This is a genomic window from Modestobacter sp. NPDC049651 (assembly GCF_040659695.1).
GTDB lineage: Bacteria > Actinomycetota > Actinomycetes > Mycobacteriales > Geodermatophilaceae > Modestobacter.
Window position 1 is genome coordinate 30,309 of the sequence record NZ_JBFAOG010000012.1, and the last position, 55,013, is coordinate 85,321.

The following is a 55,013-nucleotide window of genomic DNA, read 5'->3' on the forward strand; positions in this document are numbered from 1 at the left end:
GCAGGAGCTCCTCCTGCGCGGCCGGCTGGTGGCCGGGGGACGGCTCGTCGACGACGGGCTGGTGGTCACCCGCGGCGACCGGGTCGCGTTCGCCGGCCCGGCGGCCGGGTGGGACGGCGTGCTGCCGCCCGTCGCGCCGGACCGGTTGCTGCTGCCCGGTCTGGTCGACGTGCACTGCCACGGTGGCGGCGGGGCGTCGTTCCCGGACGACGACCTGGCCGGGGTGGCGACGGCGATCGCCGCGCACCGCCGCCAGGGGACGACGACGCTGGTGGCGAGCCTGGTGTCGGCGCCGGTCGAGGTGCTGCGGACGCGGTTGGAGCTGCTGGCCCCGCTGGTGGCGGCGGGGGAGTTGGCGGGGGTGCACCTGGAGGGTCCGTTCCTCTCGCCCGCGCAGCGTGGTGCGCACGACCCGGGCGCCCTGCTACCTCCCGATCCGGACGTGCTGCGTGAGCTGCTCGCAGGGGCGCCCGGCACCGTGGTGTCGATGACGCTGGCGCCGGAGCTGCCGCGGGCCGGTGAGCTGGTGAAGGTGTTGCGGGCGCACGGGGTGCTGCCGAGCTTCGGGCACACCGACGCCGACGCCATGACCGTGACGACGGCGATCCGGTCGGCGGCCGGGACGGGGCGGCTGTCGGCCACGCACCTGTTCAACGCGATGGCGCCGTTCGCCTCCCGGGCGCCGGGTCCGGTGGCCGCGTGCCTGGCGGCGGCGGCCCGGGGTGAGCTGGTGGTGGAGCTGATCGCCGACGGGGTGCACCTGGACCCGCAGACGGTGGCCACCGTCTTCGACCTGGCCGGCCCGGACCACATCGCGCTGGTCACCGACGCGATGGCCGCCGCGGGCATGGCCGACGGGGACTACCAGCTGGGTGCGCTGCCGGTGCGGGTCGCCGGGGGCACGGCGCGGCTGGCCGGCCCGGACGGCGGCACCGGCGCGATCGCCGGGGGCACGGCACGCCTGGTCGACGTCCTGCGTTGCACCGTGCGGGACGCCGGGGTGCCGCTGCTGCCGGCGGTGCTGGCGGCCACCCGGACCCCGGCCATGCTGCTGGGCCGGTTCCCGCAGGTGGGGGAGCTGATCCCCGGCGCCCGCGCCGACGTGCTGGTGACCGACCCCGACCTGGTGCCCGTCGCCGTGCTGCGCGGCGGTGCGTGGGTCGACCGAGAGGAGAGCTGACCGTGGAGGTCGTCCTGCTGCCCACCCCCGAGGACTGCGGGCGGGTGGTCGCCGACGTCGTCCAGACGACCCTCACCACCGCCCGGGAGCGCGGCGCGCGGGTGGTGCTGGGCCTGGCGACCGGCTCGTCACCGCAGCTGGCCTACCGCGAGCTGGTGCGCCGGCACCGCGAGGAGGGGCTGACGTTCGCCGGGGTGCGGACGTTCCTGCTCGACGAGTACGTCGGCCTGCCCGCCGGGCACCCGGAGAGCTACCGCCAGGTGATCCGCCGCGACCTGACCGACGCCGTGGGGCTGGACCCCGAGGTCGTGCACGGCCCCGACGGGTCCTCGCCCGACCCGCTGCGCGCGGCCCGGCAGTACGAGGAGCAGCTGGCCACCGCCGGCCCGGTCGCCGTCCAGCTGCTGGGCGTCGGGGCCAACGGGCACCTCGGCTTCAACGAGCCCGGCTCCTCGCTGGCCAGCCGCACCCGGGTGAAGACGCTCACCGAGCAGACCCGCCGCGACAACGCCCGCTTCTTCGGCGGCGACGTCGACGCGGTCCCGCGGCACGTCCTGACCCAGGGGCTGGGCACGATCCTCAAGGCCGAGCACCTGGTGCTGGTCGCGACCGGGGAGCACAAGGCGGCGCCGGTGGCCGCGGCCGTGGAGGGCCCGGTGTCGGCGAGCTGCCCGGCGTCGGTGCTGCAGCTGCACCCGCACGTGACCGTCGTCCTGGACGACGCCGCGGGCAGCCGGCTCGAACGCGCCGACCACTACCGCTACGTGCTGGCGCACAAGCTGCCGGAGCAGGGGTGGTGACCGACCGGCGGGGTGCGACGATCGCCCCCGTGGCCGCACCGCTGATCCGCGACGGCGTCGTCCCCAAGCACGAGCAGCTGCGCACCCGGCTCACCGAGCTGGCGGCCCGGCTGCCGGCCGGCTCGCCGCTGCCCGGCGAGCGGCAGCTGTGCGTGGAGCACGGGGTCAGCCGGATCACCGTGCGCGAGGCGATCGGCCAGCTGGTCAGCGAGGGCGTGCTGGTGCGGGTGCGCGGCAAGGGCACCTTCGTCGCCGAGCGGGCCGCCCGGTCGCGGCTGCACCTGGCGTCCTTCCACGAGGACATGCGGCGGATGGGCCTGCGGCCGGGCACCGCGGTGCTGGACGTCGTCCGGGCGGTGCCGCCGGCGGCGACCGGCCGGGCGCTGGAGCTGGCCGCCGGTGAGCAGGCGTTCCACGTGCGGCGGCTGCGGCTGGCCGACGACCAGCCGATGTCGCTCGACGACGCCTGGTACGCCGCGCGGTTGCTGCCCGACCTGGACCAGCAGGACCTCACCGGCTCGCTCTACACGCTGCTGGCCGAGCGGTACGGCTGCACGATCGACCGGGCCGAGCAGACGGTGCGCGCCGCGGAGGCGGACCGGGAGACCGCGCTGCTGCTGGGCCTGTCGGCGCGGCAGCCGCTGCTCGCCTTCGACCGGGTGTCCTGGAGCGACGGGCGGCCGGTCGAGCACGCCCGCTCCTGGTACCGGTTCGACCGCTACGAGGTGCAGATGACCGTGGAGCTCGGGGAGCACTGACCCGCCGGCCGGTGCTCCCCGGGCTCCGGCGGTCAGGCCTGCGCGGTCGCGGTGGGCAGTGCGGCGCTGAGCAGCCGGCCGTGCTCGGCGGCCTCGCGCTCGGCGGTCTGCCGGAGCTCGTCGGCGAGCTCGGTGAACTGGTCCAGCGCCGGGTTGACCCCGACCAGGGTGAAGTCGCGCTCGACGACGCGCAGGTCCATGCCCCACACGTCCTCGAGGATGCGGCGCACCCAGCTGGTGGCGTGGTCCCAGCCCTCGCGCGGCGTGCCGGCGCTGTAGTTGCCGCCGCGGACGGTGACCAGCACCGCGGGCTTGCCGACCGTCGGGGCCTCGGCGCGCGGGCCGAAGCGCGGGTCGGTGATGACGAGGTCGACGTAGGTCTTGAAGTGCTGGGAGACGCCGAAGTTGTACAGCGGGACGGCGAACAGCAGCGCCTCGGCGTCGGCGAGCTCGTCGGCCAGGGTGGCGGCGAGGGCCAGCGCCTCGGCCTGCTCGGGGCTGCGCTGGTCGGCCGGCAGGTAGGAACCGGCGACCGCGGCGCCCCAGGAGGTGGCGGGCAGCGGCTCGGTGCCGAGGTGCCGGCGGGTGACCGGGGCGTCGGGGTTCCCGGCCCGCCACTCCCGCTCGACGATGTCGGCGATCTCGCGGCTGGCCGACCCCTCGACGCGGATGCTCGCGTCCAGACGGAACAGGGACATGGGACCTCTCCTACTCGGTTCTCGGGAGTCGCTAGCAAAAAAGAAGCGACGTGCGAGACGGTAGCACCGTTCTACGATCAGGGTGTGAAGGACGCCGTCGAGCACGAGCCGCGGGCCTGCGACGCCGCGCTCAGCCGGGCGTTCGGGTTCCTCGGCAAGCGCTGGAACGGCATGCTCGTCGGCGTCCTGCTCGGCGGGCCGGCCGGGTTCGCCGAGCTGCGCCGGGCGCTGGGCGGCATCAGCGACTCGGTGCTGTCCGACCGGCTCACCGAGCTCGCCGCGGCCGGGCTGGTCCAGCGGAGCGTCGACGAGGGGCCGCCGCTCGCGGTCAGCTACGAGCTCACCGCCAGCGGGGCCGCCCTGGCGCCGGCGCTCCGCCAGCTCACCCGGTGGGCCGAGGAGAACCTGGTCGAGGAGCGGTGCACCGGCGCCGAGTGAGGCTCAGCAGCCGCAGCTGATCCCGGCCGGGGCGGTGAGCAGGTCGACGTCCGGACGGCGCACGCCGTCCGCCGTCTCGACCGGCAGGCCCTCGCGCGCCCAGTACTCGAAGCCGCCGATCATCTCCCGCACCCGGAAGCCCAGCCGGGCCAGCGCCAGCGCGGCGCGGGTCGCCCCGTTGCAGCCGGGGCCCCAGCAGTAGGTCACCACCGGGACGGACCGGTCCAGCTCGTCCGCCGCCCGTGCCGCGATCTCACCGCCGGGCAGGTGCACCGCGCCCGGCACGTGGCCCTGCGCCCAGGACTCATCACTGCGGCTGTCCAGCAGCACGAAGCCCGGCCGGCCGCTCTCCAGTGCCGCGTGCACGTCGCTGACGTCGGTCTCCACGGCCAGGCGGTGCGCGAAGTGGGCGGCGGCGTCGGCGGGGGAGGTGGTCCAGTCGAGGCTCATGACGGTGATCATCGGGGTGCCCGGCCGGCACGACGAGTGCCCGGACCGCCACCGACCGCAGCGATCCCGCCGTCCTCCTGCCCGCTTTCGGCACCGAAAGGGGGCCGGTTCGTCGTGAGAAAGCGGGTGGGGGCTTGACGGGGGCGGCGCTGACATCTGAGATGTCAGTTGTGATCGAGCCGGTGGGGCGGGTGTTGCTGCGCGACCAGGCGCTGACGGCAATCCGGGAGGCGATCGTCCGCGGCGACCTGCTGCCCGGCGCGGTGGTCAAGGACGCCGACCTGGCCGCGCGGCTGGGTCTGTCGGTCGCGCCGGTGCGCACCGCGCTGGCCCGGCTCGCCGACGAGGGGCTGGTCGAGGCCAAGCCGCAGAGCCACACCCGGGTCACCCCGCTGGTGCTCCAGCAGGTGCGGGACGCCGCCGTCGTCGTCCGCGCGATGCACGAGTTGGCCGCCCGCGAGGCCGTCGGCCGGGTCACCGATGCGGACGTCGCAGCGATGCGGACGGCGAACGCCCGGTTCGCCGCGGCCGCCGGCGCCGGCGACCTGGACGCCGCGCTGGACGCCGACGACGCGCTGCACCGGGTGCTGCTCGACCGGTGCGGCAACGCCGCCGTCACCGCCACCGTCGACCGGTTCACCCCGACGATCCGCCGGCTGGAGCGGCAGCGGTTCGCCGCCGCGCACGGCCAGGGGTCGGTCGCCCTGCACGACCGCCTGATCGCCGCCTGCGCGGCCGGGGACGTCGAGGACGCCGTCGCCACCACCACCGAGATCTGGACGGCGCTGCTGTCCGAACTGGAGGAGATCCCCGATGACGCTCGCTGACTTCCCCCGCTTCCCGCTGCTGTTCGGCCCCTCGCCGGTGCACCGGCTGGACCGGCTCACCGAGCACCTCGGCGGCGCGGCCGTCTGGGCGAAGCGGGAGGACGTGAACTCCGGCATCGCGTTCGGCGGCAACAAGACCCGCAAGCTCGAGTACCTGGTCGCCGACGCCCTCGCCCAGGGCTGCGACACGCTGGTGTCGATCGGCGGCGTGCAGAGCAACCACACCCGGCAGGTCGCCGCGGTCGCCGCCCGGGTCGGGCTGTCGTGCGTGCTGGTGCAGGAGAGCTGGGTCGACTGGCCGGACGCCGTCTACGACAAGGTCGGCAACATCCTCATCAGCCGGTTGGCCGGGGCCGACGTCCGGCTGGTGAAGGCCGGGTTCGGCATCGGGTTCAAGGAGAGCTGGGAGACCGCGCTCGCCGAGATCAAGGCGCGCGGCGGCAAGCCCTACGCCATCCCCGCCGGGGCGTCGGACCACCCGCTGGGCGGGCACGGCTTCGCGAACTGGGCGCACGAGGTGGCCGCGCAGGAGGCGGAGCTCGGCGTCTTCTTCGACACCGTCGTCGTCTGCTCGGTGACCGGGTCGACCCAGGCCGGGATGGTCGCCGGGTTCGCCCAGCTCGAGGAGCAGGGCGGCCGGCCGCGCCGGGTGCTGGGCGTCGACGCGAGCGCGAAGCCGGCGGAGACCCGCGACCAGGTGCTGCGCATCGCCCAGCGGACGGCGGCCGCGATCGGCGTCCGGCGGGAGCTCACCCTCGACGACGTGGAGCTCGACGAGCGCTACCACGCGGGCACCTACGGGATCCCGGACGCGACCACGATCCGGGCGATGGAGCTCGCCGCCCGCACCGAGGGCATGGTCACCGACCCGGTCTACGAGGGGAAGTCGATGGCGGCCACGATCGACCTGGTCGGCCGCGGCGAGATCGACCGGTCGGCCACGGTGCTCTACGCCCACCTCGGCGGCCAGCCCGCGCTCAACGGCTACAGCGCGCTGTTCTCCTGACGTCGGAGTGGATCCGTCGGCGTGTCGCCGACGGATCCACTCCGCGTGAGCACGATCCCGACCACGGCCAGGACGGCGACCAGCACCGCCAGCGCCAGCGCGGCCGTGGTGAGCGTCGTCCGGGTGGCCAGCTCGCCCACACCGATCACCGGCACGGTGATCCCCAGGTAGGCGACGACGAAGAACGCCGAGGTCACCGCGCCCCGGTCGGCGGCCGAGGCCAGCGCGCCCACCCGGGCGACGGCCGACTGGAAGGCCGCGCCGATGCCGGCGCCGCCCACCACGGCGGCGGCCAGGAAGAGCGTCACCGACCCGTCGGCCAGCGCGGCCACCACCAGCGCGGCACCGACCGGCAGCAGCACCAGCCCGACCAGCGCCGCCCGGTCGGCCCGCGCCCGCTGCGACACCAGCTGCCCGGCCACCGCCGCGGCGAAGGCGACCGCGATCGACACCCCCACCACCTGCGGGCTGGGGTGGTCGAGCTCCTCGGCGAGCAGCTGGGAGGTCAGCGAGGTGAACAGGCCGAGCAGCGCGAACGCGGCGAACCCGGCGACCGCGGCCGCGACGAACCGGGCGCGGCCGTCGCGGGGCACGGTCAGCCGCTGCGGCCGGACGGCGCGGCCCCACTCGGCGGCACTGCGGGCGGTCGCCGGCGCGGTCTCCGGCACCAGCACCAGGGCGGCGGCCGGCAGCAGCAGGAGCAGGAAGGCGACGAACGGCGTGACCGTGGGGTGTGCGAGGTGGGTGGCCAGCAGGCCGGCGAGCACCGGCCCGAGGCCCAGGCCGCCCATGTTCGCGGCGGTGGCCAGCGTGGTCGCCGTCCGCCGGTCGCGGTGCAGCTCGGCCAGCGCCGCGGTCGCCGTCCCGGTGGTGAGCCCGACCGACAGGCCCGACAGCACCCGGCCGGCCAGCAGCCCCGGCAGCGTGGGGAACAGCAGGAAGACCGCGGTGCTCACCGCGGCGACCAGCACCGCGAAGCCGAGCACCGGCCGCCGGCCGACCCGGTCGGACAGCCCGCCGCCCAGCAGCAGCGCGGTCAGCGTGCCGACCGCGTAGGCGGCGAAGACGACGGTGACCAGCAGCGGGGTGAGCCCCAGCGACCGCACGTAGAACGGGTACAGCGGGGCGGGCACCGTGCCACCCAGCATCACGACGGTGAAGACGTACCCGACGACGACGACCGAGCGGAGATCTGTCCGTGCCACTCGGCCCAGGCTACGAGGTGGTTGCCCCGTGCCACCCTCAGAGGGGGACGTCGAGCCCCTCGGCCCCCGCTCCGGCCAGCGCCGCCGAGATGGCCGGCGGCATCGGCTCCAGGCCGGTGCCGGCGAGCACCACGTCGCGGGCGAGGGTGTGCCACCGGTGCGACCTGCGCAGCATGCTGTGCCCGCCGGCCACGGTGAACCGGGCGACCCGCGCCCCGGCCCGGCGGGCCCGCACCACGTACTGCGCGGACAGCCGGGCGGGCACCCAGCGGTCGCCGCGGCCGTGCGCGATCACCACGGTCTGGCCGCGCAGCTGCATCACCGGCTCGTCGATCGGCGTCCACGGGGCCAGCGCGCAGACGGCCGTCACCGACGGCTCGCCGCCGGCCCGCAGCGCCGCCCGGCCGCCCATCGAGTGCCCGACCAGCACGACCGGGACGTCGCCGCCGTGCTCCTCGCGCAGCTGCCCGACCGCCCAGCGCACGTCCTGGTACGCGTCGGCGGCCTCGCCGTTCCAGCCGGCGAGCCGGTAGCGGACCAGCGCGGTCGCGATGCCGCGGTCGGCGGTGCTGCGGCGCACGAACTGCTCGAACGAGCGCATCCGGGCCAGGCTGAGCGCGCGCTCCCGCGGCGGCTCCAGCCCGGTGGCCGCCCCGCCGTGGCAGAACAGCGCGATGCCGCGCACCTCGCCGTCCGGGACCTGCTGGTCCAGCCGCGCGGTGGTCTCGGGGGTCGTCACGGGCTCAGGCCCGGCGTCCGCCCCGCCGGCGGGCCCGGTCGCCGAGGCCGCCGGCCCGGATGAGCGCGTTGCTGACCGCGCCGGGGCCGTTGCGGCGCTGCAGCGCCTGGCCGATCCGGCGCAGCAGGCCACCGGCCAACGGGACGAGCACGGTCAGGAGCAGCCAGGTGCGGAGCCGGCGGGTGAGGAAGAGCCACATGCCGTCCTCCCTGCCCGGACGGGGGCGTGGTCATGCCGGTCTCTCCCGCCACCTCAACGTATAGCCGACCCGGGGGCTTGCGGCAAGACCCCGGGTCGGTCCCACACTCGTGCGCTCACGCCCCTGACCTGCGGAGATGACACGTGAGCGCCCTGAGCACCAGCGCCTTCGCCCTGCCCGACGAGCTCGCCCGCAAGGCCGACCCGGCGCTGGTCGCCGACGACGAGCGGCACTTCGCCGCGATCACCGCGACCCTCGAGGAGACGGTCGCCGACCTCGAGGCCCGGCTGGACGCCGAACGCCGCGCCCCCGGCGGCAGCGGCCAGGCCGCGCTGGACCGCGACCTGGAGGTGCACCGGCTGGCCGCCCGGCTGCGCACACTGCGCCGCTTCGGCCTGGACCTGTGCCTGGGCCGCATCGTGCCCGCCGGTGGCGCGGACCCCGTGTACGTCGGCCGGCTCGGGCTCACCGACCGCACCGGCCGCCGGCTGCTGGTCGACTGGCGCTCCCCGGCGGCCGAGCCGTTCTTCGGCGCCACCCACGCCGACCCGCGCGGGCTGGCCAGCCGCCGCCGGTACCGCTGGACCCGCGGCCGGGTGACCGACTACTGGGACGAGGTGTTCACCGCCGACGGGCTGTCCGGGCACGCGGCGCTGGACGACCAGTCGGCCTTCCTGGCCAGCCTCGGCGCCACCCGCTCGCCCCGGATGCGCGACGTGCTGGGCACCATCCAGGCCGACCAGGACGCGATCGTCCGGGCGGGGTCGGCCGGCACGCTCGTGGTCGACGGCGGCCCGGGCACCGGCAAGACCGTCGTCGCGCTGCACCGCACCGCCTACCTGCTGTACTCCGACCCGCGGCTGGGCGGCGCGCACGGCGGCGTGCTGTTCGTCGGCCCGCACGAGCCCTACCTCGCCTACGTCGCCGACGTGCTGCCCAGCCTGGGTGAGGAGGGCGTGCGCACCTGCACGCTGCGGGACCTGGTGCCCGAGGGCGCCGCGGCCGGGCCGGAACCCGACCCCGAGGTGGCCCGGCTCAAGGCATCGGGCGTGCTGGTGGCCGCGGTCGACGCCGCCGTCCGCTTCTACGAAGAGCCGCCGCGCACGCCGCTGACGGTGCAGACGCCCTGGGGGGAGGCCGAGCTCACCGCCGACGACTGGGCCGAGGCGTTCGCCGCGGCCGAGCCCGGCACCCCGCACAACGAGGCCCGCGAGCAGGTGGCGGAGCAGCTGGTCACGATCCTGGCCGACGCGCACGAGACGGACGGCAGCAGGCCGGACGACGGGGTGCCGGACGACGAGCTGCGCCGGGTCCTCGCCGCCGACCCCGAGCTGGTCGCCGCCCTCTCCCGGGCCTGGCCGCTGCTGTCGGCCCCGGACGTCGTCGGCGACCTGTGGTCGGTGCCGGCCTACCTGCGCCGGTGCGCGCCGGAGCTCACCGCCGACCAGGTGCGGGCGCTGCAACGCCCCGACCCCCGGGCGTGGACGACGGCGGACCTGCCACTGCTGGACGCCGCCCGCCAGCGGCTCGGCGACCCCGGAGCGGCCCGGCTGCGCTCCCGGCGACGGGCCGCCGCGGCCGCCGAGCGGGAGCGGATGTCCGGCGTCCTCGACGAGCTCATCGCCACCGACGACTCCGAGCTTCTGCTCATGACCTCGCTCCGGCACGCCGACCTCCGCGAGGCGCTGGTCGACCAGGACGCGCTGCCCACCGCACCCCGCGACCCGCTGGCCGGCCCGTTCGCGCACGTCGTCGTCGACGAGGCGCAGGAGCTCACCGATGCCGAGTGGGCCGTGGTGCTGCGTCGCTGCCCGTCGCGGAGCCTCACCGTGGTCGGCGACCGCGCGCAGGCCCGGCACGGGTTCACCGGCTCGTGGGAGGAGCGGCTGCGGCGGGTCGGGCTGGACCAGGTCACGGTCTCCTCGCTGACGGTCAACTACCGGACGCCGGAGGAGGTGATGGCCGAGGCGGAGCCGGTGATCCGCGCGGTGCTGCCGGACGCCAACGTGCCGACGTCGGTCCGCCGCGCGGGGGTGCCCGTCGTGCACGGGTCGGTGGGCGACCGGGACGCGGTGCTCGACCGCTGGCTCGCCGAGCACCCCGAGGGCACCGCGTGCGTGGTCGGCGACCCGGCGTTCCCCGGCCGGCCGCGGGTGCGGTCGCTGGGCCCGGAGCTGGTCAAGGGGCTGGAGTTCGACCTGGTCGTGCTCGTCGACCCGGCGGCGTTCGGCGCAGGTGTCGAGGGGGCGGTGGACCGCTACGTTGCGATGACCCGGGCCACCCGGCAGCTCGTCGTCCTCGAGAGCCGATGAGTTCCGCGGCCGGGCGCGGTCTGCACCCCGACGACGTGCGAGCAGGAGGAGCAGGGATGACCGGGACGAGGGACGACCTGGACGCGGGGCAGCTGCAGGCCGGGGTGGGCCGCACCTACGCCGGGCTGGCCGAGCTGCTGGACGCCGAGCCGGCCGGGACCTGGGACGCCGGGACGCTGTGCGCGGGCTGGCAGGTGCGGCACGTGGTCGCGCACGTGACCATGCCGGTACACCTGACGCCCGAGCAGTTCGGTGCCGAGATGGCCGCCGCCGGCGGGGACTTCGGCGTCCTCTCCGACACCGTCGCCGCCCGCGACGCGGCGCTGCCGGTCGAGGAGCTGCTGGCCGCGCTGCGCTCGCCGGCGCTGCACGCCTGGCAGCCGCCGGGCGGGGGAGCGGCCGGGGCGCTCAGCCACGCCGTCATCCACTCGCTCGACGTGACCCTCGCGCTCGGCCGGCCCCCGGTCGCGCCGGCGGACGCCGTGGTCGCCGTCCTGGACCTGCTCACCGCCGCGGACGGCGCGTTCTTCGGACTCGACCTGACCGGCGTCCGGCTCGAGGCCACCGACACCGCGTGGAGCTGGGGCGCGGGCGAGGCCGTGCGCGCCGAGGGCGGTGCGCTGGTCGCGCTGCTCGGCGGCCGCCGGCTCCCCGACGGCCGCGAGCTGCGCCGGCGCTGAGCTGCGGCTCAGCTGGGGTCGGGCGCCAGCCGGACAACGGTCTTCCCGGTGTTGCCGCCGCGCAGCAGCATGTCCAGGAACGCGTCGACCGCGGCGTCCAGCCCGTCGTGCACGGTCTCGCGGGCCTGCAGCGAGCCGTCGCGCAGCCAGCCGGTGACCGCGGTGAGGAACTCCGGGCGGAGGTCGGCGTGGTCGCCGACGAGGAAGCCCTCCAGGCGCACCCGCTTGCCGACCAGCTGGCCGAGGTTCCGCGGGCCGGGCGGCGGGGTGGTGGCGTTGTAGCTGGAGATCGCGCCGCACAGCGCCGCCCGGCCGTGCTCCCGGAACGCGCCGATCGCCGCCTCCAGGTGCTCGCCGCCGACGTTGTCGAAGAAGACGTCGATGCCCTCCGGCGCTGCCTCGGCCAGCAGGTCGGCGACGGCGCCGGAGTGGTAGTCGAACGCCGCGGTGAAGCCGAGGTCCTCGCGCAGCCAGCGCACCTTCTCCGCGGTGCCGGCGCTGCCGACCACCCGCGCGGCGCCGCGCAGCCGGGCGAACTGGCCGACCAGGCTGCCCACCGCGCCCGCGGCGCCGGAGACGAACACTGTCTCGCCGGGGGCGAGGGCGGCCACCCGGAACAGCCCCGCGTACGCGGTCAGCCCCGGCATGCCCAGCACGCCGAGGTACAGCGACAGCGGCAGGCCGGGCAGCGGGTCGACCACCCGCACGTGGGCGGCGTCCAGCACGGCGACGTCCCGCCAGCCCAGCCCGTGCAGCACCAGCGCGCCCTCGGGGACGTCGTCCGACCGGGAGGCGACCACCCGGCCGACGGCCGCGCCCTGCATCGTCTCGCCGAGCTCCCAGCTGGGCGCGTAGGACTTCACCGCGCTCATCCGGCCGCGCATGTACGGGTCGACGCTCATCGCGACCGTGGCCACGGCGACCTGCCCCGGCCCGGGGTCGGGCCGCTCGAGGGTGGCCAGGCGGAAGTCGTCGGGCACCGGCTCGCCCTCGGGACGGCGGACCAGCTGCCACTCGCGCGTCGTGATGCTCATGCCCCGAGCGTGCCCCCTCCGCACCGGCGGGGCGCGCCCGGCCCGTGCCGGCGGCTCAGCCGACGGCGGCGTCGACCAGGGCGGCGGCGGTGGTGCGCACCAGGTCGGCCGCGGTGGGGTCGCGGTCCATCCGCGCGGTCTGCGCGGCGCCGTCGTAGAGCAGCTGCAGCTGCCGGCCGAGCAGGTCCGGGTCGCGGGCACCGGCCTCGGCGGCCAGGCCGGTGAACAGCTCCCGGAACCAGGCCCGGTACTCGGCGGTCACCTGGTGCTCGACGCTGCCCGGCGCCGCCTCCGCGGTCGCGTTGGCGAAGGCGCAGCCGTGGTACCCGGGCTGGGCGAACGTCTCCGCCTGGCTGTCGAAGACGGCGAGCAGCTTCGCCCGGGCGTCGGTCAGCGGGGCGATGCGTGCCTCGATCCGGGCGCGCGTACGGTCCTTCCGGGCCTGCAGGTAGGCGCGGATCAGCTCGTCCTTGCTGCCGAAGGTGTTGTACAGCGACGCCTTGGCCACGCCGGCGTGCGCGATGACCCGGTCGATGCCGACGGTCTGCACGCCGTCGGCGTAGAAGAGCTCCTCGGCCGCGGCCAGCAGCCGCTCACGGGCGGACCCGCGCGCGACGGCAGGTGTGCTCACGACCTCTCCCTCCTCCGGACGACACGCCCACTGTAGGTCCGGTCGCCTTGACGCACCAGACAGAGCTGTCTACCTTCGGCAGCCAGACAGACCTGTCTACTCAATCGGAGCCGTCATGTCCTCCACCCTCGCTGTCCCGGACCAGGTCGCCGCCGCGCCCACCCAGCCGACCGCGCCGGCGGCCCCGCGCCGCCGGCTCCCACCCCGGGGCGCGCTGTGGCTCCTCGCGTCGCTCGTCGTCTCCTTCCTCGCGTCCTCCAGCGCACCCACCCCGCTGTACGCCGTCTACCAGGCCGAGTGGGGGTTCAGCGCGATCACGACCACGGTCGTCTTCGGCGTCTACGCGCTCGCCGTCCTCCTCGCGCTGCTCACCCTGGGCCGGTTGTCCGACCACGTCGGCCGCCGCCCGGTGCTGCTGGCCGCCATCGGCGGGCAGCTGGTCGCGCTCGCCGTGTTCGCCACCGCCGGCGGCGTGCCGGAGCTGCTGCTCGGTCGCGTCCTGCAGGGGCTCGCCACCGGTGCCGCCGTAGGCGCGCTGGGCGCCGCGATGCTGGACGTCGACCGCGACCGCGGCACGCTGGCCAACACCGTGGCCCCCGGGATCGGCACCGCGCTGGGCGCGCTCTCGTCCGGGCTGCTCGTGCAGTACCTGCCCGCGCCGACGCACCTGGTCTACCTGGTGCTGGCCGCCGTCTTCCTCCTGCAGGGGCTTGGCCTGCTGCTCGTGCCCGAGACGGTCGGCCGGGTCCGCGGCGCCCTGGCCAGCCTGGCCCCCGAGCTGGGCCTGCCGCGCGCCCTGCGCGGACCGGTGCTGATCGCCGCCCCGGTGCTCGTCGCGGTCTGGGCCCTGGCCGGCTTCTACGCCTCGCTCGCGCCCGGCCTGCTGCGGGAGCTCACCGGCTCGGGGTCCGTCGTGCTGGGCGGCTCCGGCCTCGCGGTGCTCGCCGGGGTGGGCGCCGCCGCGGTGTACGCGCTGCGCACGGCCTCGGCCGGCCGGGTCATGGTCATCGGTGCGGTCGCGCTGGTCGGCGGGGTCGGTCTGACGCTGGTCGCGCTGCCGCTCGGGTCGGTGGCCCTCTTCTACGCGGGCACGGCGGTCGCCGGCGCGGGTTTCGGCAGCGGCTTCCAGGGCGCCGTCCGCACCGTGGTCCCGCTGGCCGCGCCGCACGAGCGCAGCGGCGTCCTGTCGCTGCTGTTCGTCGTCTCCTACCTCGGGCTGGGCGCCCCCGCGGTGGTCGCCGGCTTCCTCGTCGTCCACGTCAACGGGCTGCTGGCCACCGCCGGCGAGTACGGCGGCTTCGTCGCGCTGCTCGGGCTGGCCGCCCTCGCCGGGCTGCTGGGCACCGCCGTCCGGCAGAGTGGACGGCGTGTCCTCCGCTGACCTCTTCGCCCAGCTGCGCCGCGCGCCGGACGTCGAGGCGCCCGACCTCGTCGCCGTCGACGCCACCGACCGGCTGCTGCTGGACGAGGCCGCCGCAGGGCTCGCGGCACACCCGGACCGGGTGGTCGTCCTCGACGACGCGCACGGCGCGCTGACCCTCGGCGCGGTCGCGCTGCACGGCGCGCAGCAGCCGCGGGTGCACCAGGACCTGCTGATCGGCGAGCTGGCGCTGGCGGCCAACGCCGAGCGGGTGGGCCGGACCGGTTCGTACCGGTCGCTGCCGCTCGGCCCGGACCTGGTGGACGGCGCGGCGGTCGTGCTGGCCAAGGCGCCCAAGAGCCTGGACGCGCTGCGCGAGCTGACCGCGGTGGTCGCCGCCGGGGCCGGCCCGGACGTCACGCTCTACGTCGGCGGGCGGGTCAAGCACATGACCCACGGCATGAACGACGTGCTGCGCACCGGCTTCACCGACGTGTCGGCGACGCTGGCCCGGCAGAAGTCCCGGGTGCTGGTGGCCCGCGGGCCGCGCCCGGTGCGCCCGTCGTTCCCGCGCTGCCGGGAGGACGCCGAGCTCGGGCTCACCGTGTGCGCGCACGGCGCCGCGTTCGCCGGCACCAAGCTCGACCGCGGCACCCGGGCGCTGCTCGCGGTGCTGCCCGACGCCGTCCCGGACGCCGCGACCGCGCTGGACCTCGGGTGCGGCACCGGCCTGCTCGCGGTCGCGCTGGCCCGGTCCCGGCCGGGGGCGCGGGTGCTCGGCGTCGACCAGTCCGCGGCCGCGGTCGCCTCCGCGCAGGCCACCGCGGCCGCCAACGGGCTCGCCGACCGGATCGACGTCCACCGGGACGACGCCGGCTCGTCGCTGCCCGAGGAGAGCGTCGACCTGGTGGTGTGCAACCCGCCGTTCCACGCCGGCGCCGCGGTCTCGGAGACCGTCGCCCAGCGGCTGTTCGCCGGCGCGGCCCGGGTGCTGCGGCCCGGCGGGGAGCTGTGGTGCGTGTGGAACTCCCACCTGCCGCACCGCGCGGCGCTGCAGCGGATCGTCGGCCCGACCCGGCAGATCAGCCGCGACCCCACCTTCACCGTGACGGCGTCGGTGCGCCGGTAGGCCTTCCGCCGGCCGGCCCGGCCGAGGACGCTCGCCTGGCATGACGACGTCCTCGCCTCCCGTCCCGACCACCGCCGGCGCGCTCGCCGACCGCCTGCTCGACGCCGTGGTGGGCAGCTACGAGGTCGCGGCGGTCGCCCTCGGCCGGCGGCTCGGCTGGTACCGGGCGCTCGCCGACGAGGGCCCGCTGACCGCGCCGGCGCTGGCGGCCCGCACCGGCACCGATGCCCGCTACGCCCGGGAGTGGCTGGAGCAGCAGGCGGTCGCCGGCTACCTGGCGGTCGACGACGGGGCCGCGGGGCCCGACGACCGCCGCTTCCGGCTGCCGGAGGAGCACAGCGGCGTGCTGGTGGAGGAGCTGGACCCCGCGTTCCTGGCACCGCTGGCCGAGGTGACGACCGCCTTCCTGCGCTGGGTGCCCCGGTTGACCGACGTCTACCGCGGCACCCGCACGCTGTCGTGGGCCGACCTCGGCGACGACGCGCGCGAGGCCCAGGCCGCCGCGAACCGGCCGTTCTTCGCCGGGCCGCTGGTGCACGAGCTGCTCCCGGCGGTGCCGGGCGTGGCCGACGCGCTGGAGGCCGGCGGCCGGGTGGCCGACGTCGGGTGCGGCTACGGCTGGTCGTCGACGGCGATCACGGCTCGTTGGCCGGCGTGCATGGTGGACGGCTTCGACGTCGACGGGCCGTCGGTGGACCGCGCCCGCCGGCACGCGCGGGAGGCCGGGGTGGCCGAGCGGACCACGTTCGTCGCGGCCGACGTCCGGGAGCTGGACCGTGCGGGCGCCTACGACCTGGTGACGGCGTTCGAGTGCGTGCACGACCTGGCCGACCCGGTGGGCGCGCTCGCCGCCATGCGCCGGATGGTGCGGCCCGGCGGCACGGTGCTGGTGCTGGACGAGGCGGTCGCCGAGGAGTTCACCGCCCCCGGCGACCTCGTCGAGCGGCTGATGTACGGCTACAGCCTGCTGTGCTGCCTGCCCGACGGCCGGTCGGCGGGCCCGTCGGCGGCCACCGGCACCGTCCTGCGCCCGGCCACCCTGCGCCGGTACGCGCAGGCGGCCGGGTTCCGCGACGTCGAGGTGCTCCCGCTGGACGCCGGCTTCTTCCGGGTCTACCGCCTGGTCTGACCGCTAGTGGCCGGAGCCGCCGCGGGAGGCCACCGGCGGCAGCGTCGACCACGGGAAGTCCACCCAGGCGTCGGTCGTCTTCCAGGCGTAGTCGCAGGTGACCAGCGACCGCGGCTTCTGGTAGACGACCGCCGAGCGGACGTCGGAGACGTGCCCGGAGCAGAACTCGCGGACCAGCTCCAGCGTCTTGCCGGTGTCCGCGACGTCGTCGGCGATCAGCACCCGGGCGCCGGTCAGGTCGACGGCGTCCAGCGTGGGCGGCAGCACCACCGGCAGCTCCAGCCGCTGGTCCACGCCGGTGTAGAACTCCACGTTCATCACGAAGAGGTTCTTCACGTCCAGCGCGTAGCCCAGCGCACCGCCCAGGAACAGGCCGCCCCGGGCGATCGACAGGATGATGTCCGGCTCGAAGCCGCTGTCGGCGATCTGCTGGGCCAGCTCGCGCGCGGCCAGCCCGAAGTCCTCGTAGGTCAGCGTCTCGCGCTGCTCGGTCACGGGCCGATCCTGCCCCATCCGCGTTGCCGGCGTGTTGCACGTGGAACGTGGGACCGCTCCCTCGCCTCACCCGTTGGGAGCACCCGGCTCGCGGGGGGCGGTTGGACGGCGCTGGAGTGGGTCCTTGAGAATGCGACGGGTTCAGCAGCCGCACACCTCGAGGGGTCCCGTGTCCAGAGCCGACGGTCCAGCCGTGCACCGGGTGGTCCACCCGTGACGGCCGCGGTTGCGGTGGACCACGACTGCCAGCTGGTCGACGACGACGAGGGGCTGCGCGCCGCGGCCGCCCGGTTCCTCGAGGAGGCGGCCACGGCGGGCGACGTCGCCCGCGCCGCGCTGCCGGGCTGGCTGGTCGACGAGCTGGCCCCGCAGCACCCCGACGCCGTCCTGATCGCCCTGGAGCAGGCCACCTTCGCCCGCGAGCCGGACGTGATCGCCGCCGTCCGCCGCCGGGCCGGTGAGCTCGCCGCCCCCCGCCGGCTGCGGCTGATGGGCGTGGTCGGCGGCGCTGACGCCCGGGCCTGGGAGGAGCGGTGCCGTTGCGAGGCGGTCACCAACGTCGCCTACGCCGGGCTGCCGGTGTCCGTCTCCTGCCTGTACGACCGCCGCTCCACCCCGGACGCGGGCCTGGCGATCGCGCTGGCCACCCACCCGCTGCTGCGCACCCCCGGCGGCGTCGCCGCCAACCCCGACCACCAGGACCCGCACGCGTTCCTCGCCGCCCGCCCGGTCCTCGAGGAGCCGCTGCAGTCCACGGCGCCCGTGCTCGCCGTCGACGACGCCCCGACCCTGCCGGGGCTGCGGCACCGGATGGGCGAGGCGCTGCGCGGCCTGGCCGGCAGCGCGGACGCCGAGGAGGACTTCCACCTCGCGGTCAGCGAGATCGCCGCGAACGCGTTCCGGCACGGCACCCGGCCGGTCTCCGCGCGGCTGTGGGCCGCGCCCGACCGGCTGGTCTGCACGATCACCGACTCCGGCAGCTCCTACGCCAACCCGCTGGCCGGGTACCGGCCGGCGCACGGCGACGACCTGTCCCGCGGCGGCATGGGGCTGTGGCTGGCCCGCAAGCTCTGCGACCACGTCGACCTGATCGCCACCCGGTCCAGCTTCACCGTCCGGCTGGTCAGCGTCCTGCCCTGACCCCGCTCAGCGCACCGAGCGGACGACCCGCGCCGGGTTGCCCACCGCCAGCACCCCGTCCGGCAGGTCCTTGGTGACCACCGCGCCCGCCCCGACCACGGTGTCCGCGCCGATCGTCACGCCGGGCAGCACGATCACGCCGCCGCCGAGCCATGCGTTGTCGCCGATCGTGATCGGCGCCGAGCCCTCCCAGAAGTCCCCCCGCCGCACCGGGTCCAGCGGGTGGGTGGCGGTGAGCAGCTGGACGTTCGGCCCGAGCTGCACCTTGTCGCCCAGGGTGATCCGGCCGACGTCGAGGAACACCCCGCCCCAGTTCACGAAGCACTGCGCGCCGACGGTGATGTTGTAGCCGTAGTCGCAGCGGAAGTCCGAGCGGATCGTCGAGCCCGGCCCCAGCTGGCCCAGCAGCTCGGTGAGCAGCTCCCGCCGCCGGGGCCGGTCCAGCTCGGCGTTGTAGGCCGCGACCAGGCGGGCGGCCCGCTCGCTGTCGGCGGCGAGGTCGGGGTCGTCCGCCCGGTACTCGAGCCCGGCCAGCATGCGGTCCTTCATCTCACCCACCCGCTCACGCTAGCTGCCACGAGAACTCTCTCAGCCCTAAGGTGTCGAGGGTGATCGTGGTGACCGCCGCGGGCGGGCGGACCGGGACGGCGGTCGTGCGCGAGCTGCGCGCCCGGGGTGAGGCCGTGCGCGCCGTGGTCAACCGCCGTGCGCCCCGGCCGGAGCTCGACGCGCTCGGCGCGGAGGTCGTCGTCGCCGAGGTGACCCAGCCGGTGCCCTGGTCCGGGGTGCTCGAGGGCGCCGACGCCCTGCACCTGATCTGGCCCAACTTCGACCCCGACGAGGCCGAGGGCGCCCCGGCGCTGTTCGCCCAGGCCCGCCGCGCCGGCGTGCGGCGGATCGTCTACCACTCGGTGCTCCGCCCGCAGGCCCGGGTGATGCCGCACCACGCCGCCAAGGACCGCGCCGAGGAGGCGCTGGACACCAGCGGGGTGCCCTGGCGGGTGCTCCAGCCGTGCGCGTACGCGCACAACCTCGACGCGCAGCTGCCGGACATCGCCGCCGGCGGGGTGCTGCGCAGCCCCTGGGGCCTGCGGACGGCGCAGTCGCTGGTCGACGTCCGGGACGTCGCGGCCGCCGCGGCCGTGCTGCTCACCGAGGACGGCCTGGACCGCGGCACCTTCGAGGCGGTGGGTCCCGAGCCGCTGACTGCGCCGCGGCTGGCGGAGCTGATCGGCGCCCGGCTGGGCCGGGAGGTCACCGCGGAGGACGTCGTCCCGCGCGGGGAGGTGCCCGACGCGTACGCCGGCCGCTGCGCCCGGCTGATGTTCGACCACTACCGGGCGCACGGGTTCACCGGCAGCCCGCGGGTGCTCACCGACCTGCTCGGCCGGCCGCCGCGCACCTACGCCGAGCACCTGGCCGACCTCGACCTCGCCGCGGTCGGGGTGACGGGGTGAGCGCGCCGCCGGAGGACGCGCTGGACCTCATCCTCGCCCAGTGGGCCCGGGAGCGGCCGGACCTCGACTGCTCGCCGATGGGCGTGATCGGGCGGATCAGCCAGCTGCAGCGCGAGGTGTTCCTGCGCCAGCGCGCCACCTTCGCCGAGCACGGCCTCGACGTCCCGTCGTTCGACGTCCTCGCGGCGCTGCGGCGCGCCGGGCCGCCGTACCAGCTCACGCCCACCGCGCTGATGCGCACCGCGCTGGTCACCTCGGGCGCGATCACCCAGCGGCTGGACCGGCTGGAGGAGCGCGGGCTGATCACCCGCGGGCGCAGCGAGGCCGACGGGCGCGCGGTCGTCGTCACGCTGACCGAGGCCGGCCGGACGGCGCTGGACGACACGCTGCCCGACCACCTGGAGACCGAGCGCACGATGCTCGCCGGGCTGTCCGACGCCGACCGCGACCAGCTGGCCGGCCTGCTCCGCCGGTGGCTGGTCGCGCTGGGCCGGGTGCCGCAGCAGCCCTGACCGTCAGCTGTGCTCGCGGCCCGGGGGCAGCGGCTCGTGCGTCTGCTGCGGGGTGCCCTCGCGGTGGTCGAGGATCGTGAACCGGTGCCACAGCCCGGACAGCTGCAGCGGGCGGGCCACCGCGCGGTCCTTCAGCGCGATCTCGACGGTGACGCCGCGCGGCTGCGCCATCCGCTCGACCTGGACCAGGGCGGCCATGCCCTGGGAGTCCAGGAACCCGACCTCGCAGAGGTCCAGCCGGAGCCGCTTGAGCCGCGGCCGGCTCAGCAGCAGGTCGGTCATCGCCCGTACGAGGGGACGGCGGACCTGCTCGGTCATCTCGCCGACGACGCGGACCTCGGCCGCCTCCTCGTCGTCCTGGTCGCCGGTGAACTCGACGGTGGGCTCGACGGTGGACTCGTCCATGCCCCCGACCTGCCCGCTCGCGCCCCGGTTCACTCATCGGCCCCGGCTCGCGCACCGCCCACGAGCAGCCTCGGTTACCGTTGAGGTCTCAACCACCGTGTCCGAGGAGTGCGCCCGTGTCCCGTCCCGTCCTGCAGGTGATCGCTGGCACCACGCGGCAGCAGCGCAAGGGCATCAGCGTGGCCCGCTGGGTGCAGCAGGCGGCCGAGGAGCACGGCGGCTTCGACGTCGAGCTGGTCGACCTGGCCGAGGTCGGGTTGCCGGTCTTCGACGAGCCCAACCACCCGCGGCTGGGCCAGTACGTGCACCAGCACACCAAGGACTGGAGCGCGACGGTCAGCCGCGCCGACGCGTTCGTGATCGTCACCGCCGAGTACAACCACTCGTTCCCCGCCGCGGTGAAGAACGCGCTGGACCACCTGTTCGGCGAGTGGGCCGACAAGCCCGTCGGGCTGGTGTCCTACGGCGGCGTCTCGGCCGGGCTGCGGGCGGCGGCCGCGCTCAAGCCCGTGCTGTCGGCGCTGCGCATGGTCCCGATCGTGGAGGCGGTGAGCATCCCGGTGTTCCAGCAGTTCCTGACCGAGGACGGCGAGTTCGTGCCCAACGACCAGGTCGCGGGCTCGGCGAAGGCGATGTTCGACGAGCTGCAGCGGCTGACCACCGCCCTGCGCCCCCTCCGCGCCCGCGACTGACCCCGGCCCCCTCGGCACAGGAAGCTCTGCACCCGCTCTCGGCGCCGGAAGCGGGTGCAGAGCTTCCTATGCCTCGGCGCGGTGCAGGAGGAGGAGGGCGTAGGCGGACAGCGACGGGCCGTCGACGAAGCGGCCGTCGCGCACCATCGCCCGGAACTCCGCCTCGCTGACGAACGCGGTCCGCATGTCGGACTCGGTCGCCTCGCGGGCGGTCGGCCCGGGGGTGAGCCCGGTGGCCAGCCAGACGTCGAGCCCCTGGTCGGTGAGCCCCGGCGCGAGGTCGACCCGGCCGAGCCGCTGCAGCCCGGCGGCCCGCAGCCCGGTCTCCTCGGCGAGCTCCGCGCGGGCCAGCTCCTCCGAGCTGCCGCCGGCGGTCTCCGGCCAGGTGCCCTGCGGGAACTCCCAGGTGCGCCGGCCGACCGGGTGGCGGAACTGCTCCACCAGCCAGAAGCCGTCCCGCTCGGCGGCGATCACGCAGGTGGCGTCCGGCTTCTCGACCACGCCGTAGATGCCCGCCGCGCCGTCCTCGCGGACCACGGCGTCCTCCCGGACCCGGATCCACGGGTTCCGGTACACCTCTCGGCTGCTCGTCGTCCGCATGGCTCCTACCCTCGCAGAGGGGAGGACGACGGTGACCGAGCGCAAGCCGACCGGGATGTCGGTCGAGACGTGGATCGACTCGCAGATCGCCCGTGCCCGCGAGGACGGCGCCTTCGAGGGGCTGCCCGGCGCCGGGAAGCCGCTGCCGTACCGCGAGCAGGAGAGCAGCTACGAGTGGGCGCTGAAGTGGGCGCGCCGGGAGAACGGCGGCGAGCTCACCGGGATGCTGCCCACCGGGCTGGCGCTGCGCAAGGAGCGGGAGGAGCTCCCGGCGCGGGTGGCCCGGCAGACGTCGGAGGCCGCCGTCCGGGCGCTGGTCGAGGAGCACAACGCCCGCGTCGACCAGTACTACCGACGGCCGGTGGAGGGCGTCTGGGTGCCGGTCGGCATGGCGGACGTCGAGGAGGTGGTCGCCGGGTGGCGCCGCGACCACCCGGAGCCGCCGCCGGGGCCCGCCGCGGACCCGGCCCCGCCGCCGGCTCCCGCACGCCGCCGCTGGTTCCGCCGCCGCCCCGCCTGACCGGGTTCCCCGCTGGGCGAACAGCGGTGCGGGTTCGCGCCGGCGGGCCCGGGTAGGGCCGACGCGTCCGAGGAGATCGCCCAGACCAGGAGGTCAGCCATGACCGAGGTACCCGGCACCGACCGCGAGCAGGCCCGCGAGCACGTCCTGCACGACACGCCGCTGGTGCCCGAGTCGGTCGACGACACCGACGACGACCCGCGCACCAGCGACCACCCGGTCAACCGCGGCGACGAGGGCGAGACCGGCGAGGAGGCCAAGCCGCACCCCGGCGGCACCGACCTCGGCACCGAGTAAGGACCCCGCTGCCCCCGCTTTCGGCGCCGAAAGTGACCCCACTTCCGGCGCCGAAACCGGTGTCAGAGCAGGTCGAACTCGTTGAACGCGGCGCCGCCGGAGAGCAGCGCGTAGCCCGGGCCGCGGTCGAAGAACGGCTCGACCTCCGGCCGGGCCGCGCGCAGCGACGTCCGGAGCTCCTCGGTCGCGTCGAGGTCGGCCGTGCCGTCCTCGCGCACGACCACGCCGTAGTCGTCGCGGGCGCCGGCCACCGACACCTTGCGCCACGCGATGTCGCGCAGCACCTCGTCGACCGGGCGGTCCAGCGGGTCGCCCCAGCCGCCGCCGCCCGTCGTCCGCACCCGGACGACGGTGCCGGCCTTCAGCGGCTCGGCGTCGGCGAGCGCGTCGACGTCGTGCTCGTCCGGCCCGCCCGGGTCGACGGTGATCTGGAACGGCCGGCCGGCCTTGCCGCCCTTGACGCCCCAGCAGGCGAGGATCGAGCGGTCGGCGATCGACATGAAGTGCGCGTCGCGCAGCACCCGGATGTGCTTCTCGTAGCCGCAGCCGCCGCGGTACCGGCCGGGGCCGCCGGAGTCCAGCGCCAGGCCGAGCCGCTCGATGCGCAGCGGGAACCGCGACTCGGTGAACTCGGTGGGCAGGTTCCGGGAGTCCGGGACGACGTGGATGGTGTCCTCGCCGTCGGCGTAGTACCGCCCGCCCGAGCCGCCGCCGAGCACCTCGCGCATGAGGTAGGGCTCGCCGTTGGCGTCGGTGCCGTAGACGCCGGTGTACCGGATCGTCTCCTGGTCGGCGGGCATCCGGCCGCCGGTGGCCTTGGCCAGCACCCCGGCCAGCACGCCGAGCAGCCGCAGGATCACGAACGTGCGGGCGTTGGTGGGCGCGGGGAACACCGGGGTGAGCAGCGTGCCCTTCTCCGGGAACCGCATCTCGATCAGCGGGACGACGCCCTCGTTGACGTCGAGCTGCGCCATCCGCTCCGGCGTCTCGGCCAGGTTGCGCAGGATCGGCGCGAGCCACTTCTTGAGGAAGTTGCCGTCGGCGTAGTCGCCGCAGTGGTTGATCGGGCCCTTGGCCTGCGGGCCGGTGCCGGTGAAGTCGATGACCAGCGGCACCTCGGCGCTCGAGTCCATGGTCAGGGTGATCCGCTGCCGGTGCAGCTGCGGCTCGTCGACGCCGTCGTGCTCGGCGTAGTCCTCCCAGACGTAGGTGCCGTCGGGGATCTGCGAGAGGATCTCCCGCCGGTAGACCTCGGTCGAGTTGGCCAGGATCGCCTCGAAGCAGGCCTCGACCGCGTCGACGCCGTACCGGTCGAACAGCTCGCCGAGCCGCCGGGCACCGGCCAGGCAGGCCGAGCACTCGGCGTCGAGGTCGGCGGCCAGCGAGTCGGGCATCCGCGAGTTGCGGGTCATGATCGTCAGCGCCGCCTCGTTGCGGACGCCGCGGTCCCACAGCTTGATCGGCGGGACCATCAGGCCCTCCTCGAACACCGACGTCGCGGCGCTCGGCATGGAGCCCGGGACGGCGCCGCCGATGTCGTCGTGGTGGCCGAACGCCTGGATGAAGGCGACCACCTCCGGCTCGCCGTCCGCACCCGCGGCGAACACCGGCACCGTCACGCACAGGTCGGGCAGGTGGCCGATCCCGCCCTCGGACAGGTAGACGTCGTTGTGGAAGAAGACGTCGCCCGGGTGCATCGTCGGGATCGGGTGGTCGCGGACCACCGGGTGCACCAGCGCCGAGTAGGAGCGGCCGGTGAGCTTGCGCAGCTGCCGGTCGTGGATGCCGGCGCGGAAGTCGTGCGCGTCGCGGATCATCGGCGAGCGCGAGGTGCGCCCGATCGACGTCTCGACCTCCTTCTCGATCGCGGCCAGCGTGCCGGCGACGATCTCGACGAGGACGGGGTCAGCGGCCTGCGTCATCGCGGGTCCTCCTTGGTGAGCAGCAGGTTCCCGAACCGGTCGACGGTCGCGGCGTAGCCCGGGTGCACCGGCACCGTCGAGCCGAACTCCTCGACGATCGCCGGGCCGGTGACGACGTCACCGGGGGAGAGGTCCGGTCGCCAGTGCACCGGCGTCTCCACCCACTCGTCGAAGTACACCGGCCGCGAGCCGCGCCGGGAGTCCCGGCCGGTGGCCGCCGGCTCGATGATCTCCGGACGGCGGATCGGCCCGATCCCGCTGACCCGCAGGTTGACCCACTCCACCGCCTGGCGGGGGTCGTCGGCGAAGTCGTAGCCGTAGAGCTGCCGGTGCGCGGCGTGGAAGGCGGTCGCGACCTCGTCCAGGGCGGCGGGGTCCAGCGCGCCGTCGCCGACCGGGACCCGCACCTCGAACGCCTGCCCGACGTAGCGCAGGTCGGCGGTGCGCTGCATCCGCTGCTGGTCGCGGGCGAAGCCCTCGCCGTCCAGGGCCTGCGCCGCCTGGTCCTCCAGTGCGGCGTAGGCGGCGGCGACGTCGTCCGGGCGCAGGTCGGCGTGCCGGCTGACCATGGTCTGCACGTAGTCGTTGCGGACGTCGACCGTGAGCAGGCCGAACGCGCTGACGTTGCCCGGGTTCGGCGGCACCAGCGTGCGGGGGAGGCCGAGCACGTCCATCAGCCGGCAGGCCAGCAGCGAGCCCGAGCCGCCGAACGTGGTGAGGGTGAAGTCGCGGACGTCGAGGCCGCGGGCGACGGTGACCTGGCGCAGCGCGTTGGCCTGGTTCCAGGCGGAGATCTCCAGGATGCCGGTGGCGGTCTGCTCCACCGACAGGCCGAGCTTGCCGCCGAGCTCCTCCAGCCCGGCGCGGGCGGCGTCCACCGACAGCGGGATCTCGCCACCGAGCAGGTGCGGGGGGATCCGGCCGAGCACGACGTGCGCGTCGGTGACCGTCGGCTGGTCACCGCCGGACGGGTAGCAGATCGGGCCCGGATCGGCGCCGGCCGACTGGGGGCCGACCTTGAGCGTGCCCTCCGGCGACAGCCAGGCGATCGAGCCGCCGCCGGCACCGACGGTGACCACGTCGATCATCGGGATCTTCGACGGGTACTCGCCGACCGAGCCCTCGGTGGTGAGCGTCGGCTCGCCGTCGATGACCACGGTGACGTCGGTCGAGGTGCCGCCGCCGTCGCAGGTGAGCACCCGGTCGAACCCCGCGGTGCCGGCGATCAGCGCGGCGCCGAGCGCCCCGGCGGCCGGGCCGGACAGCATCGTGGTGATCGGCTGGTGCACGACCTCGGTGGCCGACAGCACGCCGCCGTTGCTCTTCATCACGTAGAACGGCACGCCCGGCGCGATCTCGACGAGCCGGCGGCGGATGTTGGTGACGTAGGCGCCGACCTTCGGCTTCACCGCGGCGTCGACCAGGGTGGTCACCGACCGCTCGTACTCGCGGTACTCGCGCAGCACCTGGGAGCTGATGCTCACCACCGCGTCGGGGTGTTCCACGTGGAGCACGTCGAGCATCGCCCGCTCGTGCTCGTCGTTCGCGTAGGCGTGCAGGAAGCAGACGCCGATGGTGGTGATGCCGGCCTCGCGGAAGAACCGGGCAGCGGCGACGGCGTCCTCCCGGGAGAACGGCCGCACCTCGGCGCCGGTGACGTCGAGCCGGCCGCGCACCGTGCGGACCAGGTCGGCCGGGACGATGCGCGGCGGCTTGACCCAGAAGTAGCTGTTGCCGTAGCCGTCGGGCACCGACTGGCGGGCGATCTCCAGCACCGACTCGTAGCCCTCGGTGGTGATGAACCCGATCCGGTCGAGCTTTCCCTCGAGCAGCTGGTTGGTGGCCACCGTCGTCCCGTGGCTGACCGCGGTGACCGCGCCGCCGTCCAGGCCGAGCTGGCCGAGCACCTTGCGGACCCCGGCGAGGAAGCCCTCGGCGGGATCGGCGGGGGTGGACGGCGTCTTCGTGGTGGCCACCTCACCGGTGGCCTCGTCGACGGCGACGACGTCGGTGAACGTGCCGCCCGTGTCGATGCCGATGCGGACCCGGCGTTCGCTCATGCCCAGTTACCTTAGCGCTGAGATACCTCGTCCGGAAGTGCCCCGGCGATCCCTCCCGGGCGGGGGCATGATCGCCGGATGGACATCACCGAGATCATCCTGGAGCAGCACCACCAGCAGCGGCGGATGTTCGCCTACCTGGACGAGATGCCGCGCGGTGACAACGAGGCCCTGGGTGCGATGTGGGACCGGCTGGCCGCCTTCCTCGAGGTGCACGCGGAGGGTGAGGAGCGCTACTTCTACCCGCGGGTGCTGCAGCTGGGGAAGGGCAACCCGGACGGCGACGTCCACGACGAGGTCGAGGACGCGGTCTCCGACCACAACGAGATCCGGGACGCCGTCCGGGCCGCGGGTGAGCACCAGGTCGGCACCGACGAGTGGTGGACGGCGGTCTGGGAGGCGCGCAAGGCCAACGACGACCACATGGGCGAGGAGGAGCGGGAGGACCTGCTGGACTTCCGGCACCACGCCGACCTGCAGACCCGGCACGACATCGCCGTGCAGTTCCTCGCCTACGAGGCCAGGCACTGGGCGGGCATCCCGATCCGGGACAAGGACCCGGAGACCTACATCCAGGAGAACAGCTGAGGTGGCCGCCCGACCACGGGCCACGCTGACCGCCACCGTGCTGGGCTGCCCGGACCCGCAGGCGCTGGGCCGCTTCTACGCCGAGCTGCTCGGCTGGCCGCTGGGTGAGGACACCCCGGAGTGGGTCACGCTGCGCCCGGGCGGGCCCGGGCTGTCGTTCCAGCGCGAGGACGACCACGTGCCCCCGACCTGGCCGCAGCGGGCAGGGGAGCAGCAGATGCAGGCGCACCTCGACGTCCGGGTCGACGACCTCGACGCGGCCAGCGCGTTCGCCCAGTCCCTGGGGGCGACGCTCGCGGGGTTCCAGCCGCAGGAGCACGTCCGGGTGCACCTCGACCCGGCCGGCCACCCCTTCTGCCTCTACGTGGAGTGACCGCCGGGCCGTCGGTCAGGCCTGCTGGGCGGCCGGGACGGCGGCCAGGCGTTCCCGCAGGAACGCGACCACCTGGGCGCGGGCCTCGTGGGTGGGGTGCCCCGGGGTCTCGACGTCCGTGCTGGTCAGCACCATGTGCTCGTGGCGCCCGATGCCCGCCGGGTTGCCCGGACGGGAGTTGAGCTGGACCGGCAGCCAGCCGTCGCCGAACGCGGCCCGCAGCGCCCGGAACCGGTCGGTGGGGGAGGCGGCGTCCTCGCTGAACCGCAGGCCCATCAGGCAGAGCCCCTCGTTCGCCACCCGCGCCTCGATCGCGTCGCGCTCGCGGTCGGACATGCCCAGGTCGCGCCGGCGGGCCGGGGTGAGCGGCAGCGGCAGCGAGGGCTGGCTGGCGACCGGCGCGAGGACGGCGGGCTCGGCGGCGCTGGCCAGCGCGAAGCCGCCGCTGAAGCACATGCCGACGACCCCGACCCCCGGTCCGCCGGCGCGGCCGTGCAGCTCGCGGGCGACCGCGCGGACGTACTCGGCGACCGGCCGGTCGGCGCCCCGGGCGAAGGCGAGGAACTCGCGGCTGACGCAGGCCTTGGCGAAGCTGCCGGCCGCGTAGCCCGGCGTGATCGGGCGGCCCGGGTCGCCGAAGAGGTTGACCACGGCCACGGTGAACCCGGAGTCGACCAGGTGGTCGGCGAGACCCAGCACCGCCGGGGTCAGGCCGGGGATCTCCGGCAGCAGGACGACGCCCGGGCCGGAGCCGCGGGTGAAGACGGTGTGCGTGTGCCCTGCGGCGGTGAACTCCTCGGGCGCCCAGCCGGGCAGCGCAGCGGACGGAACGACGGCGTTGTCGGTCATCGGCTCATCGTGGCCAGCCCGGCCGCCCCCGCCAAGGGGTGAGCGCCGCCCCGCGGCTGATGTCACACACGATCGGGCGACGGCTACCGTCGGGGGCATGAGCGGGGTCGTCGAGCACCTGACGGCCCTGTCCGGGCCGGTCGCGCTGGCGGTCATCGGCGCGCTGGTGTTCGGCGAGGCGGCGGTGTTCGTCGGGTTCGTGCTGCCCGGGGAGACAGCGGTGCTGCTCGGTGGCGTGCTCGCCGGCACCGGGCGGTTGTCGCTGACGCTGCTGCTGGTCGTGGTCATCGCGACCGCGGTGATCGGCGACTCGGTGGGCTACGAGGTGGGCCGGCACTTCGGGCCGCGGCTGCTCGCCTCGCGCCCGCTCGAACGCCACGCCGGCCGGATCCTGGGCGCGCAGACGTTCCTGCGGGAACGCGGCGGCTGGGCGGTGCTGCTGTCCCGGCTGACGGCGTTCCTGCGGGCGGTCATGCCCGGGCTCGCCGGCTCCAGCCGCATGCCGTACGGGCGGTTCCTGGTGTTCAACGCGCTGGGCGGCGTGCTGTGGGGTGGTGGCGTGGTGCTGCTGGGCTACTTCGCCGGCAACTCGTACGAGCGGGTCGAGGGCGTGCTGGGCAAGGCGAGCGCCGGGGTGATCGCGCTGCTGCTGGTCGCGGCGTTCGTCGTGTGGCGCGTCCGCCGCCGTCGCCGGTCGTCGTCCGCCTGACCCCCGCCCCGCCGTCGTGCGCTGATCGCTGCTTCCCGCGTCGGGAAACGACGATCAGCGCACAAGGATCACCGCGCCTCAGTCGGTCAGCACGCGGAGGATCCGCTCCAGCTCGGCGCGGTCGGTGGCCGGCAGCCGGGCGAACAGCTCCTCGGCGTCCGCGGCGCGCGCCGCGTCGACCTCCCGCTGCACCCGCCGCCCGTCGTCGGTGAGCCGCAGCAGCACCGCGCGCCGGTCGGCGGGGTCGGCGGCGCGCTCGGCGAGCCCGCGCCCGGTCAGCGCGTCGGCCACCTCGGTCGCCGACCGCGGCGCGATCCGCAGCGCCTCGGCGAGCTCCGACAACCGGACGCCGTCCCGCGCGCCGACCACCCGCAGCGCGCGGGCCTGGTGCGGCGAGAGGTCCCACGGCGCCAGCGTCGACGCGAACCGGCGGCGCAGCGTGCGGGCGACCCGCATCACCAGGTCGCCGAGCGCCGCCGTCCCGTCGTCCGCCATGCGGGAATCCTAGCGCAGATGCTGTGGTTACCTCACGATGTAGAGACCTCAGCACCAAGAGAGGGGTGGTCGCCATCGACGACACCCAGAACCCCCGCCGCAGCGGGGCCCGGCCCGACCCGGCCGACCGCGCCCAGCTCGAGCGCTCACCCGTGCGCTGGAGCCGGGTCGCCGCGCTCTTCCGCCCGCACCGCGGGCAGCTCGCCCTCGTCACCGCCCTGATCGTCGCGTCCTCCGGCGTCGCGCTGGCCAGCCCGTTCCTGCTCCGCGAGGTCATCGACGTCGCGCTCCCGCGGCAGGACCTCCCGCTGCTGGTCTGGGCGGTCGCCGGCATGCTCGGCGTCGCCGCGCTCACCTCGCTGTTCGGCGTCGTGCAGACCTGGATCTCCACCAGCGTCGGCCAGTCGGTCATGCACGGCCTGCGGACGGCGGTCTTCACCCACCTGCAGCGCCAGTCGCTCGGCTTCTTCACCCGCACCAAGGGCGGCGAGGTGCAGTCGCGGCTGATGAACGACGTCGGCGGCATGCAGTCGGTGGTCACCTCGACCGCCACCTCCGCCGCGTCCAACGCCACCACCGTCGTCGGCACCGCGGTCGCCATGGCCGCCCTGAGCTGGCGGCTCTCGCTGCTCTCGCTCGTCGTGCTGCCGCCGGCCGTGCTGCTCACCCGCAAGGTCGCCCGGATGCGCCGGACGGTCACCGCCCAGCGCCAGCGGCACCTCGCCGATCTGCACTCCCAGGTCGAGGAGGGGCTCAGCGTCAGCGGCGTGCTGCTGGCCAAGACCCTCGGCGCCGGCCCCGCGCTGTCCGACCGGTTCACCGGCACCTCCACCGACCTGGTCGGCCTGGAGGTCCGCTCGCAGCTCGCCGGCCGCTGGCGGATGGCCACCATGAGCATCGTCTTCGCCGGCATCCCGGCCGCGATCTACCTCGCCGCGGGCTTCCCGGCGACCTCCGGCGGGATGACCATCGGCACCCTGGTCGCGTTCACCACGCTGCAGGGCGCGCTGTTCCGCCCGCTCATGGGCCTGCTCGACGTCGGCGTCCAGCTGACCAGCTCGATGGCCCTGTTCAGCCGGGTGTTCGAGTACCTGGACCTGCCGGTCGACATCGACGACCCGGCGTCCCCGCGACCGCTGGACCCGGCGACCACCCGCGGCGACGTGCGCTTCGAGCACGTCGGCTTCCGCTACCCCGACGGCCACCGCGACGCCCTCACCGACGTCGACCTCGCCGTCCCCGCCGGCGCCACGCTCGCGCTGGTCGGCGCGACCGGGTCGGGCAAGAGCACGCTGGCCTCGCTCGTGGCGCGGCTGAACGACCCGACGTCCGGGCGGGTGACGATCGACGGCGTCGACGTCCGCGACGTCCGGCTGGCCGACCTCGCCCGGGTGGTCGGCGTCGTCGCGCAGGAGACCTACCTGCTGCACGGCACGATCCGGGAGAACCTGCGGCACGCCAAGCCCGACGCCACCGAGGCGGAGATGGTGGACGCCGCCCGCCGCGCCCAGGTGCACGACGTGATCGCCGCGCTGCCCGACGGCTACGACACCGTCGTCGGCGCCCGCGGGCACCGGTTCTCCGGCGGCGAGAAGCAGCGGCTGGCCATCGCCCGCACGCTGCTGCGCGACCCGCGGGTGCTGGTGCTCGACGAGGCCACCAGCGCGCTGGACAACCGCACCGAGCGGGCGGTGCAGGCCGCGCTCGACGAGGCCAGCCGCGGCCGGACGACGATCACCATCGCGCACCGGCTGTCGACCGTCCGGGACGCCGACCTGATCGCCGTGCTGGACGCCGGCCGGGTCGTGGAGCTCGGCACCCACCGGGAGCTGCTGGCCCTCGGTGGGCGATACGCCGAGCTGGCCGGCGCCGCCGAGCGCGACGCCGTCCTCGCTGCGTGAGCCGGGTGGAGTCCCCGCGCTCGGGAGACGATGCGCTGGGACTCCACTGCGGCAGCTGTGCGTGACCCAGGACTGACCCTGCGTGCACGGCTCAGCGGGCGGGCGCGTGCCGCTGCCTGCTGTGGTTGGCCTGTGCAGTGATCCAGGTCATAGCCTGCGGCTCCGTTCCCGGTTCCGGGGGCGACCATCGGAACCCCGGAGCGCGGACCCATGGACGAGTCGACAGCCGCCCCCACCGACCACGGAGTGCGCAGGTGACCGGGCGCGTCCGGGTGCCCCGCGTCGCACTCGTCGCCGGCCTCACCGCACTCGTCGCCGCCGGCCTCGCGCCGGCGACCGCGGCCGCCGGGGGCCCGCCGGCCGGCGCCGCCCGGCTGGACTGCGGGTCCCTGGCCGGGACCGCCGTCCCGGCGGGGCGGATCGGGCTGCCGACGAGCGGAGCGCGGGTCGCCTCCGCGGTGGTGGTGCCGGCCGCAGCCGCCACGGAAACCGTGCCCGCGACGGGGACCTCCCCGGCGGTCCCCGCGCACCCGGCGGTGCCCGAGTACTGCAAGGTGCTGGTCTCCATCGCGCCGGTCGACCCGACCGCTCCGGCGATCAACGCGCAGGTCAGCCTCCCGGTCGCCTGGAACGGGAAGGCGATGCACTTCGGGGGTGGCGGCTACGACGGCTCCGTGCCCGACACCACGGCCAACACGCCGTCGGCCCCGGCGGGCACCCCCACCCCGCTGGCCCGCGGGTACGCGACCTTCGGCAGCGACTCCGGCCACCAGGGCGGCACCGCGGTGTTCGCCCTCAACGACGAGGCGCTGGTCAACTTCGGCTACGCGGCCCTCAAGAAGACCCACGACGTCGCGGTGGCGCTGATCCGGGCCGGGTACGGGCACCGACCGCAGTACATGTACTTCGCCGGCAGCTCGCAGGGTGGCCGGGAGGCGATCACGGTCGCCCAGCGGTTCCCCGCCGACTACGACGCCGTGCTCAGCCGGGTGCCCGTGGTGCCGTTCACCGAGCTCCAGATCGCCGGCAACCGGGTGGGCGCCTCGGTCGCAGCAGGCGGGTGGATGAATGCCGCCGAGATCGGGCTGCTGTCCGCGGCGACCACCGCCGCGTGCGACGGCCTCGACGGGGTCACCGACGGGCTGATCGCCGACTACCCGGACTGCCGACCGGACCCGGCCGCACTGCTGTGCCCGGCCGGCGTCGACCCGGCCGGCACCGACACCTGCCTGTCCCAGGCCCAGGTCGACACCGTCCGGGTGGTGCGCTCCCCGCTGGCGCTGGACTTCCCCGTGGCCAACGGCGTCACCGGGTACCCCGGCTGGCCGGCCGGAGCGGAGGCGGCGTCCTGGCCGCTGTGGGTGATGGGGGCCACGCCGCCCTCCCCGCAGCTCCCCGGCACCCCGGAGAACCCGGCCGGCTTCGCCCCGGGGACGTCGTTCCTGGGCAGCCTGGGTGCGCAGTGGATCCGCTACGCGATCGCCCGGGACCCCTCGCTGGACACCCTCACGTTCGACCCGGACGGCCCCCGGTGGCGGCAGCGGATCCAGCAGGTCACCCAGATCGTCGACTCGACGAACCCGGACCTGTCCGCGTTCCGGGCCCGGGGCGGGAAGCTGATCGTGCAGGAGCACTTCGGTGACTACGCCCAGAGCGGTTTCGCGGGCTCGGCCTGGTTCGAGTCCGTGGTCGACACCCTCGGTCCGCGCCGGACGGCGGACTTCGCCCGGCTGTACGTCTCTCCCGGGGCGGACCACGGGGGCGGCGGCGCGCCCAGCCAGGTGGACTGGGTGCGGGTGCTGGAGGACTGGGCCGAGCACGGTCAGGCACCCGGGCGGCTGGTCCTGTCCGGCGCTGTCGGTGGGGTCCAGCGGACGCTGCCCGCCTGCCAGTTCCCCCAGTGGCCGCAGTACCGGCGGGGGCCGGTCGAGGACGCCGCCAGCTACCACTGCACCGGCCGGGAGCTCGGCCACAGCTGACCCGCGGCCCCCGACTTCGATCAGGTGACCTGATCAAAGTGCATCCCCCCGCACCAACGTTCGTGCAGGGGGACAGCCTTTGATCAGGTCACCTGATCAACGCTGGACGGCGCGTGCGTCGGGCCGCGGCCGGCTCAGCCGTGCGCCTTCTTGGACAGCGCGTCCCACTCGTTCCACTCCGCCAGCCGCGACTCGTAGTCGCGGGTGGCGATGCCCAGCGGGGCGTCGCCGAAGAAGACCCGCAGCGGCGGGTTCTCGGCGTCGACCAGCTCGAGCACGGCCGCGCGGGTGGCCACCGGGTTGCCCGGCGTGCCGCCCAGCCGCTGCTTGCGCTGCTCGGCCGCCTTCTCCCGGAACTCGTCGTAGGCCGGGTCGGGGGTGGCGTGCTTGGCCGAGGCGCCGCCCCAGTCGGTGGAGTAGCCGCCGGGCTCGATGAGCGTCACCTTGATGCCGAAGTCGGCGACCTCCTGGGCCAGCGCCTGGCTGAACGCCTCGAGCGCCCACTTCGACGCGTTGTAGATGCCGATGTTCGGGAACGCCGAGATGCCGCCGATGCTCGAGACCTGCAGCACGTGCCCGCTGCCCTGGGCGCGCATGAACGGCAGCGCGGCCTGGGTGATCCACAGCGCGCCGAACACGTTGGTCTCGAACTGCGCCCGCGCCTCGGCCTCGGAGATCTCCTCGATCATCCCGAACTGGCCGTAGCCGGCGTTGTTGACGACGACGTCGAGGCTGCCGAAGTGGTCGTGCGCCTGCTGGACGGCGGCCACGTCGGCCGCCCGGTCGTCGACGTCGAGCTGGATCGGCAGCACGCGGTCGCCGTACTGCTGCACCAGGTCGTCGAGGGTCGCGGTGCTGCGCGCGGTCGCGGCCACGTTGTCGCCGCGGTCGAGCGCCGCGATCGCCCACTCCCGGCCGAAGCCGCGGGAGGCGCCGGTGATGAACCAGGTCTTCGCCATGTCGTTCTCCTTCGTCCGGTCACGTGTGCGGACCCCCGTTGCGGAGGCCCGCCTCCGATACGGCCAAGGCGCGGGCCGGGCCATCTGTTCCGGCCGGCAGGAGACTCCCGGTATGGCGACCTTCGCGGTGACCCTCGTGTCCGGGCCGGCCTGGGACCACACCCGGGGCCGGCGGGACCAGCGCGGGTGGGCCGAGCACGCGGCGTTCATGGACGGGCTCGTCGACGACGGCTTCGTGCTGCTCGGCGGGCCCACGGGCGACGACGTGCTGCTCCTCGTCGAGGCCGCCGACGAGGGCGCGGTCCGCGACCGGCTCGCGGCGGACCCGTGGCAGCCGGCCCGGCTGCTGCGCACCGGCACGGTGCGCCGCTGGGAGCTGTGGCTGGACGGTCGAGCCGCCGGGTGAGCGCGCGGACCTGTGATCTCCGCTGCAATCCGGAGCCTGGGCTCCGGTTACGGCGCTACGCTCCGTTGCCCGGGGCAACCGCCCCGATCGGAGAGGGACCCCTGTGCATTCGAGCTCCACCGAGCAGCGCGCTCACCACACCGTCACCTTCGCCGTCCTGGCGACCGGCGTCGTCGCCTACGGCCTGCTGCAGTCGCTGGTCACCCCGGTGCTGCCCACCCTGATGCGGGCGCTGGACACCACCCAGTCGAACGTGACCTGGGTGCTCACCGCCTACCTGCTGTCCGCGTCGGTGTGCACACCGATCCTGGGCCGGCTGGGCGACATGACCGGCAAGAAGCGGATGTTCGTGCTCTCGCTGGTCGGCCTCGTCATCGGCTGCCTGCTCGCGGCGCTGGCCACCAACCTGACGGTCATGATCGTCGCCCGGGTGATCCAGGGCATCGGCGGCGGGATGCTGCCGCTGGCCTTCGGGATCATCCGCGACGAGTTCCCGGCGCCCAAGGTGCCCGGCGCCGTCGGCGTCATCGCCGCGCTGATCGCGGTGGGCGCGGGCGTGGGCATCGTGCTGGCCGGCCCGATCGTCGAGGGGCTGGACTACCACTGGCTGTTCTGGTTCCCGCTGATCGTGCTGGTGCTCGCCGCGGTGGCCGCGCAGCTGCTGGTGCCCGAGTCCGCCGTCCGGACGCCGGGGCGCATCAACTGGCTGACCGCGGCGCTGCTCTCGGCGTGGCTGGTCGCCCTCCTCGTCGCGGTCAGCGAGGCGCCCGACTGGGGCTGGGCCTCCGGGCGGGTGCTCGGGCTGCTGGCCGCCGCCGTCGTCCTGGCCGTCGTCTGGGTCTGGGCCGAGTCGCGCAGCGACTCCCCGCTGATCGACATGGGCATGATGCGCGTGCGCGGCGTGTGGACGGCGAACCTGGTGGCCCTGCTGTTCGGCGTCGCGATGTACGCCGGCTTCGCGTTCCTGCCGGAGTTCCTGCAGACCCCGTCGGCCGCGGGCTACGGCTTCGGCGCCTCGATCACCGGGTCGGGGCTGATGATGCTGCCCCAGTCGGTCGGCATGTTCCTGATCGGCCTGGTCACCGGCCGGCTCGCGCAGCGGTTCGGCTCGAAGAACGTGCTGGTCGTCGGCTCGGTCATCGGGCTGCTGTGCTACCTGGGGCTGGCCTTCGCGCACGGTGCGGAGTGGCAGATCTACCTGAACTCCGCGTTCATGGGCCTGGGCTTCGGCATGGCGTTCGCGGCCATGTCCAACCTCATCGTGGCCGCCGTCCCGCCGCACCAGACCGGCGTGGCCAGCGGCATGAACGCCAACATCCGCACCATCGGCGGCGCGATCGGCGCCGCGGTGGTGGCCAGCGTGGTCACCGCCGACGCGCTGCCCAGCGGCCTGCCGCAGGAGTCCGGCTACACCCACGGCTTCCTGCTGCTGGCCGGCGCGCTGGCGCTGTCTACGGTGGCGGCGCTGCTCATCCCGGCGGTGCGCCGCGACCCGCGCACGCACGTCGAGCCGGACGTCGAGCTGCGCCACCCCGAGGCGGCGCTGGTGGCCGGCGGCACGCTCGTGGGCGACGACCCGGAGTGAGCCCCGGGGGCCTGCTCAGCGGTTGGGGAGCAGGCCCTCCTCGTGGTCGAGCTCCCGCTCGAGCACCCGCAGGCCGTCGTCGGGCAGCCGGCCGGCGTCCCGCAGCCGGAGCAGCTCCTCCCGCTGGGCCTCGATCACCGCGCGGCGCACGCGCAGCGCGGCCTCGTACTGCGGCGAGAAGGGGACCTCCCCGTCCGATGCCCGCTCGAGCACGGCCAGCCGCTTCTGGTAGCGGGCCAGCCGGCCCTCCAGCTGGGCGCGCAGGGAGTGGATCGCCTGGTCGTCGATGGCGTCGTGCTCGTGCGTGTCCATCTCCTCCAGCCGGTGCAGCGCCGCCTCCACCGACGCCGAGCGCGCCTCGTTGCGCAGCCGCGCCTGGTCGGCCTTGTCGGCGCGCAGGCCCAGCGCCCGGACCAGCGGCGCGAACGTCACACCCTGGCCGACCAGGGTCACCAGCACCACGCAGAACGCGCAGAACAGCAGCAGGTCGCGGTCGGGGAACGGCAGCCCGGCGTCGGTGGTCAGCGGCAGCGTGAAGATCGCCGCCAGGGTGATCACGCCGCGGGTGCCCGACCAGCTGAGGACGACGATCTCCCGCCAGCGCAGCCGGTCGCTGCCGTCGCCGCCCAACCGCATGTGCAGCGACCGCGGCAGCGACTGGGTGAGCAGCAGCCACAGCGGCCGGATCAGCAGCGCACCGCCGACGCTGATGGCGACCGCCGTGGCGATGGTGCCGCCGGAGTAGTCGCCCAGCCCGCCGATCACGGCGGGCAGCTGCTGGCCGATGAGCAGGAAGACCAGGCCCTCGAGCAGGAAGTCGACCAGCCGCCAGACCGCGCTGGTCTGCAGCCGGCTGGCGCCGGACACCGCGCGGGAGGTGTCGTGGCCGATGATCAGCCCCGCGACGACGACCGCGAGGACACCGGAGACGTGCGCCTCCTCGCCGAGCAGGTAGGCCAGGAACGGGGTGGCCAGCGAGACGGCGTTCAGGGTGAGCGGGTCGTCGCGGAACCGCCGGACGGCCCGGACGACGAGGGCGACCACGACCCCGACCGCCACGCCGCCGACCGCCGCGACCAGGAACTGGCCGATCGCCGACCACGTCGAGAAGCCCTCGCCGGACGCCGCCGCGACGGCCACGGTGAGCGTGGTCAGCGCGGTCGCGTCGTTGAGCAGCCCCTCGCCCTGGACCAGGGTGATCAGCCGCGGCGGCAGACCCACCCGCCGGCCGACGGCCAGCGCCGCCACCGGGTCCGGCGGCGCGACCGCGGCACCCAGCGCGATGCCGGCGGCCAGCGTGCAGCCGGCGACGAACAGCGAGAAGCCCCAGCCGATGAGCACCGCGGTGACCAGCACCAGCACCACCGACAGGCTGACCACGGTGCGCAGGTTCTGCCGGATCGCCAGCAGCGAGGAGTTCAGCGCCGCGCTGTAGAGCAGCGGCGGGATGACCACGGTCAGCACGAGGTGCGGGTCGAGCGCCACGTTGGGCCCCGGGAGCAGCGCGTAGACGATGCCGAGCACGGTGAGCAGGGCGGCGGCGGGCAGGCCGGTGCGCTCGTCGAGCCAGTGCACCACCACCACGATCGCCACGGCGGCCAGCACGAAGAGCAGGGTCGCCTCGAGGTCCATGCGCCTCATTCTCCCGGTGGCCCCGGCGCGCACCCGCACGGCACAGGTCACAGGTCGGCACCGGCTGGGTCGGCGAGGCTTGACAGCCGCGCCGCCGCCCCGCACGATCTGCGGCCATGACAACGTTGTCAAAGCGAGCGGGCGTCGCGCGATGACTACGTTGTCATCTCCTGGTGGCGGTCCGCGCCGACCCGGGCGGCTGCCCACGATGGTCGACGTCGCCCGCGCCGCCGGCACGTCGCAGAAGACCGTCAGCCGGGTCGTCAACGCCGAGCCGGGGGTCACCCCCGAGACCGCCGAGCGCGTCCAGCGGGCCATCGCCGAGCTCGGCTTCCGGCGCAACGACGGCGCCAGCCACCTGCGCCGCGGCACCAGCACCGCGAGCCTGGGCCTGGTGCTCGAGGACCTCGCGGGCCCCTTCTACGCGGCGGTCACCGCCGCCGTCGAGCGCCGCGCCCGCGAGCACGGGCACCTGCTGCTCACCGGCTCGGCCGACGGTGACCCCGGCCGCGCCGCCCGGCTGGTCGAGGCCTTCGCCAACCGCCGGGTCGACGGGCTGCTCATCGCCCCCAACCTGGTCGGCGACGAGGTGCTCACCGCCCACCTCCCGCCCGACGTCCCGGCCGTGCTGCTCGACCGGCCCAGCGCCGACGGCAGCACCGACGAGGTGCTCTCGGACAACGCCGGCGGCATCGACGCCGCGGTCGACCACCTCGTCGAGCGCGGCCACCGCCGCATCGCCTACCTCGGCGACGACGACCGCTACTGGACCGCGCGGCGGCGGCGCGACGGCTTCCTCGCCGCCTGCGCCCGGCACGGGCTGCCCACCGACGGGCTGGTCGCGATGAACGCCCGCGACCCGGAGGCCGCCGCCACCGCCGAGGCGGCGTGGCTGGCCGGCGGCAGCCCGGTCACCGCCGTCGTCACGGGCAACAACGTCGCCAGCACCGCGCTGCTGCGGCACCTGCACGGCCGGCCCGGCCGGCGCCCCGCGCACGTCGGCTTCGACGAGCTCGACCTCGCCGACCTGCTCGACCCGCCGCTGACCACCGTCGCCCAGGACGCCGCCGGCATCGGCCGGGCCGCGGTCGACCTGCTCTTCGAGCGGATCGCCGACCCCGCGCTGCCACCCCGGCGGGTCGTCGTCCCGACCCGCCTCACCGTCCGCGGGTCCAGCCCGTCCCCCAGCTGAACCACCGCACCGCCCGCCAGACCCCCACCACACCCGACCCACCCCACCACCCAGCCGAGCCCACAGGAGTGCCCGTGTCCCGAACCCGTCTCGCCCGCCGCCTCGTCGTCCCCGCGACGCTGGCCGCCGCCCTCGTGCTCAGCGGCTGCGGAGGCGGTGACGACGACAGCTCCGCGGCCGGTTCCAGCAGCAGCGGCGGCAGCGGCGCCACCAGCTCCGCCGTCCCGGACACCGCCTCGATCGTCGACGCCGTCAGCAAGGACGACGCCCTCGCCGGCGCCGTGCCCCCGGACCTGGGCGGCAAGCTGACCGTCGGGTCCAACGTGCAGTCGCCGCCGAACAACTTCTACGCCGAGGACGGCAAGACCCCGGTCGGCTTCGAGGTCGACATCATCACCGCGGTCGGCAAGAAGCTGGGCCTGCAGACCAGCTACTCCGACATGGCGTTCGACTCGCTGATCACCAGCCTGCAGACCGGCCGGGTGAACACGACCATCGCCGGGATGAACGACACCGCCGAGCGCCAGGGCAAGGTCGACTTCGTCGACTACTTCAACTCCGGCATCACGATCATGGTCCAGAAGGGCAACCCGGCCAAGATCACCGGCAGCGACGCGCTCTGCGGCAAGAAGATCGCCGTCGTCCAGGGCACCACCCAGGAGGACTTCGCCACCGAGCAGTCCGGCAAGTGCACCTCGGCGGGCAAGGACGCGCTCGACGTGACCGCCACCCCGAGCGACTCGCAGAACCAGACCCAGCTGCGCACCGGCCGGGTCGACGCGATCCTCAACGACCTGCCCACCGCCGTCTACATCTCCAAGACCGCCGGCAACGGCAAGTACTTCGAGACCGTCGACCAGGCCCCGATCAACGGCGGCCCCTACGGCATCGGCCTGGCCAAGGGCTCGCCGCTGGTCCAGCCGGTGCAGCAGGCCCTGCAGTCGCTCATCGACGACGGCACCTACGGCAAGATCCTCACCGCCTGGGACGTGACCTCCGGCGCGGTCGACCAGGCGGTCGTCAACGGTGGCTGACCCGGGGGCCACGGCCGTGGGCCTGCGGCCGGCGGACGCCGAGCTCCTGCCGCAGGTCCGGATCAAGCGGTGGGGCCGGTGGGTGGCGGCGGTGCTCGTGGCCGCCGTCCTGGTCCTGCTGCTGGTCGCGGTGTCCCGCGGCGACATCGACTACGGCAGCGTCCCGGACCTGCTGACCCAGCAGGTCATCCTCGAGGGCCTGGTCAACACCATCGTGCTGGCGGTGGTCGCGCAGGGCGGGGCGATCGTGCTGGGCACGGTCGTGGCGCTGATGCGCACCTCGACCAACCCGGTGCTCCGGGCCGTGTCGTGGCTCTACGTCTGGGTGTTCCGCGGTCTGCCGGTGCTGCTGCAGATCCTGCTCTGGTACAACATCGCGCTGGTCTTCCCGACCATCTCGATCCCGGTGCCGTTCACCGGCTCGTACCTGGTCGACCAGCCGGCCAACGCGCTGATGACCGGCTTCCTGGCCGCGCTCCTGGGCCTCGGCCTCAACGAGAGCGCCTACATGGCCGAGATCGTGCGGGCCGGCCTGACCAGCGTCGACCGCGGGCAGACCGAGGCGGCCAAGTCGATCGGGATGGGCCCGCGCAAGGTGCTCACCCGGGTGGTCCTGCCGCAGGCGATGCGGGTGATCATCCCGCCGACCGGCAACGACTTCATCAACATGCTCAAGGGGACGTCGATCGCCTCGGTGATCGGCTTCACCGAGCTGATCCACGCCGCCAACAACCTCTCCAGCCGCAGCCTGGCCGTGATGGAGACGCTGCTGGCGGTGGCCGTCTGGTACATGGTGGTGGTGAGCGTGGCGAACGTCGGGCAGTACTTCCTGGAGCGGCACTACGGTGCGGCGCACCGTGACCCGTCCGCGGGGATCTGGTCCCGCATCGGGGGCTCGCTCAAGGTCCCGCCGTTCGTGCGGGGCCAGCGGTGAGCGCCCCGGTGACCGCGCCGGTCGAGGGTGCCGTCGAGCGCGACGTGCTGGTGCGCGCCAAGCAGGTGCGCAAGCACTACGGCGCGCTGGAGGTGCTGCGCGGGGTCGACCTGACCGTGCGCCGCGGCGAGGTCGTCGTGCTGCTCGGCGCCTCGGGCGCCGGGAAGAGCACGCTGCTGCGCTGCATCAACCACCTCGAGGCCGCCGACGGCGGCGAGATCTGGGTGGACGGCGTGCCGATCGGCTTCCGGCTCGCCGACGGCAAGCTGCACGAGCTGCCCGAACGCGGGGTGGCCCGGCAGCGCGCCGACATCGGCATGGTGTTCCAGCGGTTCAACCTGTTCCCGCACCGGACCGTGCTCGACAACGTGGTCGAGGGCCCGGTGCAGGTGCTCGGCGTGCCCCGCAAGGAGGCCGAGGCCCGCGCCCGGGAGCTGCTGGCCCGGGTCGGTCTCGCGGAGAAGGTCGACGTCTACCCCGACCGGCTCTCCGGCGGCCAGCAGCAGCGGGTGGCGATCGCCCGGGCGCTGGCCATGCGGCCCAAGCTGCTGCTGTTCGACGAGCCCACGAGCGCGCTGGACCCCGAGCTCGTCGGCGAGGTGCTCGCGGTGATGACCGAGCTGGCCCGCGAGGGCATGACGATGATCGTGGTCACCCACGAGATCGCCTTCGCCCGCGAGGTCGCCGACCACGTCGTGTTCATGGACGGCGGCGTGGTGGTGGAGGAGGGGCCGCCGGAGGCGGTCATCGGTGCCCCGCAGCACGAGCGCACCCGGTCGTTCCTGGCCCGGGTGTCCTCGTGAGCCCCTGCCCCAGCTCCTACCTGGCCGAGTTCGCCGAGGACGAGGGCTACCTGGACTTCGCCCGGGTCGGCCCCGTCCCGCGGGCGGTGGTGGCCGCGGCGACCGGTGCGCTGACCGCGCAGTCGGCCGCCGGGCGCACCACCGTCGACGAGCTGATGGGCGCCGAGGACCGGGCGCTGCAGGCCGCGGCCCGGCTGACCGGCTTCCCCCGGTCGGCGCTGGTCTGGTCGCCGAGCACGTCGGCGGGGCTGTTCCAGGCCGCGTTCGCCGTCTCCGGCCGGGTGCTGGTCGGCGCAGGCGAGTTCCCGTCGAACCTCTACCCCTGGTGGCGGGCCGCCGCGGCCGGGCGGCTGGACGTCGGCCTGCTGCCGGGGGGCCCGGTGACGCCGGACGCCGTCCGGGCAGCGCTGCGCGAGCGGGACGCCGACGCCGTGGCCGTCAGCGCGGTCGACTTCGCCACCGGGTACCGCGCCGACCTCGCCGGGCTGCGCGAGGTGGTCGGGGACCGGCTGCTGGTCGTGGACGCCATCCAGGGCCTCGGCGTCGTCGACCAGGACTGGACGGCGGCCGACGTGCTGGTCGCCGGCGGCCAGAAGTGGCTGCGCAGCGGCTGGTCGACCGGGGTGCTCGCGGTCGCCGACCGGGCGCTGGACCGGCTGCACCCGCTGCTGGCCGGGTGGACCGGCGTCGCCGAGCCCACCCGGTACGACGGGATCGAGCACCCGCTCGCCGCCGGAGCGGACCGGTTCGTCACGACCAACGGCAGCCCGGTCGCGCAGGCCGCGCTGGCCGCGGGGCTGGAGCTGCTGGAGTCGGTCGGCGTCGGGTGGGTCGCGGCGCGGGTCGCCGAGCGCGCCGGCGAGCTGCTGGAGCTGCTCGACCGGTCCGGTGTCGAGGTGGCCAGCGAGCGGGACCCCGCGCACCGGGCGGGCATCGTCGCCGCCCGGGTGCCCGGGGTGGACGGCGCGGTGCTGCACGCCGCGCTCGGCGACGCCGGGGTCGCGTGCACCCGGCACGGTGACCGGGTGCGGTTGAGCGTGCACGCCACGACGACACCGGCCGCCTTCGCCCGGGTGGGGGAGGCGCTCAGCCGGGTGACCGGCCGCCGCTGAGCTGCCAGGCTGGGTCCATGAGGTCCCGGTGGTCGCTGTGGTCCGAGGACTCGGTGCTCTCGATCGGCTCGAAGGGCTCCTTCCTGTCGATCGGGAGCGTCGGGTCGATGCTCTCGATCGGCAGCGTCGGCTCGTTCGGCTCGTTCGGCAGCATCGGGTCGGCGCTGTCCGCGCTGTCGTCGGGCAGCTGGCAGTCGCTCGGGTCGGCGCTGTCGTCGCAGTCGCGCTGGTCGGTGCTGTCGTCGCAGTCGACCTGGTCGGTCCTGGCGCACCGGTCGGCGGCTGCGTCGCCGGCCCGGCGTGACGACCGCCGCACCCCGGTCCCGGAGTGAAGCAGGGGGCGAGCCGGTTGCGCGGTGCATGGACCTGTTCACGCCCGTCACCCTCGGCGACATCGAGCTCGCCAACCGCGTCGTCATGGCGCCGCTCACCCGGATGCGGGCCGGCGCCTCCGGCGTCCCGAACGACCTGCTCGTCGAGCACTACGCGCAGCGCGCCGGCACCGGCCTGATCATCACCGAGGGCACCTACCCCCGGTTCGAGTCGCAGGCGTTCGTCGGCCAGCCCGGCATCGTCACCGACGAGCAGGCCGCCGGCTGGGCCCGGGTGGCCGACGCCGTGCACGCCCGCGGCGGCAGGATCGTCATGCAGGTCATGCACGGTGGCCGGGTCACCCACCCCGACGTCAACGGCGGCCGCCGGGTCGAGGCGCCCAGCGCGATCGCCATCGACGGCGAGGGGCACACCGAGCAGGGCAAGCAGGCCTACCCGGTGCCGCACGCGCTCACCGTCGAGGAGCTGGCCGAGGTCCGCGACGCGTTCGTCGCCGCCTCGGTGCGCGCCGTCGAGGCCGGCCTGGACGGCGTCGAGCTGCACGGCGCCAACGGCTACCTGCTGCACGAGTTCCTGGCGCCCACCGCCAACGTCCGCACCGACGCCTACGGCGGCACCCCGGAGAACCGGGTGCGGTTCGTCGTCGAGGTGGTCACCGCCGTCGCGGCGGCCGTCGGCGCCGGCAAGGTGGGCCTGCGGATCTCGCCCGAGCACAACATCCAGGGCGCGCTGGAGACCGACCGGGACGACGTCCTGGCCACCTACGGTCTGCTGCTGGACCAGCTGCGGCCGCTGGGCCTGGCGTACCTGTCGGTCCTGCACGCCGAGCCCGCCGGTGACCTCGTGCAGGAGCTGCGCCGCCGGTTCGGCGGGCCGCTGGTCGCCAACAGCGGCTTCGGCGTCGTCACCACCCGCGAGGAGGCGGTCGCGCTCATCGAGGCCGCGCACGCCGACGCCGTCGCGGTCGGCCGCCCGCTGATCGCCAACCCCGACCTGGTCGAGCGCTGGCAGGGCGAGCACCCGGAGAACGAGCAGCGGCCGCACCTGTACTACGCCAGCGGCGCCGAGGGCTACACCGACTACCCGACGCTGCAGCTCAGCCAGAGCTGAGCCCGGCGTCCCGCGGTCGCCGCTCCTTCCCTCCTGGCGGGCGGAAGCGGCGGCGACCGCGGACCGGCCCGTGGGGTTCGCTGGGCGGGTGGGTCCCCGGCACGCCGCGTCCGCCCGCCGGGCGCACCACCGCGTGACCTTCGCGGTCCTGGCCACCGGCGTGGTCGCCTTCGCGCTGCTGCAGTCGCTGGTGAACCCGGTGCTGCCGACCCTGCAGCGCGAGCTGGGCACCGACCAGGCCGGCGTCACCTGGGTGATGACCGCCTACCTGCTCTCGGCCTCGGTCTGCACCCCGATCGTCGGCCGGCTGGGCGACATGGTCGGCAAGAAGCGCGTGCTCGTGGCCGCCCTGGGCACCCTCGCCCTCGGCTGCGGTCTCGCGGCGCTGGCCACCGACCTGACCGTGATGCTCGTCGCCCGGGTGGTGCAGGGCGTCGGCGGGGGGATCCTGCCGCTGGCCTTCGGCATCATCCGGGACGAGTTCCCCCGGCAGCGGGTCCCGGCCGCCATCGGCACCCTCTCGGCGATGCTGTCCGTCGGGGCGGGCGCGGGTCTGGTGCTGGCCGGCCCGGTCGTCGACCTGCTGGACCACACCTGGCTGTTCTGGCTGCCGATGGCCGCACTGCTGGTCGCCGCGCTGGCCGCGCACGTCGTCGTCCCGGAGTCGCGGGTGCGCACGCCGGGACGGGTCAACTGGCTCGCGGCCCTGCTGCTCTCGGGCTGGCTGCTCGCCCTCCTGCTGCCGATCAGCCAGGCGCCCTCCTGGGGGTGGGGCTCGGCCGGGGTGCTCGGGCTGCTGGCCGCCGCGGTCGTCCTGCTCGCGGGCTGGGCGCTCGTCGAGTCCCGGGCCGCCGAGCCGCTGGTCGACCTCCGCCTGATGCGGCTGCGGGCCGTCTGGACCACCAACCTGGTGGCGCTGCTGGTCGGGTTCGGCATCTACGCCGCCTTCGCCTTCGTGCCCCAGTTCCTGCAGACGCCGACGTCGGCCGGCTACGGCTTCGGCGCCTCGATCACCGAGTCCGGGTTGATGAACCTGCCGCAGACCGTCGCCTCGTTCGTGCTCGGCCTGGCCGCCGGCCGGCTGGCGCAGCGCTTCGGGTCCAAGCGCCTGCTCGTCCTCGGCACCCTGCTCACCGCCGCCGGCTACGCCCTGTTCGCCCTGGTGCACGGCGCGCGCTGGGAGGTCTACGCGATCACCACCGTCATCGGCGCCGGCTTCGGGCTGGGGTTCGCCGCGGTGGCCACCCTCGTCGTCGCCGCGGTGCCCGCGCACCAGACCGGGGTCGCCAGCGGGATGAACGCCAACATCCGCACCGTGGGCGGGGCCATCGGGGCCGCCGTCATGGCCTCGGTGGTCACCGCGCACGCCGGCCCGACCGGGTTGCCGGCCGAGAGCGGCTACACCACCGGTTTCCTGGTGCTGGCCGGGGCGCTGCTGCTCGGTGCGCTGGCCGCGCTGCTCATCCCGGCGGTGCGCCGCGACGCGGGAACGCAGGCCGAACCCGACGCCGGGCTCCGGCTCCCCGGGGCCGGCCTCGTCGCGGCCGCCCCCCTGGTGGCGGAGGACCGTGACTGACCCGCCCCGACCGCTGCCCCGCCGACCACAGGTCGGCGGGGCAGCGGTGTCTCAGGCCCGGGCAGCGAACACCCCGGCCAGGTGCTCGCGCAGGCCCTGCTCGGCCGCCGGGCGGGCGCGGTACCCGACGTGCCCGTCGGGCCGCACCAGGTACGCGGCGGTGCCCGCGCCGGCCACCCCGTAGGCCGCTGCGAACCCGTCCGCGGCGTCCCGCAGCACCGGCAGGTCGACCAGCGACGGCGCGGCGGCGTCGGCCGGGACGACCAGGTACGGGTGCACCTGCCCACCGGTCGCCGCCCGCACGGAGGCGGCCAGCTCCTCCAGCGGTCCGGCGTCCGTGCCCGTCCCGGCCCAGAGCAGCAGCGTCGAGTGGGTGCCGCGGGTCAGGTCGAACAGCCGGACGTCGTGCGCGACGCCGAACCGGCGCAGTCCCAGCGCGTCCGGCGCCCGGTGCCCGGGCTCCGGCCCGCCGGCGAACCCGCCGGGCGCCTCACCGACCAGGGGGCTGCCGGCGTAGTTCATGCTCATCTGCATCTCGAGCAGGAACTGCGCCTTCTCGTCCTCCATGTCCATCTCGTCGGTGAACGCCACGGCCACGGCGCGGTCGACGACTGCCTTGCCGGCCGGCCGCCGCTCGGCCTCGTAGCTGTCCAGCAGCCCGGGCGAGGCCTCACCGCGCACCGCCAGGGCCAGCTTCCAGGCCAGGTTCCAGGCGTCCTGGATGCCGGTGTTCATGCCCTGCCCACCGGCCGGCGGGTGCAGGTGCGCGGCGTCGCCCGCGACGAACACCCGGCCCACCCGGTAGCGGTCGACGATGCCGTGCTTGATCCGGAAGACCGACGACCAGCGCAGGTTGCTGGCCGTGGTGCCCGCCGGGCCGAGGTCGTCGATCGCGGCCTGGATGTCGGCCAGCGACGGCGGGTCGTACTCCTTCCAGAAGCCGGGGGGCACGACGCCGCTGCCGATCGTCTGCTGCAGCCGCTGCGGGGCCAGCGTCGCCACCCGGTACCGGTTGCGGCCCTTGAGCGGCACGCACACCAGCATCCCGGTGAAGTCGCCGTCGTCCTCGATGCGCACCCAGCGCACCAGGTGGCCGGGCGGCATGTCCCAGTCGACGTCGACGTCGCCCAGCATGAACAGCTGCGGGAACATCGACAGCCCGCCCTCGAAGGTGAGCCCGAGCGAGTCGCGGACCACGCTGCCCGCGCCGTCGGCCCCGACCAGGTACTGCGCGCGCACGGTCCCCGCGGTGCCGTCGGGGTACTCCAGCTGCGCGGTCACCCCCTGGTCGTCCTGCAGGAACCCGCGCAGCTCGACACCGCGCTCCACCCGCCCGCCGAGCTGCTGCAGCCGGGCGCCGAGCAGCCGCTCGGTCTCGTACTGCGGCAGGCCGAGGTGGGCGTAGGGCAGCTCCGCCAGGCCCGACCAGTCGACCTGGTGGGTCTGCCGCCCGTTGACGAACACCGTCTGGCCGTGCAGCCACGTGCCGGCGTCCATCGCGTCGGTGACGATCCCCTGGTCCTCCCAGATCTCCATCGTCCGGCAGTGGATGCCGATCGCCTTGTCCGCCTGGCCGGCCGGCTCGGCGCGCTTGTCGACCACCCGGACGGCGATCCCGCGCCGGGCCAGCTCGATGGCGGCGGTCAGGCCCGTGGGCCCGGCCCCCACCACGAGCACCTCGGCCGCCGGCGCGATCCGCGCCGCCGCGGGTGCGGCGGGTGGTGCGGCGGCCTGCTGCACCGGCTGGGCGGGGGTGCGCGGTGCGGGAGCCACCGACGGCGCCGGGGTCACGGGCGTCGGGGCCGCGGGCGCGTGCGCGGGCGTGGCGCCGGCTGCCGGAGGAGCGGCCCGGACCCCGCGCACGCCGGCCTCCGGGGGCCGGTAGCGGATCTCGAAGAGCTTCCGCTCGAAGAACACCGACAGCCACCGGATGATCGGGCCGGTCCGGTCGGCGTGCGACGGGTCGTCCACCCAGTTGCGGAAGTCCTGGTCGGACTCCCACTCGGCGAAGATGTGGTAGAGCCCGGTGCCCGGTTCCCGGAGCAGCTCCTCCCGGATCAGCCCGGGCGTGCCGCGCAGCCGCTCGGCCACGACGGCGTAGGCGCGCTCGAACGCCTCCTCCTCGCCGGGCCCCACCTTCGTGCTGATGTCGATCCGCACGTGGCTGGCCTGCTCACCGCCGGCCACGCCGTACAGCAGCTCGTAGGTGCCCCGGTCGGCGTCCTCCCGCAGCTCCCGCAGGGCGGCGGTGAGCGCCTCGCGTGCGCTGGACCGGCCGAACGCGTCGGCGGCGGCCCGGTCGGCCCAGTCGCCGGCGATGAGGAAGGTCCGCGGGTCCTCGGCGTCCCGCATCAGCTCCTGCCGGACGTTGCCCGGCTGGCCGGCGATCTGCGCGGCGGCGGCGCGCCACGCCTCGACGAACTGCTCCTCCCCACCGGGCCGCACCCGCATGCGCAGCAGGGTGCGGACCGCGCCTCCGCGGTCGGTGACGGTCGGGTCCTCCACGGTGGTCATGACGTCGTCCCCTCTGTGGGTCGGCGCAGCACCAGGCTGCTGTTGAAGCCGCCGAAACCGCGGGCCAGCACCACGACGGTGCGGAGGTCCGCGACCCGGCCGGACTGCACGAGGTCGACACCCGGCGCGTCGACGGGGTCGTCGAGGTGGGCGGTGCCGGGCACGATCCCGTCCCGCATGGCCAGCAGGGCCGTCGCCACGGCCAGCGCGGACCCGCCGGCCATGAGCCGCCCGGTCCACGACGACGGCGCGGTGACCGGCACCGGGGTGGCCCGGCCGCCGAAGACGTCGGCCAGCGCGGCCAGCTCCAGCGCGTCGAGCTCCGGGGTGCCGGCGCCGTCGGCGAGCACGAGGTCGACGTCGTCCGGGCCGATGCCGGCGTCGGCCAGCGAGAGCCGGATCGCCCGGGCGTACTGGGTCGCGTCGGGCGGGGCGTCCTCGTGGTGGTGCGCGTCGTGGGTCGATGCGTGGCCGGCGACCTCGCCCCACACCCGGCGCGCTCCGCGGGCCCGGGCCGCGCCCGGCTCCTCCAGCAGCAGGATCGCCCCGCCCTCGCCGACCACGTGGCCGTTGGCCCGCCGGTCGAAGGGCTTGTAGGCGTCCTCCGGGCGGGCGGCGGTCGACAGCCGGCCGCTGGTGGCCTGGCAGAGCAGCGCGTAGGGGCAGAGACCTGCCTCGGTCCCGCCGACCAGGATCGCGGGGGTCCCGCGGCGCGCCACCCGCCGGGCCCAGCCGATGCTGTCCAGCCCGCCGGCGCCCTCGGAGACGACGACCCCGGACGGGCCCTTGTAGCCGTCGCGGATGGAGACCTGGCCGGTGCTCGCGGCGTAGAACCAGGCGATCGACTGGTAGGCGCCGACCGACCGGGGCCCCTTCGCCCACAGCCCCTGGATCTCGTGCTGGCTGAACTCGTTGCCCCCGGACCCCGACGCCAGGAACACCGAGGTCGCGTAGGCGTCCTCGGGCGCGTCGTAGCCGGCGTCGGCCGCGGCCATCGTGGCCGCGGCCAGCGACATCCAGGTCCACCGGTCGGTCTGCACCATCAGCCGGGGGTCGACGTGGTCCTCGGGCACGAAGCCGCGCACCTGGCCGCCGAGGGGGACCCCGTACCGGGTGGCGTCGAAGCCCTCGATCGGCCGGACCGCCGGCTCGCCGCGCACCAGCGACGCCCAGTGCTCCTCCACCCCCACCCCGGTCGGCGCCACCACGCCGATGCCGGTGACCATCAGGCCGGTCACGGCATCCGCCGGGTGGGGTGCGCGAGCACGATCGCGGACTGGAAGCCGCCGAACCCGCTGCCCACCGAGAGCGCGACGTCGACCTTCTGCTCCCGCGCCACGTTGGGCACGTAGTCCAGGTCGCACTCGGGGTCGGGCACCTCGTAGTTCGCCGTCGGCGGCACCAGCCCCCGCTGGACGGCCAGCGCGGTGGCGGCGATCTCGATCGACCCGATCGCGCCCAGCGAGTGGCCGACCATCGACTTGATCGAGCTCATGGTCACCTGCCGGGCGGCCTCGCCCAGGCTGACCTTCACCGCCGCCGTCTCGTGCCGGTCGTTCTGCTTCGTGCCCGAGCCGTGCGCGTTGACGTAGCCGACCTCCTCCGGGTCGACCCGGCCCTGGGCCAGCGCGAGCCGGATGGCCTCGGCCATCTCCGTGCCGTCGGGGCGCAGGCCGGTCATGTGGAAGGCGTTGCAGCGGTTGGCGTAGCCGCTGACCTCGCAGTACGGCTCGGCGTCCCGCCGCCGGGCGTGCTCCAGCTCCTCCAGCACGAGCACGGCGGCGCCCTCACCCATGACGAACCCGTCGCGCCGCGCGTCGAAGGGCTTGGAGGCGTGCTCGGGATCGGCGTTGTTGGCGGTGGTGGCCCGGATGACGTCGAAGCAGGCCATCGAGATGGGGGAGATGGGTGCGTCGCTGGCCCCGGCGATCACCACGTCGGCGTCGCCGTCCTCGATCAGCTGGCTGCCGTAGCCCACCGCGTCGATCCCCGACGTGCACCCGGTCGAGACCACCGTCGCCGGCCCGTGCGCACCGAAGCGGATCGCCAGCTCGGTGGCGCCGGAGCTGGGCACCAGCGCCTGGTGCAGGAACCGCGAGGCGTAGCGCGGGTCGACCAGCCAGTGCGTGCCGGCGTCGCTGACCTGCACGTACTCCTGCTCCAGCCGCATCGTGGCGCCGACGGCGGTGCCGAGGGTGATCCCCACCCGGTCCGGGTCGGGGGCGTCGGCGCTGCCGCCGGTGCCGAACGTGAGCCCGCTGTCGGCGACCGCCTCGTCGGCGGCGACCATCGCCATCTGCACGAACCGGTCGTTGCGGGCGACCTCGTGGGCGGTCAGCCCGAGCCGGCGCCCGTCGAAGTCGACCTCCGCGGCCACCTGCGACCGGAAGGCGGAGGGGTCGAAGAACGTGATCCGGCGGGTGGCCGTCCGGCCGGCGGTGATCATGTCCCAGAAGCCCTCCCGGCCGATCGACCCGGGCGCCACCACCCCGATGCCGGTGACGACGACCCGTCTGCGGTCGCTCACCGGACGCCGTTCGGGTTCGGCTCGGTGTCCACGTGACCGAGCTCCGGCCGCGGCGCCAGCGGACCGCAGAGGAAGACGAAGAAGGCCGGGGCGTCGCCGTCGTTCACGATCCGGTGGCGCACGCCGAGCGGGATGTGCACCGCCGACTCGCCGGGCAGCCGCCGCTCCTCGCCGTCCAGGGTGACCAGCACGTCGCCGGACACGCAGTAGAGGAACTCCTCCGAGTACGGGTGCCAGTGCTCGGTGACGACCTCGCCGGGCTCGAGGGTCAGCGTGCCCATGAAGCCGGCGGTGCTGCCGACGCTCGCGGGCGACAGCAGCACGCGGATGTCCCCGCCGCGCCGCCGGTTGGGCGGGGTGTCGGCCCGGGACACGGTGCGCCCGGTCCGGACCGTCGTCGTCGGGTGCTGGATGGTCGTCATGTCTCTCCTCGGGTGGGGGCCGACCCGGCGAGCGCGGGTTCGGACGTCTCGGGGGTGGGCAGCGGACCGGGCGCGGCGGCCAGGTGGACCGGCACGCCGTGGTGCGCCTGCCGCACCAGCGGGCCGAGCACCGCGACGGACCCCACCTCCACCACCCCGGTCGCCCCGGCGGCCAGCAGCGCCCGGCAGGTGGCGGCCCACTGCACGGTCGAGGTGAGGTGGGCGGCGAGGTTGCGGGCCAGGCGCCCGGGGTCCCGGGTGGGGACGGCGTCGGCGTTGGGGACGACGGGCACCGACGGGGCCGACCAGTCCAGGTCGGCCAGCTCGGCGGCGAGGTGGTCGGCGACCGGCTGGACGAGCGGTCCGTGGCACGGGGCGCGGCCCGGCATCCGGCGCCACGTCAGCCCGGCCCCGACCGCCGCCGCCCCGGCGCGGGACAGCTCCGCGCAGTGCCCGGACAGCAGCACCTGGTCGGGCCCGTCGACCGCGGCGACGGTGAGCGTCCCGCCGAGGTCGGCGACGACGGCGTCGGCCACCTGCGCGGCGCCCGGGCCGACGACGGCGGCCATCCCGGCGTCGGAGGGCCGGGCGGAGCAGGACAGCAGCTCCTCCCGGCAGTGCACCAGCTCGACCACCTGGGCCAGCGGCAGCGCCCCGGCGACCACCAGCGCCGCGAACTCGCCGACGTCGTGCCCGGCCACGGCCACCGGCCGCAGGCCGCGGGCGCGCAGGCTCGCGGCCCCGGCCACCCCGGTGACCACGATCTCCAGCGCGGCGGCGACCGGGTCGACGAGGTTGCCGCGCTCCCGCCACCACTCGGCGACGTCCCGGCCGACGACCTCGGCGGCCTCGGCGACCACTCGCCGGGCGGACTCGTCGGTCAGCCAGCCGTCGAGCATGCCCGGGACGGCACCGTCCTCGCCCTGCAGGACGAGGGCCGGGCCCCCGGTCACGTCGCCGGCTCCGGGCGCCGGCTGCCCGCGGCCGCCTCCACCTTGTCCCGGATGAGCGCCATCTGGGTCTTGGTGTTGGCGTCGATCCGCCGGGTCATGCCGGCGGTGTCGATGGGGGCCTCGGGGCGCATCCGGAAGTCCTGCACCCAGCGCATCCGGGTGCCGGTGCCCTCCGGCGCGTAGGACCAGCGGATGTCCATGAACTCGAACGGCCCGGGCTCCACCCGGCGGGCGACGACCTGGTGCGCCGCCTCGTCGAGGGTCCGCTCGGAGACCCAGCTCCACACCCGGCCCGCCTCGTCGGGGTGCATGGTGAGCCGGAACCGGACGGTCGGTCCCTCCTGGGCGAGCACCTCGACCGCCGCGTACTCGGAGAACAGGTCCGGCCAGGAGGGCAGGTCGTTCGTCATCCGCCAGACGTGGTCGATGTCGGCGTCGATCAGCACGGAGTTGTCGGTGTGACCGATCACCGGGCCGTCGTCGGTGGGGTTCATGTCGGTACCTCCGGTCGTCGCGGGCGTCAGGCCGGCTGGGTGGACGAGGCGGACACGGTCGAGACGATGTCGCCGAGGGTGTAGCCGTCGGGGCTGTCGTCGGGCATCTGCGTGCCGTAGCGCTCCATCAGCTCGGTCTGCATGGACAGGAAGGCCAGCGAGTCCAGCCCGATGTCGCTGAAGTGCGCGTCCGGGTCGCTGGTGTGCGCCGACGTCGGCAGGCCCGCCTTCTCGGTCAGCAGGTCCATCAGGTCGGCCAGGGTGAAGGTGGGGTCGGACATGGCAGGGGTTCCTTCCGGGGAGGGGACGGGGGTCATGCGGATCGGTCGACGCCGGTGGGCACGGGCACGAGGTGCCGGGCGCCGCGCGGCGCGGGCATCGGGGTGACCGGGTCGCCGGCCGGGGCGGTCCGGGCGACCAGGTCCGCCAGCCGGCGGTCGAGGAACTCGACGTCGTGCCGGTCGGCGGTCACGTCGGGGTCGCGCAGCAGGGTCCGGTGCAGCTGGACGGTGGTGTGCACGCCGGGGCCCTCGATGCGCAGCTCGCCCAGCGCCCGGTCCATCCGCCGGATCGCCTGCTCGCGGTCGGGGGCCCAGACCACGAGCTTGCCGATCAGGGAGTCGTAGTGCGGGCTGACGTCGTCGCCCTGCCGGTACCCGGCGTCGAACCGGGTCCACGGGCCGCCGGGGGCGCGGAGCACGTCCAGGTGACCGGGTGCCGGCACGAACCCGCGGGTGGGGTCCTCGGCGTTGATCCGGCACTCGATGGCGGCGCCCCGCGGGACGACGTCCTCCTGGCGCAGCTGCAGCCGTCGGCCGTCGGCGACCAGCAGCTGCTCGCGCACGAGGTCGATGCCGGTGAGCATCTCGGTGACCGGGTGCTCGACCTGGATCCGGGCGTTCATCTCCATGAAGTAGGCGCGGCCGCCGGCGACCAGGAACTCCATCGTGCCGGCGCCGGTGAAGCCGACCGACAGGGCGCCGCGCAGCGCGAGCTCGCCGAGCTCGGCGCGCTGACCGGGTGACAGGTGCCCGGCCGGCCCCTCCTCCAGCAGCTTCTGGTGCCGCCGCTGCAGCGAGCAGTCCCGCTCCCCGAGGTGGACGCCGGCGCCGTGCTGGTCGCAGAGGACCTGCACCTCGACGTGCCGCGCGCCGGTGAGGTACCGCTCGACGTAGACCGCCGGGTCGCGGAAGACGGCGCGGGCGACGGCCCGGGTGGTGGCGAACGCCTCGGCGAAGTCGCCGGGGGAATCGACCACGGTCATCCCGCGGCCGCCGCCCCCGGCGGCCGCCTTGATGATCACCGGGTAGCCGATGTCGTCGGCGATCCGGCGCCCCTCCTCGGCGGTGCGCACCGGCTCCACGACGCCGGGCAGCAGCGGCAGCCCGGCGTCGGCCATCAGCCGACGGGCGGTGGCCTTGTTGCCCATCTGCTGCATGACCTCGGGGGGTGGGCCGACGAACGTGAGGCCCTCGGCCTCGCAGATCTCGGCGAAGTCCGGGTCCTCGGACAGGAAGCCGTACCCGGGGTGGACGGCGTCGGCGCCCGTGCGCAGCGCCGCCTCGATCAGGTTGGGCACGTGCAGGTAGCTGTGCCGCGGGGCGGGCGGCCCGATGTGCACCGCCTCGTCGGCCATCTCCACGACCGCGGACCGCCGGTCGCAGGTGGAGTACGCGGCGACCACCTCGATGCCCAGCTCGCGGCACGCCCGGGCCACCCGGACGGCGATCTCCCCGCGGTTGGCGATGAGCAGCCGGCTGATCACGGCTGCCCCGTCGGGCGCAGGTAGAGCAGCACCTGGCCGTACTCGACCGACTCCGCGTTGCCGGCGACCACCTCGGTCACCACGCCGGCCTGC

The 55,013-nt window shown here is 75.2% G+C and carries 58 protein-coding genes (1 of these 58 only partly in view); 32 read left to right on the top strand and 26 right to left on the bottom strand.

The features are described from left to right. The 3 genes from AB0J00_RS16090 to AB0J00_RS16100 form a co-directional block, all read left to right on the top strand. Positions 1–1,180 (top strand): amidohydrolase family protein (locus AB0J00_RS16090; protein ID WP_357746343.1); only part of this gene is annotated, 1,180 nt, incomplete at its 5' end. 2 nt (positions 1,181–1,182) lie between these two features. Then, positions 1,183–1,980: a glucosamine-6-phosphate deaminase gene (gene nagB, locus AB0J00_RS16095; RefSeq protein WP_357746345.1), complete on the top strand. Its 798-nt coding sequence runs from the start codon at positions 1,183–1,185 to the stop codon at positions 1,978–1,980. Between the two features lie 29 nt (positions 1,981–2,009). After that, the gene (locus AB0J00_RS16100) at positions 2,010–2,738 is read left to right on the top strand and encodes a GntR family transcriptional regulator (protein ID WP_357746347.1); all 729 of its coding nucleotides are present in this window, start codon (positions 2,010–2,012) and stop codon (positions 2,736–2,738) included. Positions 2,739–2,770: 32 nt separating this feature from the next. Here the strand turns inward: AB0J00_RS16100 and AB0J00_RS16105 are convergent, their stop codons facing one another. Next, positions 2,771–3,436, bottom strand: coding sequence for an NAD(P)H-dependent oxidoreductase (locus tag AB0J00_RS16105; protein WP_357746350.1), 666 nt, complete (start codon positions 3,434–3,436; stop codon positions 2,771–2,773). Positions 3,437–3,520: 84 nt separating this feature from the next. On the opposite strand from AB0J00_RS16105, the gene AB0J00_RS16110 reads away from it, so the two are divergent. Beyond that, a complete protein-coding gene (locus AB0J00_RS16110; protein WP_357746353.1) occupies positions 3,521–3,874 on the top strand; it encodes a helix-turn-helix domain-containing protein in 354 nt (117 codons plus the stop codon). Positions 3,875–3,877: 3 nt separating this feature from the next. Here AB0J00_RS16110 and AB0J00_RS16115 read toward each other — a convergent pair whose 3' ends face one another. Next, complete coding sequence (locus AB0J00_RS16115; protein ID WP_357746356.1) at positions 3,878–4,324, bottom strand: rhodanese-like domain-containing protein; 447 nt, start codon at positions 4,322–4,324, stop codon at positions 3,878–3,880. A 161-nt stretch (positions 4,325–4,485) separates the two neighbouring features. Here AB0J00_RS16115 and AB0J00_RS16120 point away from each other — a divergent pair, with 161 nt between their 5' ends. Both AB0J00_RS16120 and AB0J00_RS16125 read left to right on the top strand, forming a co-directional pair. Continuing rightward, positions 4,486–5,151, top strand: coding sequence for a GntR family transcriptional regulator (locus AB0J00_RS16120; protein WP_357746359.1), 666 nt, complete (start codon positions 4,486–4,488; stop codon positions 5,149–5,151). Then, positions 5,138–6,157 carry a 1-aminocyclopropane-1-carboxylate deaminase gene (locus AB0J00_RS16125; RefSeq protein ID WP_357746362.1) on the top strand — a complete coding sequence of 340 codons (1,020 nt, stop codon included), beginning with the start codon at positions 5,138–5,140 and terminating at the stop codon, positions 6,155–6,157. Before AB0J00_RS16120 ends, AB0J00_RS16125 begins: the two co-directional genes overlap by 14 nt. Here AB0J00_RS16125 and AB0J00_RS16130 read toward each other — a convergent pair. The 3 genes from AB0J00_RS16130 to AB0J00_RS16140 are packed head-to-tail and all read right to left on the bottom strand — an operon-like array spanning position 6,136 to position 8,300. After that, positions 6,136–7,362 (bottom strand): MFS transporter, encoded by a 1,227-nt coding sequence (locus tag AB0J00_RS16130; RefSeq protein ID WP_357746364.1) that lies wholly within the window; start codon positions 7,360–7,362, stop codon positions 6,136–6,138. The genes AB0J00_RS16125 and AB0J00_RS16130 overlap by 22 nt on opposite strands. 37 nt (positions 7,363–7,399) lie before the next feature. Beyond that, positions 7,400–8,101 (bottom strand): alpha/beta fold hydrolase, encoded by a 702-nt coding sequence (locus tag AB0J00_RS16135; RefSeq protein ID WP_357746367.1) that lies wholly within the window; start codon positions 8,099–8,101, stop codon positions 7,400–7,402. 4 nt (positions 8,102–8,105) lie between these two features. After that, positions 8,106–8,300, bottom strand: a complete 195-nt coding sequence (locus tag AB0J00_RS16140; RefSeq protein ID WP_357746370.1) for a hypothetical protein — start codon at positions 8,298–8,300, stop codon at positions 8,106–8,108. Between the two features lie 143 nt (positions 8,301–8,443). Between AB0J00_RS16140 and helR the strand changes: the two genes are divergently transcribed. Both helR and AB0J00_RS16150 read left to right on the top strand, forming a co-directional pair. After that, positions 8,444–10,612, top strand: a complete 2,169-nt coding sequence (helR, locus tag AB0J00_RS16145) for an RNA polymerase recycling motor ATPase HelR (RefSeq protein WP_357746372.1) — start codon at positions 8,444–8,446, stop codon at positions 10,610–10,612. 56 nt (positions 10,613–10,668) lie between these two features. Beyond that, on the top strand, positions 10,669–11,292 hold the full coding sequence (locus tag AB0J00_RS16150; protein WP_357746374.1) for a maleylpyruvate isomerase family mycothiol-dependent enzyme: 624 nt from the start codon (positions 10,669–10,671) through the stop codon (positions 11,290–11,292). 8 nt (positions 11,293–11,300) lie between these two features. On the opposite strand, the gene AB0J00_RS16155 is transcribed toward AB0J00_RS16150, so the two are convergent. Both AB0J00_RS16155 and AB0J00_RS16160 read right to left on the bottom strand, forming a co-directional pair. Then, positions 11,301–12,326, bottom strand: a complete 1,026-nt coding sequence (locus AB0J00_RS16155) for an NADP-dependent oxidoreductase (RefSeq protein ID WP_357746377.1) — start codon at positions 12,324–12,326, stop codon at positions 11,301–11,303. 55 nt (positions 12,327–12,381) lie between these two features. Then, positions 12,382–12,957: a TetR/AcrR family transcriptional regulator gene (locus tag AB0J00_RS16160; protein WP_357746380.1), complete on the bottom strand. Its 576-nt coding sequence runs from the start codon at positions 12,955–12,957 to the stop codon at positions 12,382–12,384. A 115-nt stretch (positions 12,958–13,072) separates the two neighbouring features. Between AB0J00_RS16160 and AB0J00_RS16165 the strand changes: the two genes are divergently transcribed. From AB0J00_RS16165 to AB0J00_RS16175, 3 genes are read left to right on the top strand one after another with little or no spacing between them, the layout of a single operon-like run. Then, the gene (locus AB0J00_RS16165; RefSeq protein WP_357746383.1) at positions 13,073–14,338 is read left to right on the top strand and encodes an MFS transporter; all 1,266 of its coding nucleotides are present in this window, start codon (positions 13,073–13,075) and stop codon (positions 14,336–14,338) included. Continuing rightward, positions 14,325–15,446: a methyltransferase gene (locus AB0J00_RS16170; protein WP_357746385.1), complete on the top strand. Its 1,122-nt coding sequence runs from the start codon at positions 14,325–14,327 to the stop codon at positions 15,444–15,446. Before AB0J00_RS16165 ends, AB0J00_RS16170 begins: the two co-directional genes overlap by 14 nt. A gap of 40 nt (positions 15,447–15,486) precedes the next feature. Continuing rightward, complete coding sequence (locus tag AB0J00_RS16175) at positions 15,487–16,575, top strand: class I SAM-dependent methyltransferase (RefSeq protein ID WP_357746388.1); 1,089 nt, start codon at positions 15,487–15,489, stop codon at positions 16,573–16,575. A gap of 3 nt (positions 16,576–16,578) precedes the next feature. Here the strand turns inward: AB0J00_RS16175 and AB0J00_RS16180 are convergent, their stop codons facing one another. Further along, the gene (locus tag AB0J00_RS16180; protein WP_357746391.1) at positions 16,579–17,070 is read right to left on the bottom strand and encodes a phosphoribosyltransferase; all 492 of its coding nucleotides are present in this window, start codon (positions 17,068–17,070) and stop codon (positions 16,579–16,581) included. Between the two features lie 213 nt (positions 17,071–17,283). On the opposite strand from AB0J00_RS16180, the gene AB0J00_RS16185 reads away from it, so the two are divergent. Further along, positions 17,284–18,210, top strand: a complete 927-nt coding sequence (locus tag AB0J00_RS16185; RefSeq protein WP_357746393.1) for an ATP-binding protein — start codon at positions 17,284–17,286, stop codon at positions 18,208–18,210. Between the two features lie 6 nt (positions 18,211–18,216). Here AB0J00_RS16185 and AB0J00_RS16190 read toward each other — a convergent pair whose 3' ends face one another. Further along, entirely contained in the window at positions 18,217–18,759 is a 543-nt protein-coding gene (locus AB0J00_RS16190; protein WP_357746574.1) for a sugar O-acetyltransferase, read from the bottom strand. A gap of 59 nt (positions 18,760–18,818) precedes the next feature. Here AB0J00_RS16190 and AB0J00_RS16195 point away from each other — a divergent pair, with 59 nt between their 5' ends. Together AB0J00_RS16195 and AB0J00_RS16200 are read left to right on the top strand one after the other, a co-directional pair. Next, on the top strand, positions 18,819–19,667 hold the full coding sequence (locus tag AB0J00_RS16195) for an NAD(P)H-binding protein (RefSeq protein ID WP_357746396.1): 849 nt from the start codon (positions 18,819–18,821) through the stop codon (positions 19,665–19,667). Continuing rightward, positions 19,664–20,179 carry a MarR family transcriptional regulator gene (locus AB0J00_RS16200; RefSeq protein WP_357746398.1) on the top strand — a complete coding sequence of 172 codons (516 nt, stop codon included), beginning with the start codon at positions 19,664–19,666 and terminating at the stop codon, positions 20,177–20,179. The genes AB0J00_RS16195 and AB0J00_RS16200 overlap by 4 nt, the downstream gene beginning before the upstream one ends. A 3-nt stretch (positions 20,180–20,182) precedes the next feature. Here the strand turns inward: AB0J00_RS16200 and AB0J00_RS16205 are convergent, their stop codons facing one another. Beyond that, positions 20,183–20,584 (bottom strand): STAS domain-containing protein, encoded by a 402-nt coding sequence (locus AB0J00_RS16205; RefSeq protein WP_357746399.1) that lies wholly within the window; start codon positions 20,582–20,584, stop codon positions 20,183–20,185. Positions 20,585–20,700: 116 nt separating this feature from the next. On the opposite strand from AB0J00_RS16205, the gene AB0J00_RS16210 reads away from it, so the two are divergent. Continuing rightward, positions 20,701–21,276 (top strand): NADPH-dependent FMN reductase, encoded by a 576-nt coding sequence (locus tag AB0J00_RS16210; RefSeq protein ID WP_357746401.1) that lies wholly within the window; start codon positions 20,701–20,703, stop codon positions 21,274–21,276. A gap of 66 nt (positions 21,277–21,342) precedes the next feature. Here AB0J00_RS16210 and AB0J00_RS16215 read toward each other — a convergent pair whose 3' ends face one another. Further along, entirely contained in the window at positions 21,343–21,876 is a 534-nt protein-coding gene (locus tag AB0J00_RS16215; RefSeq protein WP_357746404.1) for an NUDIX hydrolase, read from the bottom strand. Between the two features lie 31 nt (positions 21,877–21,907). On the opposite strand from AB0J00_RS16215, the gene AB0J00_RS16220 reads away from it, so the two are divergent. Together AB0J00_RS16220 and AB0J00_RS16225 are read left to right on the top strand one after the other, a co-directional pair. After that, the gene (locus tag AB0J00_RS16220; RefSeq protein ID WP_357746407.1) at positions 21,908–22,396 is read left to right on the top strand and encodes a DUF1992 domain-containing protein; all 489 of its coding nucleotides are present in this window, start codon (positions 21,908–21,910) and stop codon (positions 22,394–22,396) included. A gap of 99 nt (positions 22,397–22,495) precedes the next feature. Further along, the gene (locus tag AB0J00_RS16225; RefSeq protein WP_357746409.1) at positions 22,496–22,693 is read left to right on the top strand and encodes a hypothetical protein; all 198 of its coding nucleotides are present in this window, start codon (positions 22,496–22,498) and stop codon (positions 22,691–22,693) included. A 62-nt stretch (positions 22,694–22,755) separates the two neighbouring features. Here the strand turns inward: AB0J00_RS16225 and AB0J00_RS16230 are convergent, their stop codons facing one another. Together AB0J00_RS16230 and AB0J00_RS16235 are read right to left on the bottom strand one after the other, a co-directional pair. Next, positions 22,756–24,615, bottom strand: coding sequence for a hydantoinase B/oxoprolinase family protein (locus AB0J00_RS16230; protein WP_357746412.1), 1,860 nt, complete (start codon positions 24,613–24,615; stop codon positions 22,756–22,758). After that, positions 24,612–26,675 carry a hydantoinase/oxoprolinase family protein gene (locus AB0J00_RS16235; protein ID WP_357746414.1) on the bottom strand — a complete coding sequence of 688 codons (2,064 nt, stop codon included), beginning with the start codon at positions 26,673–26,675 and terminating at the stop codon, positions 24,612–24,614. The genes AB0J00_RS16230 and AB0J00_RS16235 overlap by 4 nt, the downstream gene beginning before the upstream one ends. Before the next feature lie 78 nt (positions 26,676–26,753). Between AB0J00_RS16235 and AB0J00_RS16240 the strand changes: the two genes are divergently transcribed. Both AB0J00_RS16240 and AB0J00_RS16245 read left to right on the top strand, forming a co-directional pair. Then, positions 26,754–27,263, top strand: a complete 510-nt coding sequence (locus AB0J00_RS16240; protein WP_357746417.1) for a hemerythrin domain-containing protein — start codon at positions 26,754–26,756, stop codon at positions 27,261–27,263. A 1-nt stretch (position 27,264) separates the two neighbouring features. Beyond that, positions 27,265–27,636, top strand: a complete 372-nt coding sequence (locus AB0J00_RS16245) for a VOC family protein (protein WP_357746421.1) — start codon at positions 27,265–27,267, stop codon at positions 27,634–27,636. Between the two features lie 15 nt (positions 27,637–27,651). Here AB0J00_RS16245 and AB0J00_RS16250 read toward each other — a convergent pair whose 3' ends face one another. After that, positions 27,652–28,485, bottom strand: a complete 834-nt coding sequence (locus AB0J00_RS16250) for a dienelactone hydrolase family protein (protein WP_357746423.1) — start codon at positions 28,483–28,485, stop codon at positions 27,652–27,654. Between the two features lie 97 nt (positions 28,486–28,582). Here AB0J00_RS16250 and AB0J00_RS16255 point away from each other — a divergent pair, with 97 nt between their 5' ends. Further along, a complete protein-coding gene (locus tag AB0J00_RS16255; protein ID WP_357746426.1) occupies positions 28,583–29,194 on the top strand; it encodes a DedA family protein in 612 nt (203 codons plus the stop codon). A 78-nt stretch (positions 29,195–29,272) separates the two neighbouring features. On the opposite strand, the gene AB0J00_RS16260 is transcribed toward AB0J00_RS16255, so the two are convergent. Then, complete coding sequence (locus tag AB0J00_RS16260; RefSeq protein WP_357746429.1) at positions 29,273–29,689, bottom strand: MarR family transcriptional regulator; 417 nt, start codon at positions 29,687–29,689, stop codon at positions 29,273–29,275. Positions 29,690–29,754: 65 nt separating this feature from the next. Between AB0J00_RS16260 and AB0J00_RS16265 the strand changes: the two genes are divergently transcribed. Then, complete coding sequence (locus AB0J00_RS16265) at positions 29,755–31,590, top strand: ABC transporter ATP-binding protein (RefSeq protein WP_357746432.1); 1,836 nt, start codon at positions 29,755–29,757, stop codon at positions 31,588–31,590. 254 nt (positions 31,591–31,844) lie between these two features. After that, a complete protein-coding gene (locus AB0J00_RS16270; RefSeq protein WP_357746434.1) occupies positions 31,845–33,569 on the top strand; it encodes a tannase/feruloyl esterase family alpha/beta hydrolase in 1,725 nt (574 codons plus the stop codon). A 134-nt stretch (positions 33,570–33,703) separates the two neighbouring features. On the opposite strand, the gene AB0J00_RS16275 is transcribed toward AB0J00_RS16270, so the two are convergent. Beyond that, positions 33,704–34,528 (bottom strand): SDR family oxidoreductase, encoded by an 825-nt coding sequence (locus AB0J00_RS16275; protein WP_357746436.1) that lies wholly within the window; start codon positions 34,526–34,528, stop codon positions 33,704–33,706. 112 nt (positions 34,529–34,640) lie between these two features. Between AB0J00_RS16275 and AB0J00_RS16280 the strand changes: the two genes are divergently transcribed. Continuing rightward, positions 34,641–34,934 (top strand): hypothetical protein, encoded by a 294-nt coding sequence (locus tag AB0J00_RS16280; RefSeq protein ID WP_357746439.1) that lies wholly within the window; start codon positions 34,641–34,643, stop codon positions 34,932–34,934. A 103-nt stretch (positions 34,935–35,037) separates the two neighbouring features. Beyond that, positions 35,038–36,519 carry an MFS transporter gene (locus tag AB0J00_RS16285; RefSeq protein ID WP_357746442.1) on the top strand — a complete coding sequence of 494 codons (1,482 nt, stop codon included), beginning with the start codon at positions 35,038–35,040 and terminating at the stop codon, positions 36,517–36,519. 15 nt (positions 36,520–36,534) lie between these two features. Here the strand turns inward: AB0J00_RS16285 and AB0J00_RS16290 are convergent, their stop codons facing one another. Next, positions 36,535–38,151 carry a Na+/H+ antiporter gene (locus AB0J00_RS16290; RefSeq protein ID WP_357746445.1) on the bottom strand — a complete coding sequence of 539 codons (1,617 nt, stop codon included), beginning with the start codon at positions 38,149–38,151 and terminating at the stop codon, positions 36,535–36,537. Between the two features lie 208 nt (positions 38,152–38,359). Between AB0J00_RS16290 and AB0J00_RS16295 the strand changes: the two genes are divergently transcribed. The 8 genes from AB0J00_RS16295 to AB0J00_RS16330 all read left to right on the top strand — a co-directional run bounded on the left by AB0J00_RS16295 (position 38,360) and on the right by AB0J00_RS16330 (position 46,245). Then, positions 38,360–39,343, top strand: coding sequence for a LacI family DNA-binding transcriptional regulator (locus tag AB0J00_RS16295; RefSeq protein ID WP_357746448.1), 984 nt, complete (start codon positions 38,360–38,362; stop codon positions 39,341–39,343). A gap of 74 nt (positions 39,344–39,417) precedes the next feature. After that, on the top strand, positions 39,418–40,377 hold the full coding sequence (locus tag AB0J00_RS16300) for an ABC transporter substrate-binding protein (RefSeq protein WP_357746451.1): 960 nt from the start codon (positions 39,418–39,420) through the stop codon (positions 40,375–40,377). Beyond that, positions 40,370–41,311: an amino acid ABC transporter permease gene (locus AB0J00_RS16305; RefSeq protein ID WP_357746453.1), complete on the top strand. Its 942-nt coding sequence runs from the start codon at positions 40,370–40,372 to the stop codon at positions 41,309–41,311. The genes AB0J00_RS16300 and AB0J00_RS16305 overlap by 8 nt, the downstream gene beginning before the upstream one ends. Before the next feature lie 47 nt (positions 41,312–41,358). Then, positions 41,359–42,114 (top strand): amino acid ABC transporter ATP-binding protein, encoded by a 756-nt coding sequence (locus AB0J00_RS16310; protein ID WP_357746577.1) that lies wholly within the window; start codon positions 41,359–41,361, stop codon positions 42,112–42,114. Beyond that, entirely contained in the window at positions 42,111–43,226 is a 1,116-nt protein-coding gene (locus AB0J00_RS16315; protein WP_357746455.1) for an aminotransferase class V-fold PLP-dependent enzyme, read from the top strand. Before AB0J00_RS16310 ends, AB0J00_RS16315 begins: the two co-directional genes overlap by 4 nt. Positions 43,227–43,243: 17 nt before the next feature. Next, positions 43,244–43,558, top strand: coding sequence for a hypothetical protein (locus AB0J00_RS16320; protein WP_357746458.1), 315 nt, complete (start codon positions 43,244–43,246; stop codon positions 43,556–43,558). 28 nt (positions 43,559–43,586) lie between these two features. Further along, a complete protein-coding gene (locus tag AB0J00_RS16325; protein WP_357746460.1) occupies positions 43,587–44,669 on the top strand; it encodes an alkene reductase in 1,083 nt (360 codons plus the stop codon). A 133-nt stretch (positions 44,670–44,802) separates the two neighbouring features. Next, complete coding sequence (locus AB0J00_RS16330) at positions 44,803–46,245, top strand: MFS transporter (protein ID WP_357746463.1); 1,443 nt, start codon at positions 44,803–44,805, stop codon at positions 46,243–46,245. Between the two features lie 51 nt (positions 46,246–46,296). Here AB0J00_RS16330 and AB0J00_RS16335 read toward each other — a convergent pair whose 3' ends face one another. The 9 genes in view from AB0J00_RS16335 to AB0J00_RS16375 are tightly spaced (at most 32 nt apart) and all read right to left on the bottom strand, a layout consistent with a single transcriptional unit that may run on beyond the window. Continuing rightward, the gene (locus tag AB0J00_RS16335; protein ID WP_357746466.1) at positions 46,297–48,759 is read right to left on the bottom strand and encodes an FAD-dependent oxidoreductase; all 2,463 of its coding nucleotides are present in this window, start codon (positions 48,757–48,759) and stop codon (positions 46,297–46,299) included. Beyond that, positions 48,756–49,997: a beta-ketoacyl synthase N-terminal-like domain-containing protein gene (locus AB0J00_RS16340; protein ID WP_357746467.1), complete on the bottom strand. Its 1,242-nt coding sequence runs from the start codon at positions 49,995–49,997 to the stop codon at positions 48,756–48,758. The genes AB0J00_RS16335 and AB0J00_RS16340 overlap by 4 nt, the downstream gene beginning before the upstream one ends. Then, complete coding sequence (locus AB0J00_RS16345) at positions 49,994–51,286, bottom strand: beta-ketoacyl-[acyl-carrier-protein] synthase family protein (protein WP_357746470.1); 1,293 nt, start codon at positions 51,284–51,286, stop codon at positions 49,994–49,996. Before AB0J00_RS16345 ends, AB0J00_RS16340 begins: the two co-directional genes overlap by 4 nt. Continuing rightward, complete coding sequence (locus tag AB0J00_RS16350) at positions 51,283–51,708, bottom strand: cupin domain-containing protein (protein WP_357746472.1); 426 nt, start codon at positions 51,706–51,708, stop codon at positions 51,283–51,285. Before AB0J00_RS16350 ends, AB0J00_RS16345 begins: the two co-directional genes overlap by 4 nt. Continuing rightward, entirely contained in the window at positions 51,705–52,661 is a 957-nt protein-coding gene (locus tag AB0J00_RS16355; RefSeq protein WP_357746475.1) for an acyltransferase domain-containing protein, read from the bottom strand. Before AB0J00_RS16355 ends, AB0J00_RS16350 begins: the two co-directional genes overlap by 4 nt. After that, positions 52,658–53,155, bottom strand: a complete 498-nt coding sequence (locus AB0J00_RS16360; RefSeq protein ID WP_357746478.1) for an SRPBCC family protein — start codon at positions 53,153–53,155, stop codon at positions 52,658–52,660. The genes AB0J00_RS16355 and AB0J00_RS16360 overlap by 4 nt, the downstream gene beginning before the upstream one ends. Positions 53,156–53,181: 26 nt before the next feature. Next, positions 53,182–53,436, bottom strand: a complete 255-nt coding sequence (locus AB0J00_RS16365; protein ID WP_357746480.1) for an acyl carrier protein — start codon at positions 53,434–53,436, stop codon at positions 53,182–53,184. Between the two features lie 32 nt (positions 53,437–53,468). Further along, positions 53,469–54,920: an acetyl-CoA carboxylase biotin carboxylase subunit gene (locus tag AB0J00_RS16370; RefSeq protein ID WP_357746482.1), complete on the bottom strand. Its 1,452-nt coding sequence runs from the start codon at positions 54,918–54,920 to the stop codon at positions 53,469–53,471. Continuing rightward, positions 54,917–55,013, bottom strand: partial view of a biotin/lipoyl-containing protein gene (locus AB0J00_RS16375; RefSeq protein ID WP_357746484.1) — the 3' end only. The gene runs 425 nt beyond the window's last position; the window shows 97 of its 522 coding nt (coding positions 426–522); its start codon lies beyond the right edge, outside the window — the gene reads right to left on this strand; the stop codon is at positions 54,917–54,919. Before AB0J00_RS16375 ends, AB0J00_RS16370 begins: the two co-directional genes overlap by 4 nt.

What these genes read in the sequence shown, in the direction of transcription:
- AB0J00_RS16230 (WP_357746412.1), bottom strand. Translation starts at nt 24,615, where the DNA reads ATGACGCAGGCCGCTGACCCCGTCCTCGTCGAGATCGTCGCCGGCACG.
- AB0J00_RS16190 (WP_357746574.1), bottom strand. Translation starts at nt 18,759, where the DNA reads ATGAAGGACCGCATGCTGGCCGGGCTCGAGTACCGGGCGGACGACCCC.
- AB0J00_RS16350 (WP_357746472.1), bottom strand. Translation starts at nt 51,708, where the DNA reads ATGACGACCATCCAGCACCCGACGACGACGGTCCGGACCGGGCGCACC.
- AB0J00_RS16360 (WP_357746478.1), bottom strand. Translation starts at nt 53,155, where the DNA reads ATGAACCCCACCGACGACGGCCCGGTGATCGGTCACACCGACAACTCC.
- AB0J00_RS16165 (WP_357746383.1), top strand. Translation starts at nt 13,073, where the DNA reads ATGTCCTCCACCCTCGCTGTCCCGGACCAGGTCGCCGCCGCGCCCACC.
- AB0J00_RS16175 (WP_357746388.1), top strand. Translation starts at nt 15,487, where the DNA reads ATGACGACGTCCTCGCCTCCCGTCCCGACCACCGCCGGCGCGCTCGCC.
- AB0J00_RS16155 (WP_357746377.1), bottom strand. Translation starts at nt 12,326, where the DNA reads ATGAGCATCACGACGCGCGAGTGGCAGCTGGTCCGCCGTCCCGAGGGC.
- AB0J00_RS16235 (WP_357746414.1), bottom strand. Translation starts at nt 26,675, where the DNA reads ATGAGCGAACGCCGGGTCCGCATCGGCATCGACACGGGCGGCACGTTC.
- AB0J00_RS16140 (WP_357746370.1), bottom strand. Translation starts at nt 8,300, where the DNA reads ATGTGGCTCTTCCTCACCCGCCGGCTCCGCACCTGGCTGCTCCTGACC.
- AB0J00_RS16240 (WP_357746417.1), top strand. Translation starts at nt 26,754, where the DNA reads ATGGACATCACCGAGATCATCCTGGAGCAGCACCACCAGCAGCGGCGG.
- AB0J00_RS16280 (WP_357746439.1), top strand. Translation starts at nt 34,641, where the DNA reads ATGGCGACCTTCGCGGTGACCCTCGTGTCCGGGCCGGCCTGGGACCAC.
- AB0J00_RS16205 (WP_357746399.1), bottom strand. Translation starts at nt 20,584, where the DNA reads ATGGACGAGTCCACCGTCGAGCCCACCGTCGAGTTCACCGGCGACCAG.
- AB0J00_RS16325 (WP_357746460.1), top strand. Translation starts at nt 43,587, where the DNA reads ATGGACCTGTTCACGCCCGTCACCCTCGGCGACATCGAGCTCGCCAAC.
- AB0J00_RS16365 (WP_357746480.1), bottom strand. Translation starts at nt 53,436, where the DNA reads ATGTCCGACCCCACCTTCACCCTGGCCGACCTGATGGACCTGCTGACC.
- AB0J00_RS16335 (WP_357746466.1), bottom strand. Translation starts at nt 48,759, where the DNA reads ATGACCACCGTGGAGGACCCGACCGTCACCGACCGCGGAGGCGCGGTC.
- AB0J00_RS16215 (WP_357746404.1), bottom strand. Translation starts at nt 21,876, where the DNA reads ATGCGGACGACGAGCAGCCGAGAGGTGTACCGGAACCCGTGGATCCGG.
- AB0J00_RS16225 (WP_357746409.1), top strand. Translation starts at nt 22,496, where the DNA reads ATGACCGAGGTACCCGGCACCGACCGCGAGCAGGCCCGCGAGCACGTC.
- AB0J00_RS16260 (WP_357746429.1), bottom strand. Translation starts at nt 29,689, where the DNA reads ATGGCGGACGACGGGACGGCGGCGCTCGGCGACCTGGTGATGCGGGTC.
- AB0J00_RS16150 (WP_357746374.1), top strand. Translation starts at nt 10,669, where the DNA reads ATGACCGGGACGAGGGACGACCTGGACGCGGGGCAGCTGCAGGCCGGG.
- AB0J00_RS16295 (WP_357746448.1), top strand. Translation starts at nt 38,360, where the DNA reads ATGGTCGACGTCGCCCGCGCCGCCGGCACGTCGCAGAAGACCGTCAGC.
- AB0J00_RS16255 (WP_357746426.1), top strand. Translation starts at nt 28,583, where the DNA reads ATGAGCGGGGTCGTCGAGCACCTGACGGCCCTGTCCGGGCCGGTCGCG.
- AB0J00_RS16290 (WP_357746445.1), bottom strand. Translation starts at nt 38,151, where the DNA reads ATGGACCTCGAGGCGACCCTGCTCTTCGTGCTGGCCGCCGTGGCGATC.
- AB0J00_RS16120 (WP_357746359.1), top strand. Translation starts at nt 4,486, where the DNA reads ATGTCAGTTGTGATCGAGCCGGTGGGGCGGGTGTTGCTGCGCGACCAG.
- AB0J00_RS16250 (WP_357746423.1), bottom strand. Translation starts at nt 28,485, where the DNA reads ATGACCGACAACGCCGTCGTTCCGTCCGCTGCGCTGCCCGGCTGGGCG.
- AB0J00_RS16125 (WP_357746362.1), top strand. Translation starts at nt 5,138, where the DNA reads ATGACGCTCGCTGACTTCCCCCGCTTCCCGCTGCTGTTCGGCCCCTCG.
- AB0J00_RS16115 (WP_357746356.1), bottom strand. Translation starts at nt 4,324, where the DNA reads ATGAGCCTCGACTGGACCACCTCCCCCGCCGACGCCGCCGCCCACTTC.
- AB0J00_RS16275 (WP_357746436.1), bottom strand. Translation starts at nt 34,528, where the DNA reads ATGGCGAAGACCTGGTTCATCACCGGCGCCTCCCGCGGCTTCGGCCGG.
- AB0J00_RS16320 (WP_357746458.1), top strand. Translation starts at nt 43,244, where the DNA reads ATGAGGTCCCGGTGGTCGCTGTGGTCCGAGGACTCGGTGCTCTCGATC.
- AB0J00_RS16105 (WP_357746350.1), bottom strand. Translation starts at nt 3,436, where the DNA reads ATGTCCCTGTTCCGTCTGGACGCGAGCATCCGCGTCGAGGGGTCGGCC.